Below are 57,671 nucleotides of genomic sequence, written 5' to 3'. Positions count from 1 at the left end.
GGCTTTACGTGAAATATAGTGTTGTATTCTTCCAACAATCTGCGGAGGACATCCTTGATCATTAGGGCAATAATGCTGCGCCTCACCTTCTTTTCTGATCAATTCGGTAAAACACTCAGGACAGTGTTTAATATATTCGGTTGGTACAGAATCTTGATCTCTTTTTGTAAAATCGACACTTATAATTTTAGGTATGATCTCCCCTCCTTTTTCAACAAAAACAGTGTCGCCTACTCTGATATCTAATTTTTCAATTTGATCGGCATTATGCAATGATGCTCTTTTCACTATTGTTCCCGCCAGCTGAACGGGTTCCAGATTTGCAACAGGTGTAATTGCTCCTGTTCTACCTACCTGATAGGTGATTTCATTAAGTTTAGTAGTCGCCTGTTCTGCTTTAAACTTATAAGCCATAGCCCATCTCGGAGCTTTAGATGTAAAACCAAGTTCCTCTTGCTGCTGGATACTATTCACTTTAATCACTACTCCATCTGTTTCATATGGCAAATCTCTTCGTTTTTCATCCCAAAGGTTGATAAATTCCAGAACTTCATCAATGGAGTTTACCAATCGTGATTCTTCAGGCACCTTAAAGCCCCAGTTTCTAGCTTTTTCAAGGCTTTCATAATGTGTTGGAATACCTAATCGATCACCTGCAAGATTATACAATAAACAATCTAGTGGACGTCTAGCAGTTTCTGCACTATCTTGAAGCTTTAGACTTCCCGAAGCAGTATTTCTAGGATTTGCATACGGCTCTTCTCCAGCTGCAATTCGTTCTTGATTCATTTTTGCAAATCCTTCATAGGGCAATACAATCTCACCACGAATATCAAACTTTGGCGGATAATCTCCTTTTAGTTTTAAAGGAACAGACTTTATCGTCTTAACGTTGGTCGTTACATCATCTCCTTGGATTCCGTCTCCCCTGGTGACAGCTCTAAGTAGCTCTCCATTTTCATAGGTAAGGCTGATAGAAGCACCATCATATTTAAGCTCACAAGTATAGTTTACATCTCCATCTACTAATTTCTTAATTCTGGTTTCCCAGTCCAACAAATCTTCTTTAGAATATGAATTATCCAACGAATACATGCGTTGCTCATGAACAACGGTATTAAAATTTTTAGTTACTTCTCCTCCTACTCTTAATGTGGGAGAATTAGAGTCATAGAATTCTGGGTGCTTTTCTTCTAATGCCTGCAACTCTTTGAGTTTCATATCAAACTCATAGTCACTAATTGTTGCCGCATCAAGCACATAATAATTATAATTATGTTGTCTTAATTCTTCTCGTAATTGATTGATTTGTTCCTCTATAGTCATCGTGCTGGTATCAGTTTTCCGGTATCAGTATTTAGTATAATTTTATTATGTTCTATCTGATTTTAACCACTTTGGTACTTGTTTGGGTGTAAATTCTCTCATTTTTACTAACAGGCGATCTATGTCTTCTTCTACTAAAAGTAACTCGTAGTTCTCCATTTTAAGAAAACCATTACGTACCATTGTCTCTAATAGCTGTAACAAATGATCATAAAACCCATTGATATTTAATAGTCCTATAGGTTTCTGGTGCAAACCTAATTGTGCCCAGGTTATAATTTCAAATAACTCTTCTAATGTCCCAAAACCTCCCGGTAACGTAATAAAACCATCACTTAGTTCGTGCATTTTCATTTTACGCTCGTGCATATTATTTGTAGTTACAAGTTCTGTAAGCCCAAGATGAACAACTTCTTTCAATTTCAGAAAATCAGGTATGACACCAATTACTTTTCCATTATGGGTAAGTGCTCCTTCTGCTACTTTTCCCATTACACCAATTTTTGCAGCTCCGTAAACCAGAGTAATATCCTGTTGAGCTAATTTTTTTCCCAATATCAGAGCTTCATCAATTACTTTGATATCATTTCCTTCACTGCTTCCACAAAAAATACAAACAGAAGTTAAGTTATTCATAAGTCATTTTTTTTAATTAAACTGGCTTTTATCATACGGTCATTATCGTATAAATCTTTACGAACTATTACAGATTCGAATCCCAGTTTTTCAATCATATCTTTTGTTTCTTTTCCAAGATATTGATTAATTTCAAAATACAACAAACCGCGGGGAGTGAGATTTTGCTTGGCTAGTTTACCTATCTTTTTGTAAAAAATCAATGGATCATTATCTGACACAAAAAGTGCCAAATGCGGTTCATGATCCAACACATTGGGTTTTATCTCTTGTTTCTCTAGTTCTCGAACATATGGAGGATTGGAAACGATTATATCAAAATCCTTCTCTAATTTATCTAACTGAAGTACGTTTGCATGAATAAAATTTACTTCAACATTGTTACGTTTGGCATTTTCTTTGGCAATTTCAAGAGCTTCTTCAGAAATATCTATGGCGAACAGATCTGCCTCTGGTAGATTTTTAGCTAGAGAAATAGCGATACAACCACTACCGGTTCCTATATCTAATATTTTTATTTTTCGCTCTATCTTTTTATGTTGATAATCTCTTAGAATCCAATCTACCAATTCTTCAGTTTCAGGCCGTGGTATCAAAACCAATTCATTAACCTTAAAGGAAAGTCCGTAAAACACCGTATCTCCAACGATATATTGAATCGGCTCTTGTTCTTTAAGTCGTTTTTTAGCATCTACGAATTTTGAGAAGGATGTGTTATCAATTATCGTATCTAAAGCCATAGCTATATCTACACGCCTTAATCCAAGAAATTTTTCAGAAAGTATATAAAAAAAAGAAAGTATTTCTTCTGAATCGTATTGAGATGACAGCGCATCTGTAAATTCTTTTCTAAGATCTTTTATTTTCAAACCTACAACTCTTTAATCATCCAAGCCTGACAACTATAGTGTCCCGTATCACCCATAGGTTTATCAAGAGATGTAAAACCAACTTTATAATATAATTTTCTGGCATCTTTCATATAAGGCATAGTTTCTAAATAACATTTAGAAAAGCCCTGCTCTCTGGCAAAATCCAGGCACTTACTCATCATTTGAGAACCAAGTCCTTTTCCTCTGGCTTCTGGAAGAAAATACATTTTCTGAAGTTCACATATATCTGCGCTTTCTTTTTCTAATTGCGCAATTCCTGCTCCACCTATAATCTTTCCATTGTCTTCGACAACGTAATATATTTTTCTGGGAGCATCATAGGTTTCGTACATCATATCCAATGCTTCATCTTCATAAGCAGTTCCCACTTTGGGAACCCCCATTTCTATCAAAACATCTCTGATTACCTTTGCTAACGCCTTATTATCTTCTGGAGCAACTGAACGAATTTTTATGGCATTCATTATAATATATAAATACTACTTTTGTTAATCTAAAAATTAGTGCTATCTAATCTTTTTATTTAGATGAAATATACATCAAATCTATGCAGTAATCAATGAAGAAGCTTTTATTATTATCAACAATATTCATAGTCATTACAAGTTGTTCCTTATCGAAAAAACCAGAATTTAAATATGTCGCCAATATCGATGTTAAAAATGTCAGTATGCGCAATATAACGATTCAAGCTGATGCAGTTTTTCATAATCCAAACAACTTGAGTGGAAAACTTTCTGTTGAAGATGTTCACGTTTTTGTTGATAACATAGACGTAGGCAGTATTCATTCTCAGGAATTTGAAGTTCCTTCAAAAAAGGAATTTACAGTTCCTTTGGAAGGCACCTTTTCTCTTGCAAAAATTTATGACGAAAATAAAAATAACCTTTTGGGTAGTGTTCTAAAAATGGTACAAACCGACTCTCTTCTCATTCAATATAAAGGCAATATGAGATATCGATTGGGAAGTTTTTCTTATTCGTATAATATTAATAAAGAGCAAAAAATTCCCTTAAAGTAATAACGTGAGCATACACGACAAATATATAAGACGGTGTATTCAAATAGCCAAAAACGCACTTGGATATGCCAGACCCAATCCTATGGTAGGAAGTGTAATTGTTCACAACCAGACCATCATTGGCGAGGGTTACACTAGTGCTTATGGTGGTCATCACGCTGAAGTGAATGCCATAAATAGTGTTAAAGACAAATCACTTTTAAAAGAAGCAACGCTATACGTAACCTTAGAACCTTGTTCTCATTTTGGCAAAACACCACCTTGTAGTGATTTAATTATCAAACACAGAATACCCAATGTGGTCATAGGTACTATCGACATACATAGTAAAGTAGCAGGAAAAGGCATAGAGAAATTAAAAAACGTAGGATGCAATGTAACCGTTGGTATTCTGGAAAACGAATGTCTTATTCATCATAAGCGATTTTTCACCTTTCATAACAAAAAACGACCGTTTATCATATTAAAATGGGCACAAACACCAGACGGATTTATCGCTCCTTCGAAAACTACAAAAAGAGCGCCTGTATGGATAACAAATCCATATTCCAGGCAATTGGTACATAAATGGCGTGGAGAAGAACAAGCTATTTTGGTTGGAAGCAATACCGTTATCAAAGATAACCCGAAGCTAACAATAAGAAATTGGTCTGGAGAAAATCCTACAAGAATCGTCATAGATTTATCGAATAAGATTCCTGAAGACTCTGCTATTTTTGATCATGAAGCGAAAACTATCCTGATTACCAGAGATGCTGGTGAAAAACAAAATAGCAATAACTTACAATACGAAACTATTGATTCTGAAAATCATATCGCTCTTGAGATTTGCAATATTCTATTTAAATACGAAATACAATCCGTTATTATAGAAGGTGGCAGACATACGCTACAATCTTTTATCGATGCTAATCTTTGGGATGAGGCTCGAGTTTTTAAAGGCTCACATATTTTTAAAAGAGGAGTTAACGCCCCAGTATTTAATGCTAAGCTTATTTCTGAAGAACAAATTATGGAAGACACATTAAGAATATACGAGAATGATTAAAACTATTATTTTTGATTTTGGAGATGTATTTATTAATCTGGACAAATCAGCTACCTTACAATCATTCTCCCAGCTCGGTATCAATTCTATAACCAAAGAACTGGTATCCATCAATGAATCCTATGAAATTGGTGTCATTGATACATTAGAGTTTATAAATTATTACAAAAAGCTTTTACCCAAGGCTTCTGATCAACAGATTATAGATGGTTGGAATGCTATTCTCAAAGATTTTCCGAAGCAACGATTAGAATTCATTCAAAAATTAGCAAATAGTCATATGTACCAACTAATTTTACTGAGTAATACTAACGAATTACATATCAATTGGATTAAAGAAAATGTTTCATTTTATTCAGATTTCAAATCCTGTTTTGATTCTTTTTATCTTTCTCACGAAATTCATTTAAGAAAACCCAATCAAGATATTTTCCAATTTGTTATAGAAAACCACCAACTTAACCCTTCAGAAATTCTTTTCATTGATGATACTTCGGCCAATACGAATGCTGCCGAAAAGTTAGGCATTCATACCTGGAACAACAACCCTATGACCGAAGATATTACTGACTTATTTACTATAAAAGCTAATTTATTTTGATTTATTTATTTTTAAGTATCATCGCCTCCAGTTGGATATTAATCACATTCAAATTATTTGCTAAATACAACGTAGATACGATGCAGGCAATTATCTTTAATTATATAGCTGCTTCTATTTCTGGTTTTATCGCCTATACCGAACCAATTAAAATCCTAGGTATTATTAAATCAAGTTGGTTTTATGGAACTATAGTATTAGGACTTATTTTTATTCTGGTATTTAATCTAATGGCCATCACCACACAAAAGAATGGTTTGTCGGTAGCTGCGGTAGCGAGCAAGATGAGCGTGGCAATACCAGTAGTTTTTGGAATTATAGTTTATCATGAAAGTACGGCTCCGCTAAAAATATTAGGAATTGTTATCGCATTATTTGCGGTGTATATGACTTCAATGAAAACAGTTGGTGGCGTTTCTGTAAAAACAAAAAATCTAATATATCCTCTTTTGGTATTTTTGGGAGGTGGGATAATAGATACAAGTCTTAAATTTATGGAGACCAATTATGTTGCAAAAATGGACATTCCGATTTTTTCGGCTGCTATTTTTAGTTTCGCAGGTATTTTTGGAATCGTTTTATTACTTTATATGACTATTAAAAGAACGCTAAAAATAACTATCAAAAATATTATTGCAGGAATTTGCCTAGGAATACCAAATTATTTCTCCATCTATTTTTTAATTCAGGCTTTAAGAAACGATCAACTAGATAGTTCAACAGTGTTTATTATTAACAATGTGGCTATATTATTGGTATCGACTTTTGCAGGTATCTTATTTTTTAAAGAAAAATTAATAATAAAAAACTGGATAGGAATCATACTGGCCATCATCAGTATTTTACTGGTTACTTTTTCTATTTAAAACTAAACCGTTGGATATAAAAGACACATTTAAAACTATTGACAGTCCCGGAGAAGAAGTTTTGTTTAAAGACAAAAACAGTAAATTTTTTGGATATTCGTTTCCGATAACTACTGAAGACGATGTGAAAGAAATCATTGATTCCTTAAAGAAGCAGCATCATGCTGCAAGACATTGGTGTTATGCATGGCAGTTAGGAACGGATAACGTAAGGTATCGAAGTAATGATGATGGTGAACCTTCTAATTCTGCAGGTCAACCTATTTATGGGCAAATCCAATCTTTTGAAATAACCAATGTTTTGGTAGTAGTAGTACGTTATTTTGGTGGTGTAAAACTTGGTGTCGGTGGATTAATCAATGCTTATAAAACTACAGCACAATTAGCTTTAGAAAACTCAAATATTTTAGAAAAGACAATTGATATTCATTTTCGTATAATTTTTCAATATAAAAACATGAATAAGGTTATGCGGATTATTAAAGAGAAACAACTTACCATAATAAGTCAAAAATTAGAATTGGATTGTAGATTATTGATTACAGTTAGAAAAAAGATGGCTGATGAAATAAATGATCTTTTTTCTGCGTTGTATGAAATAGACATTGAGCGATTAGATAATTAATTGTCCTTCTATTATTTCTAATAAATATTTTGGACATAACATTGGTTTTCTGGTTTCGGTATCAACAAATACCAATGTAGTAGAAGCAATTGTTAATAAATCCAAATTTTGATTATAAATTTCGTAATCGAAAATGATTCTTGCTGTAGGAATTTTCTTAAGGCAAGTTTTAACAGTTAATTCATCGTCAAAGAACGCAGATTTCTTAAATTTAAAATCTAATGTAAACACAGGAAGCATAACACCGCTTTCTTCCATTGATTTATAAGAGACACCTAATCGTGATAACCAATCAATTCGGGCTAACTCCAAATATTGCGCATAATTGCCGTGATGTACGACTCCCATTTGATCGGTTTCAGAATATCTAACTTTTAACAAAGTTTCAGAAGTAATTGACATGTATTTAATTAAAAAAATAGTAAGGAATGCAATATTACATTTATTAAAGTATGCGAAAAAAATAATTAAAATTCAACCCCAAAATTGTTTTTTTTTTACATTTTTTGTTCACATATTTGTCAAGCAAAAAAAGGAAGAACTTTTTCAACAATTTTCCGTTAATAACCTAATAAAAGTAATCTGACCACTCTAATGAATATAACTGCGCAATCAGTTTGGGATAATTGTCTATCTTTTATAGAGGACAACATTACCCCTCAAGCTTTTAAAACCTGGTTTGAACCTATTAAGGCTGTAAAGCTTACCGATAGCGCATTAAGTATCCAAGTACCCAGCAAATTTTTCTATGAGTGGCTAGAGGAGCACTACGTAAATCTTCTGAAAGTTTCTTTAACCAGGGAGTTAGGAGAAACAGCTAAATTGGTTTATATTATTAAAATGGAAAACACCTACGGTAATAAAAAACCATTTACAGAAAAAATACCAAGTGCCAATAGGACCGCTGTAAGTTCACAAGAGGTAGATGTTCCTATTAAAAGTAAAAATCCTGAACTTAAAAATCCATTTGTGATTCCTGGAATCAGAAATGTAAAAATTGAGTCACAGTTAAATCCTAGTTACAATTTTGAAAATTTTCTAGAAGGAGACTCCAATAGATTGGCTCGGTCTGCAGGAATGGCAGTGGCAAATAAACCTGGCGGAACTTCTTTTAATCCCTTATTAATTTTTGGCGGTGTTGGATTAGGAAAAACACATCTTGCCCACGCTATAGGTGTTAATATAAAAGACAACTATCCCGAGAAAACGGTTTTGTATATTTCTGCTGAAAAATTTACACAACAATATATAGAATCAGTAAAAAAGAATAATAGAAATGACTTTATACATTTCTATCAGATTATTGATGTTCTCATTGTTGATGATATCCAATTACTTTCAGGAAAAGCAGGAACACAAGACGTTTTCTTCCACATATTTAATCATTTACATCAAAACGGCAAACAGGTAATCCTTACCAGTGATAAGGCTCCTGTTGATATGCAAGATATAGAACAACGCTTACTATCTCGTTTTAAATGGGGATTATCCGCAGAGTTACATCAACCAGATTTTGAAACCAGAATATCAATCATTAAAAACAAACTATATCGAGACGGTGTAGAAATGCCAGAAGATATTGTAGAGTTTTTAGCAAATAATATCAAAACCAACATAAGAGAATTAGAAGGTGCTATCATTTCTTTAATCGCTCACTCTTCTTTTAACAAAAAAGATATTACTATTGATCTAGCTAAGGCTATTGTAGACAATTACGTTAAAAATACAAAACGAGAAGTATCTATCGATTATATCCAAAAGGTAGTTAGTGATTACTTCCAAATGGATGTAGAAACACTTCAATCCAAAACCCGTAAACGTCATATTGTGCAAGCCCGTCAACTAGCTATGTTCTTTGCAAAAAAACTAACAAAAGCTTCACTAGCTAGCATCGGCACACAAATTGGAAAAAGAGATCACGCAACCGTTCTTCACGCCTGCAAAACTGTAGATAACTTATCCTCTACCGATAAACAATTTAGAAAGTACGTAGAAGATTTAGGCAAAAAACTTACGCTTTAATTTTTAGTGTACATGAAGATCAAAATTTTAATGGTATGCCTCGGAAATATTTGCAGGTCACCATTAGCTGAGGGTATCTTAAAATCCAAACTAGACACCAAAAAATTTCAAGTAGATTCCTGCGGAACAAGTAGCTATCATATTGGAGAAAAACCCGACAGAAGATCCATTCTAATCGCAAAAAAATATGGTATAGATATTTCTAATCAGAAAGCAGCACAGTTTAAGACAAGTGATTTTGATGCTTACGACTTCATATATGTCATGGATAATACCAACTATAATGATGTCATAAACCTTGCTCGTGACGAAAAAGACAAGAAAAAAGTATCCTTAATTTTAAATGAACTACACCCAAATAAAAATTTAGATGTCCCTGATCCTTATTATGGAGGAAACCAAGGTTTTGAAAATGTTTATCAAATGCTAGATCAAGCTTGTAGTAATCTAGCTAAAAAGCTATAAATACCGATTACTTTTTAAAAACAAAGTTTTTGTATATTTAGAAACCAGTTAGCCCTAATTACAAATAGTACCCCCTAAAGCTTTATTTTTTAGCGGTATTTATTAGATTTTAAAATGTTTTTTTTAAAATATAAACTAAAGAACCTTATATTCATTAATATTACAATCATAAACCCTAATATATTCAGCCAAAACTAGCTACCAAATACAATGCTATGGAATCCAAACCCCTAGATCCTAAAGGAAAATTATATTTAATACCCACCAGATTGGGAGACGATGTGCCTCTGGAGGTACTACCGATATCTATAAAGAAGGTTTTAGAACAAGTAAACCATTATATTGTTGAAAACGAAAAGCCGGCCAGAAGGTTTATCAAAAAAGTAAGCCCAAGCAAATCGCAGCGCTCACTTATTATTCATTCAGTTAATAAATACACAGATGCCTCAGAAATACCGAATTATCTCGCTCCTTGCCTAAATGGAGAATCTATTGGACTACTATCTGATGCTGGATGTCCTGGAATTGCAGATCCTGGAGCCGAAGTAGTGCGGCTTGCCCACGAAAAAGGAATCCAAGTAACACCCCTTGTCGGGCCATCATCTATATTTCTTGCCATGATGAGTAGCGGAATGAACGGTCAAAATTTTTGCTTTAACGGCTATCTTCCTATTGACAAAGGCGAAAGAAAATCTACGATTAAATCTTTAGAAAGAAATTCTTTAGAGAAAAATCAAGCACAAATCTTTATTGAAACACCTTACAGAAACGATAAAATGCTCGCAGATCTTGTGTCAATTCTTAATCCATCAACACGCCTGTGTATTGCTAGTGATATTACGCTAACAACAGAATATATCGCTACAAAGACAATTGAAGAATGGAATAATGCAGAAATCGAATTACACAAGAAACCAACGATCTTTATCATCCAACGTGATTTCTGATTATGATTGATTATTCATAAGCTTTTGCTTTCCTGTTAGGCTTCACAAATGAGGTGTCGAATCCGGCAAAACGTTTCATATAATAACGAATAGTGGTACCAAAAGCGTCAGCAAAACCATCTACTCCTCCGCTACGTAAATATTTTTTAACTGCGCCAGGTCCGGCAAGGTGAGCAGCCGCCAAAACACCTGATTCTGTAACAACAATTCCATTGATGCGCTTACCAACAAACCACTTAAGATCCCTTCTTAAAATCCATTTGTTCCTAGAAAGATTAGCGTAAAAAGCTTTTTCCTGCAATTCCGGATTATTCAAAAATTCATTTTTGTTTTTTATCCCGATCATAGCTAAAGTACTCATACCAAACTGATATTTTCCTAGGTATCCAAACTGATTCACCACTCCATAATCACCTCTCGATTCCTTAAAAGCAACTGCTTCTTTAAAACCTACATAAGATTTACCAAGTTCTGGATAAATTAAGTAATCCAGTAAATCATCTTCTATCTCGTCAAAGTTAGGAGCGATGTAGTAAAGATCTAAACCTTCGGTGCTATACGAGCTTAAATCTGTGCGTTTTTTTGGTGTAAAACTTACTAACAAGATCCCCCCGGTTGTAAGAATTACAAAAAGTCCAATTATCCTTTTTATCATATAAAAAATTTCTAAGTAGACATCAAAAAGACGTTCCCCTCTACTTAAATTTTTGCGGTGCAAATATACGACTTTTTTAAGAAGTAAGACTAATCATACGTTAAATTAATTATAACACTGAATAACAATTACTTACGTTAAAAAAATCGTTAAAAAATCATAAAAAAGGGTGTAAAAAGTCTTAAAACGTGTAGTTGAACGTCAAACCAATGGTTTTAGTCGATAAAAATTAAAAGATCAAAAAACATAGTAATGAACAAGTTTTCAAACGATATTGTTAATAAATTCATCGTGTTTTAGGAAAAGAAAACTAAATTATCATTTTTTTTCCTACAAAAAACCGAGTGATTTTTATCGTTTTACTCCTTGTTTGTTAATCCAATCTACGTACTGTTTTTTGTTTCTGTTATGCTGAGCTATAGTTTTGGCAAATTTGTGGTAGCCAAAATTCTCTACGTTAGCTACAAAGAAGTAATATTCATGCTTTTCATGATTAAGAACCGCATCAATAGATGAAATATCAGGCATTGTTATAGGACCTGGAGGTAAACTACTATATTTATAAGTATTATAAGGACTATCGAGTTCAAGATCTTTATACAAAACTCTCTTTATTACTACATCCCAGTCATTTCTATGTTTTTTAATCGCGTAAATAACCGTGGGATCAGCATCTAGTTTCCATCCATTTTTATATCGGTTCATATAGACTCCTGCAACCCTTGGACGTTCGTCAACCTTAGCCGTCTCTTTCTGAACTATTGAAGCGATAGTTGTAACTTCTGTTGGCGTTAAACCGATGTTTTGCGCTTTTTCTTTTCTTTTGTCGTTCCAAAATCGTTTATATTCCTTTAGCATTCTATCTCTAAATTGCTCTGCAGAGGTATTCCAAAAAAACTCATACTTATTAGGAATGTACATCGCTAATGCATTGTCTGCAGTAAACCCATTCTCTGTTATAAAAGATTCTTCTTTGAGAGCCTGCACTAAAGACAAACTATCAGCTTCTATTTGTTGTGCAACCCTACCAGCCAGATTTTCCAGTCGTTCCTGATTGTTAAAACTTAACTGAATTGGAATGTTTTTACTTCTCAAAAGATCTACCAACTCATTATTATTAAGCCCTTTTTTAAGTATATACCTTCCTGCTTTTACTCGAGATGTATATCCTTTCTTGCTAGCTATTTTATCAAAGCTTGAGGGATCTTTTAATAAAGGATGTATAATCTTTCTTAATTCAGGATACGTGGTTCCCGAAGGTATATGTATAGTGGTAGTTTCTGTTTCAAAATTTGTATTTGGCGAAAAAACAGCTTGATACACGTAATAAGCAAATAAACCTCCTCCAATCAAACCTATCAAGGCTATAATCAATAAAATTCTTTTAATGTACATATATTAATTGATATAATAATTCATCCTTATAATTGCCATTTACAAGGTTCCAATCTTTTTTTGTTCCAATTTTTTTAAAACCTTCTTTTTCGAATAGTTTAATACTAGCAATGTTATCTTCAGCTACATTTGCATATAACTGATGTAACCGTAGATGTGTCTTACCATAATTTTTCAGAAGAGATAATGCTTCTTTTCCATATCCTCTACCACGATATTCTGTTTCCACAATTAAAATCCCCACACCTGCTCTATTATGAGTTGGATTAAAATCGAATAAATCTATCAGCCCCAATGATTCATCGTCATAAGAACATATGACAAGGCGCAGTTGTTTAGCATCATAAATATCCAGATGTGCATTTTCAAGATATTGTTTAATCAAAAAACGTGAATATGGAGTTTGAGTAGAACTCATCTCCCATATCCTCTCATCATTTTCTATCAAATAAATGAAATCAAGATCCTCTGGCTCTAGAGCACGTAAATAAATATGTTCTCCTTTAAGAGTTAGCATACTATCTCTCCTTTAAAAACTTGTTCTGCAGGTCCTATAAGAAATATGTCCTCATATCCATTTCTGGTCTTTTTAAAAGTCACTCTTAGTTCACCTCCTTGAGTTTTAATACTTACCATTTCATTATCAGTTATTTTTGTAGCGTGCATAGATAATGCAACAGCAGTAACACCGGTTCCACAAGATAAAGTTTCATCTTCCACACCTCTTTCATAAGTACGAACTGCAAACGAATCTTCATCTTCTTTCTCAACAAAATTTACATTGCTTCCGATTTCAAAGTAAGGAGCTCCATTTCTAATTTCACGACCCATATTTCTAACATCATAACCTTCTAAATTATTGACCATAGTAACGTGGTGAGGAGAACCAGTATCTAAAAACAAATGCGAATCATACTTTTCTATTTTTGAAACATTTTGCATTTGTAGATACACCAACCCATCTTTAATTTCTGCGGTATGCTTTCCATCTATAGCAGTAAAGGTTGCTTTATCATCTATAACTCCGAGATAAGCCGCAAATGCTACAAGGCATCTCCCGCCATTACCACACATCGAACTCTCATTCCCATCAGAATTGAAATACACCATCGTAAAATCCTCTCCATCGTTCTTTGGAAGCTCTAATAGCATTAGACCATCTGCACCAATGCCGTATTTCCTGTCACAAAGTCTGGCAAATAGTTTGGTATTATTTTTGGAAAGAAGGTTTTGTCTGTTATCAATGATTACAAAATCATTACCTGTACCCTGATATTTATAAAAAGTAAGATTCATTATTCTTTTTCAATTATCAGGAACAAAGGTACAAAGAAAGTTACCATTTTATCGTTGTTAATAGCGCGTTAAATATCAAAAAATAATATACTATAATTGTAATTTTAATTGTTATACGTAGTCTATTATATAGTACTATTCAAATTAAACGAAAAAAAGAAAAGAAGATGAAAAGATTTTTGAGCTTATTGGTTGTCGCTATTTTAGCAGGTGCTATGACATTAGGAATGTACAAAGCATTTTTAGAACCTGATACTGTTATTGTAACAAAAAATGAAACCGCCACACCAACGAATTTGATTCCGGCCACCTACAGTACCACCAATTTGAATGCTGTAAACACCAATGCTGATTTTACATTAGCCGCAGAAAAAACTGTGAATGCAGTCGTACACGTAAAGCAGTACGGAATTACTAAATCTCCTAGAAATCTTATGGAATATTTTAGGAATGGAGGAACCACAGAGCGAAGAATTCAAGGTGCAGGATCAGGTGTCATTATTACAGAAGACGGATATATTGTAACGAATAACCACGTAATTGACGGCGCAACTGATCTAGAAGTTACCTTAAATAATAATAAGTCGTATAAGGCAGAAGTAGTCGGCACTGCTCCTCAATCAGACATTGCTCTTCTCAAAATAGAGACAGATGAAAAACTAACATATATCCCGTTTGGGGATTCAAATAGCGCTCAAATAGGAGAATGGGTATTGGCGGTAGGTAATCCTTTTAACCTAACATCAACTGTCACTGCTGGAATCATAAGTGCCAAATCCAGAGACCTGAATGAATATGATGGAAATATTCAATCATTTATACAAACAGATGCAGCCATTAATCCTGGAAATAGCGGTGGTGCATTGGTAAATATCAAAGGAGAGCTTATCGGAATTAACACTGCGATCACCTCACAAACCGGTAGTTATGTTGGATATGCTTTTGCAGTACCATCAAACAATACTCGTAAAATTGTAGAAGACATTCTAGAGTTTGGCGATGTACAAAAGGGTATTCTTGGTATTAGAGGCGGTAACATCAATCCAAAAGCTATGCAAGAATATGGAATCTCTGTATCGCAAGGAGTTTTGATTGCAAGCGTAGAAGAAGATAGTGGAGCCAAAAAAGCCGGGCTAAAAGTAGGAGATGTAATAAGAGAAATAGACGGTTTACCCATACGTAAGTTTGCAGATTTAACGGGCTATGTAAATAGTAAAAGTCCAAATGATGTAATTAATGTAAAAATCTTACGAAAAGAACGAGAGCTAAACGTACCAGTTACATTAACCAAATACGTTATACAGCGATATAATATAGAGGATGTAGGTGTAGAAGTCGCAAATCCTGCAAAAGATGTTTTAAAGAAATTTAATCTTGATCACGGTGTAGTTATTAGCAAAGCTTTGAGTCCGAGGATGCAGCGTTACAATCTAGAAGGACTAATTATTAGTGAAATAGATGGAAAAAAAGTAAAAAATGTTTTGCAGGTAAAACAGATTATCGAAAATAAGTATCCAGAAGAAGATATCACGATTAGTTTAATTGACAGAGATGGGGAAAAACGTGAATTTGTTTTTCAGAATTAAACCTAAAACCTTCTAAAATAAAGGATCCCATTGCTAACAAAAGGCAATGGGATTTTTTTATTGAAAAAGCTTTACGAAAACGTTTGAAATTCATACTTTTGCGCGAAATTTCAAGATTGTAAAACACAACACATTATGAGTTCTAACGAAGTTTATGAGAAAGAACTTGCCTTTCAGGCAGACAGACGCCGTGCTACGGTAGCATTTATCAAAACTGTAAGTGATTTATGGTATGACAATTCTATAGAATTGGTACTATTTCGTAACCAGTTAATTGATAAAAATGTAAGTGAAATTCTAAATTTACACGAGTACGCCGGCGAATTTGTTCAGAAACCAATTTCAATTTTTGATTCTGTAGAAATTGCGCAAGCCATCAAATTAATGGATTTACCTCCTGCCAAATTAGATATTGGTAAACTTACCTATGAGTATCACCTTGCCGGTAATGAATATGATTCGGCAACTAGTTTTGTAATGAACAAACTAAAGGATGCTAAGAAGTTTAAGAACATTTCTCCTAAGGATGTTGTTCTTTATGGTTTTGGACGTATTGGTCGTTTAGTAGCTAGAGAGCTCATGACGATTACCGGAAAAGGAAGTCAATTGAGGTTAAGAGCTATCGTGACCAGAGGATCTATCACAGAGGAAATTTTAGAGAAAAGAGCCTCTCTTTTAAGAAATGATTCTGTTCACGGAGAATTTGCGGGTTTAGTAGAAACTGATATCGCCAATAGTTCATTAATCATTAATGGAACTACCGTCAAAATAATTAGCGCCAATAATCCGGAAGATATAGATTATACTTCTTACGGAATTAATAATGCCCTGTTAATTGATAATACCGGGGTATTCAGAGATAAGGAGGCATTAAGCAGACATTTAATTGCTAACGGGATTGACAAAGTTCTTCTTACAGCCCCTGGGAAAGGAGTTCCTAACATCGTGCACGGTGTAAATCACAAAGAACATGATCCAGATAAAGTAAACATTTTTTCTGCAGCATCCTGCACTACCAATGCCATTACTCCAATTTTACAAGCTGTAGATGAAAGTTTTGGTGTTATTAATGGGCACTTAGAAACCATCCATGCATATACTAATGATCAAAATTTAGTAGACAATATGCACAGCAAATATAGAAGAGGTCGCGCGGCAGCCCTAAACATGGTAATCACTGAAACCGGTGCAGGAAAAGCGGTTTCTAAAGCACTACCCAACTTTGAAGGAAAACTCACCTCAAATGCAATAAGAGTACCCGTTCCTAATGGTTCGTTAGCAATTCTTAACCTAAGATTGGACAAAAAAGTTTCAAAAGAAAGTATGAATGCTATTATCAAAAAATATGCTTTAGAAGGAAGCTTAGTAGAACAAATTAAATATTCTTTAGACAATGAACTGGTTTCTAGCGATATTGTAGGATCTTCTGCACCTTCTATATATGATAGCAATGCAACCATTGTAGATAATGAAGGCCATAATGCTATACTCTATGTATGGTATGATAACGAGTATGGGTATAGCCATCAGGTAATAAGATTATCTAAATATATCGCAAAAGTTAGACGTTATACTTATTATTAAGAATAACCTATATACAAAACTTTTAAAAGTCGTTATTTCACCATAACGACTTTTTTTATTTTATTTTTTTAAAACAACACACAAACGTAAATTTGAAATATTCGGAACATGCTCTAAATCAAGCTATATTAAATCTTTTAAATTGCCTACAATATCGTATCTTTATTATCGTTAATTTGTATTAAAGACTGACAAAACTAGAACAAAAACATTTTGATAAATGAATCAATTCTAAAGACACCTATCTTAAATTTTGTTTCACTTATCTAAAGGTTTTAATCGACCATTAAAAACAATTAAAATTCACACATGAAAGTATCAAAGTACCTATTAATTTTAATAGCTCTATTCCCCATCTTTGAAACCATCCAGGCACAAACCCAAGAAGAGAACCTTACGGCCGAACAAGCACTACAACAGGAAAATATCGAAACGCAATTCGATGTAGTGATTAAAAAGTCCGGAAGATATCAAGAATATAAGGTAGTAAAACGTGTTTGGTTAGACAAACTAAAAAAAAACACTTTAGATTCTCTTAAAACATTAGAATCAAAATTAAATAGTTCTAACCAAAAAATTACTGAGCAACTTACTTCTATATCTAATTTAGAGGCATCATTAGCAAAAACAAATGAAGATCTTTCTGCGGTAACCGAGGAAAAAGATAATATGACTTTTTTGGGAATGTCTTTTACCAAAGGTAGCTATAAAACAATGATGTGGACCTTTGTTGGTGCGCTCCTAGCATTATTAGCTTTTTTTGTTTTTAAGTTTAAAAACAGTAATGCTGTCACAATACAAGCCAAAAAAGCATTAGCTGAAACAGAAGCAGAGTTTGAAGATCACAGACGAAGAGCATTAGAAAGAGAACAAAAAGTAATGCGTAAACTTCAGGATGAAATCAATAAACAACGTAAAACCGGAGCTAAGTAATACTAATTCTCTGGATTTTTAATGTATTGTTTTGCATCTTTGCAACTCTTAAAAAATAAAGATGCGAATAGACATAATTACCGTCGTACCAGATATCCTAAAAAGCCCTTTTGAAGCTTCTATTATGAAGCGATCTATAGAAAAAGGGCTTGTAGAAGTACATTTACATAATCTTAGAGACTATACTACAGATAATTATAAACAGATAGATGATTATCAATTTGGTGGTGGCGCTGGTATGGTGATGATGGTAGAACCGATTGACAAGTGTATCTCCAAATTGAAATCTGAAAGATCCTATGACGAAGTTATCTATATGACTCCAGATGGTGAAACGTTAAATCAGGGAATCGCTAATCAATTATCCTTAATGGGCAACTTGATTATTTTGTGTGGACACTATAAAGGTGTTGACCAACGAGTTAGAGATCACTTTATCACAAAGGAGATATCTGTTGGTGATTATGTACTCTCAGGAGGAGAATTAGGTGCTTTGATTCTGTGCGATGCCGTTATCAGATTAATTCCTGGTGTGCTCGGCAATGAAACCTCAGCCCTAACTGATTCTTTTCAGGATGATTTGTTAGCCCCTCCTATTTATACCAGGCCTGCAGATTATAAAGGCTGGAAAGTTCCTGAAGTACTCACCTCTGGAAATTTTCCAAAAATTGAAGCCTGGCGCGAAGAGCAAGCCTATCAAAGAACCAAAGAGCGCAGACCGGATTTATTGGATGAAAATGATTAGTTAAAATTTATACACCGTCTTCATTAATAAATATCTAATACCAAATATCCTTAACTAAAAGGCAATCTTTCAATTAAAAAAGAAACTTCATAAATAATAATCAAAAAATAATTGCAAATAATGAAATAATAGCTATTTTTGCAGCCTGATTGGAACAACCTCTGGCGAGAATCGTAAATGTTGTTTTAACAAAACATAAGTAAACTATTTCAAAAATGGAAGATTTAGTAAAATTCGTACAAAACGAGTTTGTTGCAAAAAAAGATTTACCTGAATTTTCGGCAGGAGATACTATCACAGTATATTACGAAATTAAAGAAGGAAGCAAAACGCGTACACAGTTCTTTAGAGGAGTTGTAATCCAAAGAAGAGGATCTGGTTCTAGTGAGACCTTCACAATCAGAAAAATGTCTGGAACCGTTGGTGTAGAACGTATTTTTCCGGTAAACTTACCAGCACTTCAGAAAATTGAAGTAAATAAAAGAGGTAAAGTTCGTAGAGCACGTATATTCTACTTTAGAGAGCTTACTGGTAAGAAAGCACGTATTAAAGAAAAAAGAAGTTAACTTTCACTTCTTATTACAATACAAAGGCTACCGATTGGTAGCCTTTTTTTATGAACAAAAGTTCATAACTTTGGTTCATAACCAGTTGATAACTAAAAACATACATTTAACTGTACTGTAAATCTATTTTTCCTAAATTTATAAGAAGAAAAGATGTAATGATAATAATAGAGATGACACAAGGATTCCTGATTTACATTTTTTCAAAACAAGTTCTTTGAACATTTACATAAAGCATCTTAAAGTTAGGATAAATATAAAACGAAAGTTATTTTTTTGAGTACATCGTTGAAATCAATTTAAAGGTTCTCTTTAAAATCATTTCAAAATGAAATTCAAAAGAAAAAATTAAGTTTTGACACCTTTTTAATTTTAAGTGGCATTAGACTATTCGGATGAAAAACTGAAAAATTACATAAGTAATTTAGAAACACAAGCGTTCGCAATAGTCACCCGAGTAGTATTTAGATGAACATTGTATTTTCTTTGAAAAATTTAAATCTACTCAAAAACAGAAATAACAATTTGGTATAAATTAACGCAAGTTATTATTTTATAGCGGGTAAAACAGCTAACAATATTATTATTTCTGACAAAAGCCATATCAAGGTATTCGTATTATGATATGGCTTTTTACTTTTCACTACTATTCTAAAATAAGGTTTACATTTTTACTTTTAACTTTTTTATCCCTCAATCTTTTAAAGATTTTTAATTCAATTCCTTTAACGCAAAACTAACAATATACAGGTTGCATTTAGCCGCCTATATTTGTATCTTCGCGCTCGGAAAATCTTACAGCAAATAATATTGTTAAAACACCCCTTGTTACACCGACAAAAAAAGGAAGACTAATATTGTTTGTCTAGAAGAAGTTAAACGACTAAATATTTCCTAAACATTAGCGTATAATATATAGGTATACACTAGTCAGGCTAGAAATATCTTATAAAAAATTAAAAAATATGGGAATTGAATCCTCAAAAATTGTTTACACAAAAACTGATGAAGCACCTGCATTAGCAACCTATTCGTTTTTACCTATTGTAAAAAAGTTTACCAAAGCTGCAAATATCGAAATCGAAACTAAAGATATATCACTTGCAGCGAGAATTCTAGCGGTTTTCCCGGAATATCTATCCGATAAGCAAAAACAAACGGATGCATTAGCAGAATTAGGTCAACTTGCTTTGAAACCAGAAGCCAACATTATTAAACTTCCCAATATTAGTGCTTCAATCCCACAGTTGAAAGCTGCAATTGCAGAATTACAATTACAAGGCTATGATATTCCTAATTATCCTGAAGAACCCAAGGATGATACCGAAAAAGAAATCAAGAATAAATACGACAAAATAAAAGGGAGTGCTGTAAATCCTGTTCTTAGAGAAGGAAACTCTGATCGTAGAGCTCCTAAACCAGTAAAACAATACGCAAGAAAGAACCCGCATTCTATGGGAGCCTGGAGTAGCGATTCTAAAACTCACGTAGCTACTATGAGTAATGGAGATTTCCGTTCTAATGAAAAGTCTGTTACTGTAACTGAAGCCGGAGATATAAAAATCGAATTTGTAGATACTAACGGAACTACTACAGTTTTAAAAGATAAAACAGCCTTGCTTGAAGGAGAAATAATCGATGCTACAGTAATGAATAAAAAAGCATTGATTTCTTTTCTGGAAGAACAAATCGCAGATGCCAAAGATAAAAAAGTGTTATTTTCATTGCATATGAAAGCAACCATGATGAAGGTATCAGATCCTATTATCTTTGGTCACGCAGTTGAAGTATTCTTTAAAGATGTTTTTGAGAAGCACGGTGAAATACTAGAAGAAATTGGAGTTGAAGTAAATAATGGATTCGGTGATCTTGTAAACAAATTAAAGAAAATCACAGATGCAACTAAAAGAGCCGAGATAGAAGCAGATATCAAAGCGTGTTACGTTAACGGACCAGAATTAGCCATGGTAAATTCTGATCAGGGTATCACAAATCTTCACGTACCTAGCGACGTTATTATCGATGCTTCTATGCCTGCTATGATCCGTAACTCAGGACAAATGTGGGATAAAGATGGTAATACTCAGGATACAAAAGCAGTAATACCGGATAGCAGTTATGCAGGTATCTACCAAGAAACTATAGACTTCTGCAAAAAGCATGGGGCATTTGATCCAACTACAATGGGAACAGTACCAAACGTAGGATTGATGGCACAAAAAGCAGAAGAATATGGATCACACGACAAAACATTTGAAATAAAAGGAAATGGATCTGTGCGTGTTGTAGATGCAGCAGGTACTGTTTTAATTGAACATGCTGTAGAAGAAGGAGACATTTGGAGAATGTGTCAAACCAAAGATGCTCCAATAAAGGATTGGGTAAAATTAGCAGTAAGTAGAGCTCGTGCCACAGATACACCCGCTATATTCTGGTTGGATAAAAATAGAGCACACGATGCGAGTTTAATTACTAAGGTTGAAAAATATCTTCCTGAACATGATACAAATGGACTTAATATTAGAATCATGTCTCCTGTTGAAGCAACAAGATTTTCTTTAGAAAGAATCAAAGACGGAAAAGATACTATATCTGTAACCGGAAACGTATTACGTGATTATAATACAGATCTCTTCCCTATCCTTGAATTAGGAACCAGTGCTAAAATGCTTTCTATTGTTCCTTTAATGAATGGTGGAGGCTTATTCGAAACTGGTGCAGGAGGATCAGCTCCTAAGCATGTGCAGCAATTTAACAAAGAAGGCCACTTACGCTGGGATTCGCTAGGAGAATTTTTAGCATTAGCAGTTTCTTTAGAACATTTGGGAGAGAAAAATAATAACTCTAAGGCCCTAGTATTAGCAGAAGCATTAGATAAAGCGACAGAAAAGTTCTTAGAAAACAAAAAATCACCATCAAGAAAAGTAAACGAGTTAGATAATAGAGGAAGTCACTTCTATTTGGCTTTGTACTGGGCGCAGGCATTAGCCGAGCAAACACAGGATAGTGATTTACAAACAGAATTTAAGTCAATTGCAGAGAAATTAGCTAGTAATGAAACTACGATCATTAATGAACTAAATGACGCACAAGGAAGCCCTGTAGATATGGGCGGTTATTACTGGCCAGATGTTATTAAGGTTGCTAACGCAATGAGACCTAGTGAAACATTGAATAAGATTATAGGAGCCTAAATAAATAGCCCATTTTAAAATTAAAAGCCTGTAAAACGTTTTGTTTTACAGGCTTTTCTATTTCTACAAAATATTTAAATAGCCTAGTCCTTTAATGACTAGTAAGAATGGGTAACAAAAAAGAAGCCCTATGTAATCCAAAAAAAATAGTTTTTACACTAAAAATGAATCCTTCAAAAATGCTTTTTAGTGCAGAAAAACAGTGTTACTAGATCTACCATAGCAAAAAATCCCCGTTTAAAAGTACATACTAAATTTTAGGCACAGAAATTGATTAAATTATACTATTGAATTAATTATAAGAATGCCCCAAATGAAAACTAAAGTTATTCTAACAACCAATAAAATAGATACTAACTATGTATTTTCAAAAAACAACCAAGTATATCTTAAACGCAAATCCGGTGTTGAACCCGCAAATAGTAATACTTTATACTCCGCAGCATGGGTTCCCATTAGCTTTTGCTGGGAGTCTTAATTAGACAACTAATATTTTTATTTCAAAAGACTGATTTTAATAATTAAATAACAGTTGTCTATCAAAATAGTCTGTAGATTTACACAAAATTAAGGCTGTAACATATTTAATATTTTGCAGTTTACTTAGTATACTTACTTGAAAAAACCTATCTTTTGAAAAAGCTAAACTCCTTTGGTTCCTTACTGCTACTCTTTCTAATCGTATGTCAATCAAATAGCATTTTAGCACAGGAAAAATTCACCATAAACGGAACGGTTTCTGAGCAATCAAGTAACGAAACCTTAATCGGAGTAAATATACTTTTTCCGGAAATCGATAAAGGGGTTGTTACTAATGAATATGGTTTTTATTCTATTACCTTACCCGAAGGAACATATAAACTACAAGTAAGCTACTTAGGGTTTAAAGACATTATTCAGGAAATCACCCTTGATGAAGATAAGAAACTAAATTTTCAATTATCGGAAGCTTCAGAAATGTTAGAGGAAGTAGTGATCACTGAAAATGTAGAAAAAGTTAACATTAAAACTCCTCAAATGAGTCTCAATCAGCTTACAGCAGGAACTATTAAACAAATTCCCGTGGTTCTTGGAGAGGCTGATGTTATTAAATCCATCGTCTTATTACCTGGGGTTACTAGTGGCGGCGAAGGAGCATCTGGATTTAATGTCCGTGGTGGTGCAGCAGATCAAAACTTGATTCTTTTAGATGAAGCTACAATATTTAACTCATCACATCTTTTTGGATTCTTTTCTGTTTTTAATCCTGATGCTATTAAAGATATCAAACTCTATAAAGGAGGTATCCCGGCAAAATATGGTGGTCGCGTATCCTCTGTTTTAGATATCTATCAAAAAGAGGGAAATAGTAAAGAATATCACCTAAGTGGAGGTCTCGGATTAGTTGCAAGTAGACTATTGGCAGAAGGCCCCATTGTAAAAAACAAAGGAGCTTTTCTCGTTGGTGGTCGAGCATCTTACGCGCATCTTTTTCTTCCTCTGGTAGATGAAGGCAACGATAATGTCGCATATTTTTATGACCTCAACACCAAATTGAACTATAAAATTAATGAGAACAATAATATCTTCCTATCAGGATATTTTGGTCGTGATGTATTCGCCATCAGTGAAAGTTTTAGAAATACATACGGTAATACAGTCTTAAACCTACGATGGAATCATTTATTTTCTGATAAACTATTTTCTAACTTATCACTAATATATTCTGATTATTTTTATGGATTAGAACTTGATTTTGTTGGTTTTGAATGGAATTCTGGAATAAGAAATTTTAATCTAAAATATGATCTAAAACATTATATCAGTGATAATTTTCAGCTTAATTATGGTGTTAATAATATCTACTATCGCTTTAATCCAGGAGAAATTAAACCAAATAGTGAAGATTCTGGGATTAGAAGAGATAAACTGATTGACAAATATGCCAATGAACTTGGCGTATATGTGGATGCAGAGCATAAAATCTCGGATAAACTTTCAGTACAATATGGAATAAGACTCAGTAGTTTTATACGATTGGGACAGGACGAATTGAATATCTATGAGAATGATAATCCTTTATTATTTAATGAAGAGTTACAAATCTACGAATCCGCAAACCCTATCGAAACAGTAAGAATTAGTAGAAGTGACCAAATAGAAAATTTCACCAACTTTGAACCTCGATTTGCATTGGCATATGCTTTTAATGATAACACCTCTGTAAAGGCTAGTTATAATAGGATGGCTCAATATCTTCATTTACTATCAAATACTAATTCTCCTACTCCATTAGATGTATGGACACCGAGTGGAAAGTATATCAAACCTCAATTATTAAATCAATATGCCTTAGGATATTTTAAGAGTATAAATAACGATGCATATTCTATAGAAACCGAAATATTCTATAAAGACATCGAAAACCGAATTGATTATATTGATGGCGCAGAGCTCATTGCTAATGATGCTATAGAGCAAGATATATTAAATGGTGAAGCCAGAGCATACGGATTGGAATTATTGCTCCGTAAGAATGAAGGTCGGTTTAAAGGATGGCTTGCCTATACCCTATCCAAATCAGAACAACGAACACCCGGACGGACGCCTACAGAAACAGGTATTAACAACGGTGAATGGTATAATACTCCATTCGATAAAACACACGATATTTCTTTTAACGGAAGCTATGAGTTGAATGAAAGATGGAAATTTAATGCTAATTTTCTTTTTCAAACCGGTCAACCTACTAACTATCCCTCGGGACAATTTGAATATCAGGGGTTAGTAGTACCTATTTATGATGGCTTACGCAATGATCAAAGATTGCCATCGTATCATCGTATGGATATTTCGGCAACTTTAACACCCAGAAAAAATAAAGATAGGAAATGGCAAGGAGAATGGGTTTTTAGTATTTATAATGTTTACAATCGCAGAAACGCCGCCTCAATTACATTTAGCCAGAACACTGAAACCTTTGTAAATGAAGCAGTGAGAACCTCCATTTTTGGAATTGTACCAGCCATTACTTATAATTTTAAATTTTAATGCAATGAAAAAGTTATTGTATACAATCATCGGACTTATTATATGCACAAGCTGTGAGGATGTTATTGATGTGGACGTTCCTAATGGAGAACCAAGATTAGTAATCGATGCTTCTTTTGAGATTTATTTAGATGAAGATCCTATTGACGCACTAGGCGGTGTACGCCTTACATTATCAGCTCCTTTTTTTGATGATGCAGTACCTACAGTTAGTGACGCAACCGTATTTGTAACTAATCTTTCGGATAATTCTATCATCAATTTTGAAGAATCACAGGAACCGGGGTTATTTATCCCGGAAAATACTAATATCATCCCAGAGTTTAATATTGATTATGAACTGACGGTTATTTACGAAGGTGAAACATATAAAGCGACAACACAGCTTATTCCTACAGTAGCTATAGATAATGTAGAACAAGGAGACGGAACTCTATTTGAAGGAGATGAAACAGAGGTAATTATTTTCTTTACTGATGATGGTACCAGAGATGATTTTTATTTATTCGATTTTGACTTTAACCTATACCTCCCTAGTGAAGATCGTTTCTATCAAGGAGAAGCTTTTAATTTTTCTTATTTCTATGAAGATATGGTTGGTGGCGAAGAAGTCACTATCAAAATCCTTGGAATAGATGAACGATACTACAATTACTCTAATTTATTAATTGAGCAGAGTGAGCAAGATGGAGGAAACCCTTTTCAGACACCTCCGGCACAAATACGAGGAAATATTATCAACACCACAAATCCGGATAATTTTGCTTTAGGGTATTTTAATCTATCTGAAGCTAGCCGTTTTCAATTTACTATACAACAGTAATCAGGAAAATCAGTATTTTTGGAGCATGACGTTTACCAAAATAACAGAACAAGCTTCTAAGTATGATCATCTGGAGAAGATGAGTATACCAGAGCTATTGTCCAATATCAACAATGAGGACAAAACAGTACCGGATGCTGTAGAAAAATCAATTCCTCAAATTGAAGCGTTAGTATTTCAAATTATACAAAAATTAAAAAATGGTGGTAGGCTTTTTTATATGGGTGCCGGAACCAGTGGTCGGTTAGGTGTTGTCGATGCTAGCGAATGCCCTCCCACCTTTGGAGTTTCTCACGATTTAGTTATTGGCCTAATTGCCGGTGGTGATCTGGCAATCAGAAAAGCAGTTGAATTTGCCGAAGACAGTATAGAGCAAGGTTGGCAAGACCTAGAAGCCTATCAAATTTCGGAAAAAGATATTGTTATCGGCATAGCTGCTTCTGGAACCACTCCTTATGTCATAGGAGCTTTAAAAAAATGTAATGAATCCAATATCATTACTGGTTGTATTACCTGTAACGAAGGAAGTCCTTTAGCAAAAACGGCACAATACCCTATTGTAGTGACTGTTGGTCCCGAATTTGTAACAGGAAGCTCACGTATGAAAGCCGGTACAGCGCAAAAACTAGTGCTAAATATGATATCAACCACTACAATGATCCAATTAGGAAGAGTAAAAGGTAATAAAATGGTCGATATGCAACTTAGCAATAACAAACTGGTCGATCGCGGTACCAGAATGATTATGGAAGAATTAAAAATCGAAAGAGAATTAGCTGCACAATTATTAGAAAAATATGGTAGTGTTCGCGAAGCAATAAATAATTATGGAGCCTAGAAGAACAGATAAAGAATTATTAGGTAAAGGAGTGCAACGTATGGCAATTGCGTTAATATTTATGTTTATTAGCCCAGTTGTTATACACTCAGCATTTAAAAATCAGGATCATCCCTACTATATCCCTATTTTAATTGTGGGATTATTAGGAGCTGCCTTTGCCATTTTCATGGCTTTTAGAGGATTAAAAACCATTATGGATTCTATGTTTGGTAAGAAATAGCCTTTTAGTTCTAAAAAAATGAAAATCAGGAATAATGTTGCTATTACTCCTGATCTTTAAGATGTTCAAAACTTTACTTTACCCAACCTACTACTCCTTCGTAAGCAAGTCCTGCATTAACTCCTTCTGAATAGCTCTTTGTATATAAATGATCAGAATTAGCTACATCGTAAAAGCGATAAAGTTTAACTGTACCACCACCAGAACTCTTTTGTATCAAAACATACTTTCTGGTAACATTTTTCCATCCTTGTCTACGTAAATTCCAAAATTCTGTACCGCTGGTGGTCATGATAAAATCTTTATTTTGTGGATGTATCATGAAATACAAAACGTTATATTTGTTCCTATCAAATCCGGTGGATGTACTAGAAACAGGGGTTGTAAAGGCAACACCCTCATAACTACCTATCGCAGATCCTGTTCCGCTTTGTGTTCTATACGTATGCAAGGATAACGCCCCCCCTGCGTAATACCTATATACTTTTTCATTTACAATACTTGCAGCAGCCTTAAGTCCGTCTTCTGAATCAGTAATAGAATCAGGCGTGACTAAGGACTCTTCTGAAACAAAATCATCATTTTCTGTCTCACAAGAAGTTAGCACTATCGAAACCGTTAAAAGCATCCTTGAAATGCAACGTAAAAATTTACTCGTTTTCATAATTTATAAGTTTTAAGAATTTATGAGATAAATATCTTAAAACAAACATTAGAAAAAATCCAACTATGGAGATTCGTAATGATTTTGTGGACGAAGGTCAATATCTAAAGGGAAGACGTTCTATGTATATTATATTTACAGTAAGAATTTGTTTTTTAAGATACTAAACTTCATAGTAAAACCACTTCTATTCTATAAATATCGAGAAAGAAACAAGAGCGATTTTACATAAAATCGCTCTTGTTCGTTTAAAATATCTTAATAAAACCTACTCTACTTAATGTTTTAAATATATCAAAAGTCTTGAAGAGTATGTTAAATATCCTAAATTTTAATTACCGCTACCTGCATCTGCGCAATCAGTCGGTAAAGCATCATACTCAGTAGAAAATGCATTCTCAGGGATACAATCAAATTCTCTGTACGCTTCAATAAGTTCTCTTAATGAAACACAAGTAGCTTGATCAGGAGCAGCATTATATGCCGTGATAGCTGTTTCAACGGCTAATCTAGAAGCAAGTGTCTCATTTTCACAGGCTACACTATCAATTGCATCTTGGGCATCATCGCTACCACAAGATGTGATAAATATAACCGATCCTATTAATACTGCTTTCCCTACGTTCTTCAAAAAATTGTTTTTAATTTTCATTACTTTTAAATTTAAGTGAATTGTTATTTTGTTCATAAACCTAACGGTATAGTCTCATAATATTGTATTTAGAATGAAATTTTGATATATCTTTTTTAATAAATCTTTCATCATAGAATCCTTCGAACTAGCTAAGTGGTCATTCATTGAAAAATAGAAAGGGTGATTTTCCCCAAAAACCACCCTTCCCTAGAGATATTTATATAAACCAATTAATTAGTGCCGAATGTCCATACATTACCATCTATAGTTATGCCAACCGACAATTCAGCATCATTTATTGCAATTCCGGATGTAGGAGTCCCAACGGATGCAGATACAAAAACTGTATCCCCGGTCTGTATAAAAGTTACTCCTGTAATAGATGGAACTCCATCACTAAAACTTATAGTATATGAATTCCCAGATCTAGTAATTGTTGCAGTTCCACTTGTATTAATTATAGTTGTACCGTTAGTAGGTGCATAAGTTAAACTTCCATCATACGTAGTAACCAATTCTGCTGGTAAAATAACTCCTGCATCTACAGCTCCATCATCATCGCTACCACAAGATGCGATCATTAAGATAGATAATACCAATACTACTTTACTTAAGTTTTTAAAAAAATTGTTCTTAGTTTTCATTGCTTTTAATTTTAAAATGAATTGTTAAATCGAATGTAAACTTATAAGAGTTATGAACTAATAGAGCTCTTGTGTGGACTTTAGTAAAGAATTTGTTGATCAAAAGCTAAATTAAAAGGAATAGCGTTATTGTTCTTTTAGTTTTGACCAGACGCTTATAACTTTTCCAAAATAACTTATTACCTCTCTATAAACTAGATATTTAAAAAGGAACTCTTTCCCAAAACCACAAAATTTGCTACAAACGTCCTTGTTTCCCAACCATTCGTCCTCATTTCCCAATTTCACGGCTGAATACATTTTAAATTGAGTTAATAAATACAATAGTTTTTATATCAATTCAACTAATATGGCAACAGATACACAAGTACAAATTTTTGTAGACGGTGAACCCATTCCTGCATTTCAAAGTTTGTCACTTCATCAAGAAATTGATACCCATCACAGTTTTGAACTCATCTGTAGAAAAGATGTTCTCGAAACTGTAACAGAAGATATCTCTGGAGAAAGTATTAATTTTTTAGGTGCAATTTTCTTACTCAAAATACATTCAGTAAACGGCTTCACTGACGATGAAACATTAGAGTTTAAAGGTATTGTAACAGCCATCAATACCGTAAAGGGATTCTATCAAAATACCGGAGATCTTATTCATATTTTAGGAAAAAGTTGTAGTGTCATAGCAGATGATGGACCACATTATACTTCTCATCAGGACATTAGTTTATCAGAAATTTTAGAAAAAACGTTTACAGGTTACGATAAAGGAATTTTAGGATTAAAAATAGCTCCTAAAAAAGTAACTCCAGTACATTATAGTGTACAACAAGAAGAAAGTGCTTTTGAATATGCCAGCAGATTAGCCGCACAATATGGTGAATGGTTTTACTATAACGGCACCGAATTGATATTTGGAAAACCAGAATCAAAAGACCCTGTAAAATTACGTTATGGATATGATCTTTTGGAACTATCTATGAAACTGGAAGCGATTCCAAACAATTTTAAATATTTCACAAATGATTATTTGACAGATCAGTTTCATGAAGTAAAAACAACAGATTTGAACTCTCATACAAAAGGGTTTATATCCTCTGTTAATCAGAAAAGTGATAAATTATATCGAAAAGAAACTCAAGTTTTTGTAAGTGCACACGATGATGCTCAAATGAAATCCAGAATTGATGATCAGATCTTACTTCAAAAACAAGCAAATGAAGTAAATCAAATAAAAGTCTCCGGAAAAAGCAGTAACCCCAGTATCACAGTAGGAAGTATTGTTTTAATAGACGGAGAAGCTTCATCATATGGAGGTTATAGAATTACCAAAATAAAGCATAGCTGTTCTGAAAATGGCCGGTATGAAAACATATTTGAAGCAACTACAGCAGAAACAGAGGCATATCCAAAAACATCCATCAAAGCATTCCCGAAAGGCAAATCGCAGACCGCTATTGTAGTAGATAACGTGGATCCAGAAGGTATGGGACGTGTAAAAATACAGTATGCCTGGCAAAAAGAAACAGGTGAAACCTCTCCTTGGATCAGACAAGCTAGTCTTGCTGGTGGACCAGGACAAGGAATGTATTTTGTTCCAGAAAAAGGAGATGAAGTTATAGTTGATCATGAAGGAGGAAATGCAGAAGCGCCTATTGTAAAAGGAAGTGTCACCAATGCTTCTTCTGTCCCGGAAAGTTTTAAAAGTGGTAACAATCATCTTAAAGCCATCAAAACACGAAGCGGTAATCAGGTTACTCTTAATGATGCAGATGGTAGCGTAACTATAGCTGACCCAAGTGGTAATACGATTGTGATGGGTGGTAACGGAGAAATTACGATTAATGCTCCCAATAAGATCACCTTCTCCTCTACCGACATTGTTATGGAAGCTAGTAATGATCTGACCGTCAATGCGGGTAATAATATTACTTCTTCTGCAGCCAAAGATATAAGCTCCAGCGCAGGAACAAATTTTAAGATGGATGCAGGAACTGATATAAAAGCTAAAGCAGGTGCCAAAGCCACCATAAATGGTTCTAAAAGCGTTAGTGTTTTCGGAAAAAGAGTATCCATAACTGGTGCTGTGATGACTAATATACAAAGTGGTGCTATTCTTACTGTTATTACCGCTGGTGTTTTGAATTTAACAGGAGCAGCAACCAGCTTACTTAATGGTGCCAAGATAAAAGTTTTAGGAGGTAAGGTTAATATCAATTAATATGAATATGATTGCAAAACAAGATATCGACTTCATTAAGAATGAATATTCTGTGCAATATGAAGTTGATACGTTTACATATATCAAATCTACAGAAGAACCTATAGAAAACAGGGTTAGGTATAAAGTCAAAAAATCATTTATCAGAAAAGACCCTATTGGTTACCTTTTCTCTTTAGAGGTTATCGAGAGAATACAAAGTAACAAAGAAGATATCCGTGCCATTGAGGATGAACTAGCTAATCTGCAAAAAAAATTGGTTCTCTATACTGATGAACACGGAGATATCATTTCTATCGTTAATCGAGGAGAAATAGCTGAAGAATGGGATGATCATAAAAACAATTTCAAGAAAACGCACAAAGAAAGTTTGGACGATGTGGATCTATTTGTGACAGGTGTAGATGCCATTATTAATAATCAAACAGAATTTTTAAACTTGGTAAAAAAATCTGAAGTTGCTTCTTTAGTATTCCCTCCTATCTATAAGCAAAATTTATTATTTCAAGAATCTATTAAACAGCGAAAAGTACTATATGATTTTTTTGATACTACAGCTTTGCCATTTCGAATGGATACCAAGGTTGTGGCAATGAACGAGAAAACTATGGGATATCAAATAATAAGATCAGGAGATATAGATATCCCTAGATTCGATGAAGAAAGTGCGTCCGCATTGATAAGTAACCTTTTTGATGTTCATAAATACAATATAAAAATTGAAAGTAATTGTCTGGAAGTATTTGACCTAAATGATGACGACATAGTGGAAGATGCCACGATGCTGTTAAATGTTGAAGTACCTGGAATCTATAGCTACAGACAAATAAGTAAATTAAAGGCTACATAAATATATCACTGAGATCTTCATAATCAAAAATAAAGTAGTTAGAAAAAATGGTAGAAAAACGAATATCATACGAAGGTTTTCAAATTAAATGTGATAAGTGTCCGGGAGAATTTCTTTCTATGAAATCCACCACTCAAACAGTAACCATTGGCGGAAAACCAATAGTTACAAAAATGGATAAAATTACAGGCGCTAACATTCCCCTATTCTCTAAATGCTCCGGTACAATAACAAAAACGTGTACTCCAGCCCTTACCGATTGGATTGACATCGCAGAGCCTACGGTTAATTCTGAAAAATTTATCCCATTAGTAGAACATAGTGAGCTTGTATGTACTACAGGAGGAGGTTTTGTTGGTTTCGAACCAGAACCTGCTAAATCAGAATTTATAGGTCTTAAAAAACCTAATATTGTCGATCAAGCAAAAGCTAAAATAAATGGTACTGCCAACAAAGTGGCCAATGTGGCAAAAAAGGCGACAGATGGCATTTCTTCAGAAATCGGTGCAGCATTAGATGGATTAAAACCAATTGGGCAAATATTTGACGCCCCGGCTATGCAAAATATGATTACTGCAGCAAATGGAGCTCTTGATCAAGCCAACTTGTCCAAAGAACAGATTGACCAAAAACTAGCATCCCTGGAACAGAAAGTTCCTGAACTTAAGTCTCAAATCTCTGATACCATAAACGGAATTGAAATTCCCGGTTTGGAAGATATGGGTGGTTTTAATGTTGCTTCTTCCGGAATGTCCCCGGAAGAACAAGCTTTTGTTGGACTAGGAATCCAGGATTCCATTAATGCATTAGAAGGTCACTTTAATTCAGAAATCAATACAGCAAGTCTTATAAATTTTGATGAGGACGCCGGTGGTGACTTCGGCGTTCCTATGCTATCCGACAAAGGCCCTCTTGAAAATTGGTTGGATCAAAAGAAAATAGAACAGGAAAATCTGGAAAATATAGCCGCTGCAGAATATGGTAGTATGACAGAACAGGTAACTAGTATTAATAAAGACACTAGTTTTGATGGTGGAGAAGACAGTAAAAAGGCATTGACACTATTATATAGTTTATACATTCCGTCTCAGGCCGGACCTATTCCCGTTCCTGATCAGGGAGAAGTATCCAAAATCCTTACCAATAAAGCTAAAAACACAACGCAGGGTTCTATAGATAGAAAAGTAACGCGTACTAAAGGCAAATTAAACACCAAAGTACAAAACGAGTTGGATGAAAAATTGCAAAAACTCGGGTATGATAAAGCACAAAAGAAAATTGACATAGCCCAGGCAAAATCCTCAGAATTACAGGAAGATATGGATAAAGCTGAGAAATACCTGGGAAGGATGGGTGATTTTGGAGGATATATTGACAGCTTAAAAGAAAAATATATTGGTAAAGTCACCGGCAAATACGATGCAGCTGTTGCAAGAGCTGGAGAAAATCTAAGCCTGCTCAACGTATCCCTGAATGGTATGAGTTTTATTGCAGACGGTTTACCTCCGGGCGATGTGGTCACCAATGTAAAACCGAAGAAAGAAAAAAATGATAAAGAAGACAAGAATAGAGACGAGGATGATAAAAACAAAAATGGAGAAAATGGAGCGGCTGGAGCTCGGACGGGAGATGAGAATGATAATGACAAAGAATATACACTAAGAGCTTATTGGGGAGTCCCATCTAAAATCAATTAATGACAACTTAAGTTTATGACAAAAATACCTGATAAAAATATAGAACCAGGAGGAAACACCCCAATTAAAACCGGAGAAGGTAACTTCTTATATTGTGATTATAACGATCCTTCCATAAAAAGATGTGCATTTCATATATATAGAATTGATGGTAAATCTGTTTTAGGTAATAAAAATGAGTGGATTATTTATGGAAGTAGGCAAAAAAATAGTTATGAAAGATTAATGTCTAATGATTTTTTTGCTCCAAGATTTGAGTGGTTTGAAGAGGAAGAAGAAGAAATTAAAGTAGCCTTTGATGTTTCGTTTCATGGTTCAACAAGAATTTCTTGTAGAGATCATGTTCTAATTTTACAAAAAGGGGATTTTGAGATAAATCTTTATTGGGATGAAGAAAAGAATAAAAAAAATAAAAATCATTCAGTTAGAATATTTGCAGAATTTACAGAAACCGCTCCTCTATCAAGAACTGAAGATGTCCCTTTCAAATTAGCTGTTAAGTATATGAAAAAATTTGCTAATGAGAGTGTAGAAGATAAAGGTACATATCAAGAGGAAAGCAGAAATAAAAAAGGAAAGTTAACAATTGTAAAAAGTGAAGAAATTAAACTAAAAGATTTTCACGAATCTTTTTGTGCTCCTGGTATTTTAGCTAAACTTGGCTCTCATTATCCAAAAAGTACTAAACATAAAATCGATATTCAGGAGAAAAAAACTTTTAAAAGAGGTTACTATTATGAACCCGAAGAAATTCTCACTTTTTTACGAGATAAAAAACTTATACCTAAAGATGTATTTTATGATGGTATTGTAACCCCGGGAGAATATAAAAATATGTATGACAAAGCAAAATCAACAGTAGAGGGTTTAGTTGATTTTTTCACAGATATTGCTAAGTTTAGAAAAAACTTCGCTACAGGTTATTTAGAAAAATTTATCAAATGGGGGTATGAGGAATGGAGAAAAAATAATTATGCTCATAGGTTTTACAGAGAAGAATACACTAAAGCTCTTCTGCACCTTAATGGATTTAATAATGAAAAGAAAAAAGAAAGAAAAAGGAATTTTGATAAATGGTTTGCTAGTCATTATGGAACAGTTCCAAAAGGACAAGACTATATTAATATGAAACAAGAGTTGCAAAAAGAAAAAGACGAATATGATAATAAACCAAGAGATGAGCAGTATGCAGATCATCCAATGAAAGGAAGGATGCTAGAATCACTTCTTGATAATTTAAGAATGTTGGAAGGAAAATATGAAAGAGAATTAGGCAATTTTAAAAAACTGGAGGCTAAAACTTCTTCCTACCTAGAAATTGGAGGTGAAAATTGTCCCTATACAATGTTTTGAAAAAATAAAATGAAAGTATTAGTTGAAGATATAATAAATAATATTCAGATCGCTGATCAAGTGATTGAATTAGATTATATACTAAAAATAATTTATAATCTATCAGATGATATTGACTCTAAAATCATATTGTACAATAAAACTCCTTTTGATTTCATAATGTCGATTGATTATAATTATATACATAATCTAAAAATTGATCACCCTATTAAATTAAGAGAAGTACACAAACAATGCTACGCCACCAAAAAACAATGCGTCGCAATTGTAAGAGAATTATTTGAAAAAGGAAATATAGACAATGTTCCTGGCTTTATAGATGTGCCAATCCAAGATTTTACATTGGATGAAATGATCGAATTTAAAAAAGAAGAGGAAATGATGCTAAGAGGTGAAGATCCTTTTGTATAACAAAAGAATACCATATAATATATCAATACTACTCAAATGGCAACAGAAACAAAAGAAGTACGAATTTCATATACAAATGTTAAGATTCTGTGTACTAATTCTGTTGGTGGTGCTCCGTCCACATTGAGTACTCCAGTCAAAAGCGTAGGGATAAGTAAAGGGCTCGCCAGTACAGAACAAGATATTACACCTTCTACACATATTGTTCCTTTTACCGGATGTAATTATATGGGGCAATGTATGGTTTGTAAACCTGTCGGAACCTGGAAGCTACCGGCAGAAAAAACCATCAATATTGTAAATAGAGTTCCGCTGGTGGAAGACAGTGAATTCGAGTGCACGGCAAGAGGTGGTAAAATTACTTTTAACTTTGATCCGGTTAAAGCTGTTCCCCCTTCAAACAAGAAACCTAATATTGTTGATCAAGCACAAGCAAAAATTAATAGTGCTGCCAATAGTGTCGTAAAAAAAAGTACTGAAGCCCTAAAAGATGTAACGGAAGGTGTGACCGCTGCTTTTGATGGATTAAAACCTGTATTAGAAAATACACAAGCTGCAAATCTCGCTACCACATTAGATACTCAGGTTCAAAAACTAAACGAGCTAAAAAAACAAACGGATTCTAAGGTTAAAGATTTAGACAAAGAGATTACAGAACTCAAAAAAAAGATAGATGCAAAGCTTACTGGTAAAGCATATACTCCCCCAGAAGAAGAAGAAGAAACAAAAACAGAAATACAGATAACAACCTCAAAAGATGAGGTTGATCTACAAAATGCGGAAGAAGAAAAGCGAAATGAAGTTTTATACGATAATGCAACCAATGAAGCTATCAAAGAATATGAAAACTTTATAAACTCCAAAATTACTGCCACTACAACCGCCAGAGAAGTTAAAATAGAACAAAACAGTACATCAACGAACCAAGAAAGTATTGGGGAAAGCGCTACTTCTCTAACCGGTTACAATGCTATTAATACAGAAAACAATAGCACTAAAAAACACCTTGATAAGTTATCCAGCACCAGTAAAGATCTGAGATTAGATAAAAACGAAGATACACAGGAAGCACTAAAACTTCTGGATAATATAGATGCCGTTTTAATAAATGATCCTCAAGGAAGTGTTGTAGATCAGGCAAAAGTCGTCATACAAAATGAAAGAAATACACTAAACAATAGAGTTCAGGCATCTATAGAAAAAGAATTAAAAGAATTAGGGTATTATAAAAAGTTGAAAAATTATAAGGACGAATCTAGTGATCTCCAAAAAGATATTGACAAAGCTTCATTAACATTAAAATCTATCGGGGATTTTGGAGGCTTTATAGATGGTCTAAAAAATAAATATTTAGGAAAAGTTGGCGCAAAATACAGTGAATCTCTAAATAAACTATCCAATAATCTTGCTACGCTAAATACCTCAATGGATGGCTTAAGTTATGTTGCTGACGGGTTTCCAAAAGGAGAAGTCTTCACAAAAGTCACAAGAGAAATTGAAGAGGAAGATGAGGATGAAAATGAAAATGGTGATGGTAGTGGTAATATATTCGGAAGTCTGGAAAACGTACTAAACGACAGAAACACAGAACCCAAAATTTTAAGAATTTACGCTATATATGCTGAAGATGGCGAAGGTTACCAAAAAGACGATATTATTACTACCGAATCGATTCTACCTGATATACCTGTGTATCTAGTCATTCAGGCTAATGGCAAAGCTAATGGAGAAATCGTAGACCTTAATTTACAAGGTAGAACTTTTCATTATAGACGAGCAGGAAAAGATCAAGATGATACAGATAGAATTATTGAAAATATTACTTTACAAGGAGATAGCCCTGATTTTGAAAAAGGAGAATCTTATGATGTTAGTGATCCTAATTATGCATTAGATGCTTCTGGGAAAAGAAAGACAGAACCATTAGATGATAAAACCAAGATTAAATTTATATCCAGGTTACCTATCGAAGAAGAAGAGGAAGAAGAACTTTTTTAAAGGGTTACCCAATAGTTTTAAAATTATAATATGTCTAGCAACAATACCAACCATAATAACTCAGCAAGTTCAGGAACTGTTGTCTGTACACCTAAACCTAATTCTAAATTGAACAAAGCAGAAGGCTATATGGCTGCTTGTCAGGGAGGTGTATTACAGGTTACTATGGGGATGTTTTTTGATGGAACTGGAAATAATAAGGAAAACGTAAAACAAGGATTTGGGGTGTTTGATTCCACGAGTTATGGTAACGAAACCTCTAACGTGGCAAGAGCTTGGGAATTTTATAAAGGGGCATTGAATGGAGTCATTTTAAAAAATAATACGGAAGTTGATAGCAATAATGGTGGAAACTTCAACATCTATGTAGAAGGAATTGGTACGAATAATGGAGCTAAAGATGATGATTGGCTAGGATATGCTTTAGGAATACATGGGCGTTCAGGTATTCGCTCGCGTGTTCGTTTAGGTACGAGAAAAGCTGCTGAGGCTATAATGACGATGGAAGATGTAAAAAAAACGATTAACACTATTAATAAAATTGAAGTAACTTTTGATGTTTTTGGTTTTAGTCGAGGAGCAGCAGCAGCTAGACATTTTCTTTCTTTAAATACAGAACCTCACTCCCCTATTGACGATCCCTTATTTGATTTTAACAGTTATTTTGAATATAACATAAATAAACTCTTTGAGGGAGAGCGAAAAATAGAAATTGAGATTATTTGGAGATTTATTGGGCTTTACGAAACAGTATCATCACACGGAGGGGATTTTGAAGACGATGTCGGGGAACTAGGGTTAGATGCAATTTCTAATGCTAAATTTGTCGCTCAAATAGTAGCTGAAGATGAATACAGAAAAAACTTTTCTCTAACTACAATTGACAGTGCTAAAAATAATGGTTTTACTATCAATCTACCTGGTGTACATTCAGATATTGGTGGAGGTTATAAAGAAGAGATTAGACACGGTTCAGAACATCTTCAAGAAGACAAATTAATTTTATACAGAACTCCAGAATTCGAAACAGATGATGTATATGCTACAGCAGAGTCTCTTAAAATTGCCAAAAAAGTAAAAAACTGGTTTTTTGATCAAGGATGGTATAGAGAACAAAAGGGGAATAATTTTGATCAACTAGAAATAGAAGATAATGTATTCGCATTAGAAATTGATCATTATCGCATTATAGGATCTAGGAAATACGTAAGTAGTACATATAGTCATATTCCCCTTCATATAATGACCGATTTGGCTTCGGTAAATGAAGTTATCTTTGACACCAATGGGCTCAAAGGGAAATATCCAGTAAAAAGCGACCCTTTTCTTAAAAAAGTATTTGATTCTTTTGACGGAAAGAAGCTAAATGTATCTTCTTGGGATCTAAAAAAACTCAGATATGAGTATCTACATTGGTCTTCACAGTTTTATACCATAAAGAAACTCGTAAAAAGTATAGGCCATAGTCCAAGAATTAATGATCAAAAAGAACATCCTCAATTCGAAAGAAATATCATTCAAGGTTGATTAAAAATCTTTTACAATTAAATCCTAAAAAATTATGAAAGCTTCCATAACCGACACCCAAAAAGAAATAAATAGTAGTGATCAAAAAATCTCTAGCAAAGAATTATATGATGCTATTAATAAAGCTTCTGCTCATAAGGATTCCTGTATAAAATTATATAAGAAAAAAGAAGAGGAACATATAGCTAATTTCTCCTGGCAAGATCGCAATAAATGGAAAGTAGACTATCCTATTCAACATAACAAAATACATAAACAGCGTTATGTCACCCATCAACAATGTTTGCAATTATCAGAACATATCTTTAATGGTAGTTCGCTAGATGATCTAAAAGGCTTTATTGATGTTCCAGTTCGTCATTTTACACTAGACGAGATGCTGGAATTTAAAAAAGAAGATGAGCTGATGCTTAAAGGATTAGATCCGGATCTTTATAAATCCGTTTCAACTCCTAAAAAGAGACAGGAAATCGCAGAAGAATCAAAAATCAATCTCCCCAAGAAAAAAACCAAAAAAACTTCTCTCATCCTCGGAAATATATCCGTACCAAAACCAGAACCTAGAATCAAATCCGTTCCCAAAGTTCCTGCCAAAAAAAAGCAAAAAACATCTCCTCTACAGCAGTTTAAAACATCTTCAGAAAAATTAAAAAAAGTAAATCAACAACCTAGTATTGCGAAAACTCAGAAAAAACCAACTACTAAAAAAACAAATACACCTAAATCAATCCAAGATAAGACTTTAGAAACCAACCTACTACAACTTGGGAAAACTTCAAAACCCAAAAAAACAGCCAAATCCACCCTACAAATGGGAGAACAACTTGGTACTGATCAAAAATCAACAACCACTCCTACTCCGTCAAAATTCAAAATCATCCAAAGTAACCTAAAAAAAAACAAACCAAACACTGATGATAATAGTCTTCTCAGTATTTGAACGTTCTTTTATAATGTAAGATTCTCTTACGGTTATTCGAGTTTTCATAAACATCCTACTTTCTTGATTTTTCTTTAGAACAAATCCACTTCAAAAAGTAGTTTATCCACAAGTACAGGTAGAAGCCCCACTATATCAACAATACCGTTTTTCTAAATGATATCTTAGGAACACTTATTACATGGTGTAATAAATAAACTTAAATTTTTACGTTATGATTAACAAATTATCGAACTTAGGAAAAGCTTTAACCAGAGAGCAACAAAAAACAATAAATGGAGGGTTACTCTTACCTTGCCATAATAACCGAGATTGTGTAGATCTTACTGCTAGCTATAATTATCAGTGTGTTTCTGTCCCCAGTTCACCATTTGGTAAACTATGTATCTTACGATAAAAAACCCTTTTACTTTAAATTTTCACGCAATGAAAACAAACATTTTAAACTTAGAAGGAGTTAAAATACTCGGAAAAGAAACACAGAAAAATATTAATGGTGGCTATGATGGATGTCAATGTGGAGTTGTTACAAATATGCCATTTTTTTGTCCACATAGAAATTGTGATTAGAAAAATACGATCCTGTTATTTTCAATAAAAATAACCAATGTAAACTCCTCATCATATCAATAACAGATGAGGAGTTTTTTTATGATTGATGAAATAAAATGACCTGATGTATCAAAATCAATATCAAATACTAATCTAAAACAATAAGCTCATATGCGGGTAAATAGGTTTTTACGTTACCAATCTCTGTATTAAACAGCCTGACACGATACGTTCGACCTTCGGGAAGATCTGTACTTACTACGAAAGGTGCAAACAATTCAAACGTCATATTGCGGAAACCATTAATAAATTGCTGAGTTTCACTGCGAGTAACCAGAACTTGTCCTGGAACATCCTCTCGTATTGTAACCTGACTTCTATGTACTTCATGTACTTCAAACCCTATTTCCCCAAAATCCAGATCAAACGGGCCATCCCCATCAATAAATACAGGATCTATATCCGCATCAATATCTATATCAATAATAAATGGAAAGCCAACCGTTACCATAGATGGATTATTGACATATCGAGAACTAACTCTCAACTCTTCGCACATCCCATCGATTATAATAGTTGTTCCCGTATCTTGTAATTTACAAACCTCCACTGGAATTTCATTAAGTTGTAGGTTTCCAGAAATGTCTAAAATATCTAAGATCGTAAGCATTCCTAACTCTTTTGGAATATCTATAATACGATTGTTCCTTAGGTTAAGTATTTTTAGGCTTGTTAAATCTCCCAATCTGGTACTTATTGTGTTGATATAATTGTTTTCTAAATTTAAATCCGTTAGTTGTGTCAACTTTTCTATATCATCTGGTAAGATTCCTTCCTCGTTTGTAGCAATGCCAATATTGTTATTTGATAGATCTAGCTTTTGTAAAGAAACGGCATCAAAAATCCTGGACTCGATAAATTGGATACCCGGACTGCCACTAATCGTTAAAGACTCCAAATTTTCAAAAGCTTCAAAACCTACAGGCAATGCTGTCAAGTCTTTATTATCTTTCAAGGTAAAAGTTTTTAATTCTTTCAAATTAACAATACTCCCTGGTAGAGAACGGATAGCTAAATCTTTAAGAGTTAATTCTTTTAATTTGGTCAATGATTCAATTCCTTCAATATGATAAATATCAAAATGTTCTAAGCCAAGTTTTTCGAGATTAGATAGTGAATACAGGCCGGAAACATCATCCATAGTGTCACCTATATTCTGACCGGAAAGCGACAGTTCTTTCAGGTTTTGTAAATCAAATATTTGAATCGGAATATTTACTATCAAGTTTTCTTTAAGGTTCAGAACCCTAAGATCTTGTAATTTATTGATTGTTGGAGTAAGTATGGTGATTCCTTTGTTTTCTAGATTTAGCTGAGTTAACTTATTATTTTCTATCACGATACCTTCCCAATTGGAAAGATTATTAGTATCCCCATCCCAATTAAGTGTGTTATCCGGATTGTCTTCCAGTATTTTTAGTAATACCTCAGAAACATTTTCAAAATCATCCACAATAATATTGATGACCAAGTCATCACTTATCTCTTTAGTGCAGGATACTAACAAAATTGTTATTAGCAGTGCTGCTTTTAAATATATTTTTTTCATAAATGCTATCCTTTATGTAATTTTTATGAGTACTACAAATATGCTCTTTACAATTATCATTTTTTTGAGGTAGTGGTCTAATGACTGTATTTTGTGGATGAACGAATACGATTTTTATATGAACCAAAACCTATTTCAATTTTAAATCCATTTATTTTGAATCCATTCATACGTATTAAGTAAATCCCAGACGAAACCAAAACACCCACAAAACCATACATTAGTCCATAAAATGTTCACCAAAATCCCCAAACCAGTATTTAACTCTATAAAAAATGGTTAATTCGTTATTGTGAATTCTTAAGAATTCTGGAAATAAAATTTAATGTAAAGCCATAACTAATGATCCGTTTGATAGAGACAAAAAAGAAATCACTTTATAGAGGACTGGTATTAATTGTCCTATTTTTATGCTGTAATTCTTTATTAGGTCAAAGTCATAAAATTGCTTTGTCTCTTACCGGAGGTATAGTTCAAGATGGTTTTAGTGGTGTGGTAACAGGAGATTATAAAGTAAATGAGTTTGATTACCTTCAGTTTAATATACAAAGTAGTTTTGCTACTCTGGAACAAAATAATATAGATATTCCCGTAAACACCTACTCATTTAATGTTGGCTTTTTCTTTGATATTTTACGTAACAATTCCAGAACCTTTGCTTTGTCTTTAGGTGCTGGTGGAACAATTGGTTATGAAACAATTAATGATGGTAATAAGAGTATTGGAGGCAATCAAATCCTAAATCTAAAAACCAAGAATACAATTTACGGTGCATATGCAGGTATTGACGCTGATATTTTTATTTCTCCAATCGTCGCAATAAATATCAAATTAAATGAAGTCTATCATATCAATAGTGACATTGGTGAGTTTACTCCATATGCAGGTTTAGGGGTCAAATTAATCATAAAATAACATCATATCACTTCTAATCACTTATTTAAAAAGCCGTTTATGCCTGTACTTTAGATTACATCTAAAATTAAATTTCAAACTATGGAAACATTACATCGCATCAAATTACTTAAAAAAACGATTCTAATTATAGTATTTCTTTTATTAGGAAGTATAACAGTAACGCTATTTGCACAGACAAGTACGAAATTACCGCAACAGTTGATAACTGAGTATACCGGAGTACTTTCTGCGGCCGGTGCCAGGACAAAGGTAAATACTGAAGGAAAATGTATCATAAAAAATAAAGGATATAGAACCTATGCTTTTTACTTCAGTGATGGTATTCCTACTATTTCGGATATCAAGTTTTTTAAAAATGATGACACCTATACGGCTGCAGCTATTTATAAAGGTATAACTTTAGCTATTACACTTGATGAAGAAGGAGACCTTGTAATAGGGTCTACTACTACAGGAGCTATCGCATTTTCTGGAAGTATCTCAGACTCATATGATAAAGAAACAGAAGATAAAAACACCAATGTTATCACTAGAAATAGTATAAACTTAGGCACAGGGAATACAAATGTTCATATCGAAAATGACGAAACCAGTCTTAATACGGAAAACTCAGAAATAGTGAATAATAATGGAGATTTATCTCTAAATACAGGAAATACCGGTATTGATATATCCAACGGAAATATAACTTTAGGAACCGGTACAATTCAGGTTTCTACTGCTTCATATACTGATCATCCTACAGGAAGTTGCATTCTAAATCACGATCATAGCTATGGAGTACTATTACATTGTAATTCTTCAGAAATCAGTAATCTCCCTTCAAAAATTGTTGGGATCTACAGAGGAAAACTCAAAACCTTTGGAATTGAAACCAGAAAAGGAATATGTACTATTGTAAAAACCGGATGTAAGACATACCGTTTGGATTTCAGCAATGGAATACCATCTATTCACGATGTACAATTTGGAAGAAAAAATGACTTCGATGAGTATACCTCTGTTATAATTGAAGGTGAATATTCGTCTGCTATAGAAGTTGATATGACATTTGATGATCTGGAAATAGACGGACAAGTTCTTCGAGTATCATTTGATGGAAAAAAGAATTAGTTCGTACTAATCAATAATTTTATGTTTTTGTGTGTTAGAAAGATTCATCAAACCGACAAAAGTGTTTGATGAATCTTTGTTTTTACTCAAATTACCCGTATTTTTTTATAAAGTTCTTCCTTATACGTTCTTCCAATGGGTATATGATGTTCCTGAATCATTATGGTTTGATCCTGTTCATAAAACAACTCTATTTTATGCCAATTGATAATATAAGATCGATGTGTCTGAATAAAAAGATGACAATTTAATGCTTTTAGTAAACTGGTTATAGAATGGCGAACTGATAGTTTTTTGCCATCGTCTGTTACAATCGAACAATAATTTTTTGAATCTGTGTGAGCAAAGATGATAGTATCCATCGCCACCTTAATAAGCTTATTACCGCATTTTACAAATAAATGTGACGGTTGATTATCTTCTCTCTGACTAAAATCTTCTTCCTGAAACGCCGGGAACTGTAATGGGTTCTTATATAACGAATTAACTTTCTTAGTCAACCCTAAACCGGCTTGCTTGGATCGAATATAAAATCCAATAATAATCCCGTCTGATGTATGCCTGATTACTTGTTTTTGGACTTTGAGAGAATTACCCAAATTACTCAAAGATGTATTCTTGACATCATTAAGATCTATCTTCATTTCTTCTAAATATGCACGATCTAGTTCGATATTATGTGTCTTCATATATAGCTTTTTTTGATGTTCATCTACTCAAAGCTAATTCACATTATACCTATAATACAAAGTGTTATTCGTTATATTTATAAATTAAGGGTTGAAATTTATAAATTTCAACCCTTAGAATTTATACAGATTATTTCTCTAAATATCCTTTAAATCTTTACATTCGTATAATGAGGTACTTTAAAGCACATAATCTAAAAAGTTCCCTGCTAATGACTATGAAATATCTATTCATAATTTCTCTGATCTCTCTGCTGTTTTCAAATCAATCCGTGATTGCGCAGGACAATTATGATAAGCTCATAACATTAGCAAAAAAAGAAAAAGTAGACTCTTTAAGAATAAAGACGATACAAAATCAGCTAGACCTTGCTATTCGTAAATCCGACACATTGAATATTGCTAATGCGTATTTCATATTATCTAACTTAGAACCGACAAAAAAAAATGCTTACTCGGATAGTATTATTGCTTTTACCCAAAACAAAAATTACTTTAGATACCCTTCAGGCGGATATTTAGAAAAAGGTAATATTAATTTTGAGAAAGGAGACTATACAGAAGCTCTAGGATTTTATGTAAAAGCCTCAGAAGCTGCAAAAAAGAATGGAAATGATAGACTTCATCTTTCTGCTAAATTTAATATTGGATTACTAAAAAATATGTCAGGTGATCACGAAGGGGCACAAACTATTTTTGCTGAGTATGTTAAATTTTTAGAAGAAAACCCAACTTTTATTAATAGGTATAATTATAATCCAGGGTTATTTGCACTCGCAGACTCTTATATTCATACCAAAAATATAGAGCAGGCTGAAATAACCATCGATAAAGGGATTACAGCAACCTTAAAAACGCGTGATTCTACTATCTATTCCTATATTCTAGTCACCTCCGGAATACACCAATATTTATTAAAGAACTATCAAAAAGCAATTGATAGCCTGCAAAAAGGAAAAAGGTTGATACAACAATTTGATTCTTTAGAAACCAGATTAGCTACCTGTGATTATTATATTGGGCGCAGTTACAAAGTACTCGGAGACCAAGAAAAAAGTCTATACCACTTCCAAAAAACGGATACTATTCTGAGGAAAACAAAAGATGTAATTCCTGAAATTATCAATGTATATGATTATCTGAGAGCCTACGCAAAATCACAAAACAATTACGAGTTGCAATTAGAGTATATCAATACTCAATTAGAACTTGATAGCATTAGACACGCAAATCAAGTATACTTAACCAGAAATATTACTAAAAAATACGATGCAGCAGAACTAAAATCTGAAAAAGAAAGGCTTTTAAAACAATTTGAAAAAGATACTTTTTTAAAGGATAATACCATTAACTTTTTAATAATATTATCTGTTATTCTAGTTTTAGTTGTGGTTTATAGTTTAAGAAAAAATTACTTAAATAAAATACGATTCCAAAAACTGCTGGAACAACAAAAGAGACCTAAAACAAAGGAACCTGACCAGATAAAAACGGTTGATAATACTCTAGCAAAAAAAGAAGATGTTGATATTCCTGAAGAGGTTATAGAAAGCGTCTTACAAAAACTTCAAGAATTTGAAAACAAAAATCAATTTGCAAAGAAACATTATACCCTAAACTCTTTGGCAAAAGAATTGAATACGAATAGTGCTTATTTATCCAAAATTATTAATGTATACAAAAACGTAAATTTTGCTAATTATTTAAATAACTTAAGAATTGACTTTGCAGTAGATCAGCTCAGTACTAATAAATCCCTACGATCCTATACGATACAAGCCATCGCAGAGGAAGTAGGTTTTAAAAATGCACAATCATTTTCTTCTGCTTTTCATAAAAAAACCGGGATTTATCCTTCTTATTTTATAAAACACATAAATAACTAAAAACCAAATTATTAAAACCAATTTACTTCCTTAAATTTATAAATTTAAAGCAACTTATCGCATAAGGATAATAGTAAAGTTGTATTTTCGACATAGTTAAAATTCAAAATAACAATTCGATGAAAAAGAGGGGGCAAAAATTAAGTCTAGATAAAATTAAAATTGCAAGGTTAAATAATATGAAGGAAATTTCTGGAGGGCTCTATGGTGCAACTGTAGTGTACATTGATACCGAAACCAATTTGGTTAGTAATTGTACAATAAATCCCACTGCTATACCTACTACATCTACAAAAACTTTACCGATTGGAACTACAGGTACCGGGGTTGATACAAGAGATCTTTAATTATTAGTATAAGTCTTGTATAAAATTTGGTTACTAAGCTTACTTGGAAATAGTTAAATTCTGAGAAAATTTCTTCATACTATGAAAAACACAAAAAAACTAAGCTTGAATAAAATCAGCATTGCAAAACTAAATAACATTAGAGCAATCAGAGGGGGATCGATTATAATAATAGAGGAGGATCCAATTAATACTTCAATTTTCAACCAAGAAAGTATAATTAATCATTGTACTACTTCAACAAAAACCACTCCTATTGGAACCGGAAGTGTTGATCCAAATGATCTATAATATTAAGTGCGTATCACGATATATTAATTAAAATAGTTTGTTCATAATCCATCAAGTTTTGTTGATAAATCATTATAACATGAATAGTAAAAGGAAAAAAAAATTAAGCTTGAATAAAATCAGAATTGCGAAACTGCAAAACCCAGAGAGTATTGTAGGAGGAATAGGAACTACTGGAGATCAATTGGATACAAGACCTGAAATATGTGAAACACATCCATTGTTGTGTGAACAAAGTATTTCCACCAAAACAGTTGCTGTAGGCCATACTGCTGCTTGTATCACAAGTATTTAGACAAATTTATTATCACGAGGATTTATGAAATAAAAAATGAAAAGAATGAAAAATACTCAAAGAAAAAAATTAAGTCTGGATAAGATCAAGGTTGCTCGATTAATCCATCTTGATATAATTAAAGGAGGATTAGAAGATACAACGACACAAATAAGTAAAGATGGAGATGTTTGTTTAACTGATCAACAATTATGTGAAACTTCATTTGATTGTGGTGTTTCAACCAAAACAGTTCCTGTGAGTGGTACTGCTTTTTGTTTAGCGTAATTATAAAATAACAAGTCAATGATTAGATCATCTTTAGACGTTTATAAACACTATCTTTAAAAGTACGACCAATAGGGATATGATGCCCTTGTATTTCGATAACTTGGTCATATTCGTGTAGTGAATCTATTTTATTCCAATTAATAATATAGGATCGGTGCGTTTGAACAAAATCTAAACCCATAAGTTTTTCACCAAGTTTTAAAATAGAATATCTTACAGATAATTTTTTATTATCCGATGTTACGATGGAACAATAGTTTTTTGAATCTGTATGTGCAAAAAGAATAGTGTCCATGTTGACTTTCACCAATTTGTTACCACTTTTTACAAATATATCCCCCGATTCGTTAGTGTTAGCAACTATAGAACCTATTTCCTGTTTACTTGCCAAAATCAATGCCGCCTGTAAATCATCTTTACTAATTGGTTTGGTTAAATAGGCAGCCGGGTTAATATCTGCCGCTCTATTTATGGTATCCTTGTTGCTATCAGAAGTAGTAAAAAAAACAGGTATTTCGTATAAATTCTTAATTCTATCCCCTAGTTCGATACCAGATTCTTTACCGTTCAGATGAATATCCAAGATAACTGCATCCGGTTTTAACACCCCGATTTGTTTTTGAGCTTCAAGCGGGTCAGCTGAGTCCCCAATACAAGAATATCCCAATTCTTCTATGGTAATTTTAATATCTTCTAAATGAAATAAGTCATCTTCTACTACAAAAATATTCATGATCTGTATGTTTTATTTACTCTGACAAAGATTTAGAAATTGCCCCTTCTTCTTTTGTAAGCGATATAGTTATGGGGATGCTTAAGTCAAAACGTGTGCCAATTCTTTTTTCTGAAGAAACATGGATCGTTCCTTTATGCATTTTTATGAATCGATACACCAGGTTAAGCCCCAGTCCTGTTCCTTTTTCTCCTTGTGTACCAATAGTAGATTTTTTTTCTTCTAAAGTAAAAAGATACTCAAGCTGATCCTGAGACATTCCAACTCCGGTATCGGTTACCGAACATAAAAACATATCATTTTTACTAGTGAATTCTATGCAAATACTTCCTTCTTCTGTATATTTTAAAGCATTACCTATCAAGTTTCTAAAAATAACATGAAACGCTCCCTTATCAAACTCAACTTGTAAATCTTCCTCATACTTTAAATCAATCTTAGTATTTTTAAAGGAAGCTTGCTGTTGATATCCTTCTATTATTTCGTTCAACTGTTTACTTATTGATATAGTTTGTGGGTTCATTTTATAACCATTCATTTGTTCTAAGGACCAATTCAATAAATTATCCAGCATACTGGAAAGACTTTCAGAGTTTTGTTCTAATGCATTAGATAGTTCTAATGTCTTTTCATGGTTACCCTTATCGATATGATACTTCAATATTTTACCGGATCGCTGAAACGGAATGATCATTCCTCTTAGATCGTGGGCAATGATAGAAAAAAGACGATTTTTAACTTGATTGGTCGATGCTAACTCTTTTTGTTGTTTTCTTAACTTTTTAAAAGCCCAGGCTCCAATTCCTAAAAGGAATAGCAAAATCACAGCCGCTAACAAATATAAATTTTGTTGCGCTTTGGCTTGTTTTGCTATTTGTTGTTGTTTGTCCTTCTCTTTATTTAATGATACGATTTCTAATTCTTTCTTTTTAGTATCATATTTCTTTTCAAGATCAGCAACTTGGGTTTTTACTTTGGTACTAGCTATTGAATCTTTGATTATAAAATATTTTTTAAGGTACTTCATTGCAGAATCCATTTGACCTGATTTCTCATAATACTCACTATACTTTTTATTGAATTCTTGTAAATACCGCAAACCTCCTAATCTCTTTGTTACTGCTTCATAAGGTGTAAAGTACTTTTTTGCTTTTTTATATTGTCCTTTATGAAGATAGGATTCTATTATTCCTCTAACGGAAGGATATAATGTAATATCATTATTCCCCAATTTTGCTTCTTCATAAGCTTTTAAAAAAAAGATTTCTGCTTGATCATAATTCTTGAAACTTCTTAGATAAAGCCATCCTTTTTCAACATAAGCTTGGGCCAACTGGGATTTATCATTGAGTTTCAGTGCTAAAACCTGAGCAGAATCCGTAAACTTAAGAGATTTCTCATTATCCTTTAATTCCCTATAGGCATGCGCTATTTGAGAATAACTCAATAATCTAGTGTATTCATTCCCTTCTTTTCTAGCCCTAGATATAGCCTTTTTTAAGTATTTGATACCTATCTGTGGCTGATCCCATCGGATATAAGCTACTCCTAAAACAAAATAAGTTGCAGCTAATTGACTAGGATGTTTTTGTTTTTCCTTGATTTCTAATGCCAATAATAAATTCTCTGAAGATTCTTTATGTCGTGAAAGCCTTAATAAATATACTCCTTTGTTATGATAATTATTAGGAAGAGCAGCCGTATCATTAGTTCTTTTAGAAAATATGACTGTAGAATCTATATACTTTAAAGCTTTTTCATAAGTTGCATTATTATCAGATAATGTAGCATAAGTTTCATAATATGCGTGCCAACCTGGATTTTCTGGGTAATTAGCTAATAACTTTCTAGCTTTTTTAAGAAGTTTTTCAGCTTCATCATTCTTTTTTATTTCCGATAATGTTTTTGCCTTTTTAGAATACGCGTCAGCTAGTAATTCATTGGATTTTAAATCATTATTTTTTATATTCTTAACTAATAGTATAGCTTTATCATAATAATAAAGAGCCGAGTCTGTTTTTTGTTCAGTTCCATAGATAAAACCCATAGCTATTAAGATATCCGTCTTACATACCATATCAGCTTTTGTAAATGCTTTTTTTAGAAATATAATTTTACGATCTAAATTTTGAATAGTATCTAGCTGTTTATCTATTTTATCGCAATAATCATTTTTAGTTTGTGATTGACTAGTCAGAGTAACCAGAAAAATAAATAATAATAGTTTTTGTGTGGTCATGGTTGGTTATTTAATTTTTTATTCTTTCTTATGTTCTTACTACTTCTTTTTATTAAGTGTATCAAAAAACTAAGAACTCTTTTAATTATGAAAAATATACGTTATCATCGATTCAAATATGTCATTCCTACTTCTAAGCCGTTAGCCAATTCATATAGACTGGTATCAGAAATCATCTTTTTCAACTCTTTTCTAACGAGTACTATTTTATCGTGTATCGGACAAGGTTTATGAGCATTACATTCTTTTAGTCCTAACCCACAACCACGATAAAGAGAATTACCGTCAATTGCGTAGACAATGTTTTCTAACTTGATCTGGTTTATTTTTGATGCTTCAATCAGAAACCCTCCTTTGGCTCCCTTTATAGAATCTAAAACCTGATTTCTCACCAATTTCTGAAGTATTTTAGCAGTAAAAGCTTCTGGAGAATTAATTTCATGAGCTACCGCTTTTAGATTAGTACATTTATTCCGTAATGATTGTTGTGCTATATAAATAGATGCTTTAATCCCATATTCACAAGCTTTAGAAAACATATCCTTTTTAATTAAATATACTCAAATATATACATAAAATTTAATTCGGATAAAATTATCCTAGATAAAACATACGTAGGTACCTTAATACAGTACAAAAATTAGAGCACGCTATACAAAAAGCAGTATACATCAGTACTTTTCTAAAGATCTATCCTCATTATCGACTCATTCATCCTCATATTCATACCAAAACTCCTCTAATTCATTTTATATAACATAGATCAATATATCTTTCTCGAAAATAGAACAAATCAAAAGTAATTTTTAAAAATTCGAAGCAATGAAAAAAGTAAACGTATTAACTGTCTTCATTTTTACTATCTCCACACTATTATTTACTTCATGTGGTAATGATGATGATGGCCCTTCTTGTCCAATAGGAACGGTAGAGCTTCCTGCGTCAGCGGTGAAAACATATAATGGAACATTTACCGGCTTAATTATAGGAGAACCTGAAGAAGGAACAGCGACTATAACGAGAACAGCATGTGGAACGTATTCTGTGAGCTTTAGCATAGCAGATTTACCAACATATACTGATATTACTTTTATATCAGATTCTGATGGTGTCAATTTCAATAACCTAAGGACTTCTCCTAATGTTACCATTAATGAGATTGGTCTTACAGTAGCTTCTTTAGATCCGATTTTCACATTTAGTACCGAAGATGGAAACTAATCCTATATAAGTAGTAAAACTATTTTAGATAAAAATAATCCTATACAAGTCCATTGATAAACAGTCTCAATATAATTATATTAATATTTATCAAATAAATACTTTTAATGTAAATCAATACGTTTTCAAATTTTTCTCTTTGTGGAATGTAAGTGTTTGGAATTAAACTTTCTGAACTTAGATTCCTTCTCGCTTATTAACAGGAGTGGTAGGATTATAGCCAAAACCAGGAATTTTCAAGTCAACCCCCAATTGATTTAGTATATATCCTATGGTTGCGTAATGATGTATAGCATGACTATTGGCGTGTGCGAGAATGCTTTCCAGCGTATAATTTACAGTAACTTTTCCTTGTCCCATATTATCAGTTACATGGATCAGATAATCTGTATTTGCATCTATGTAAGAAACTAATGTCTCCTGAAGTGAATGTATATAACTTTTTGCAGCTTCCTTATTAGTTGATAAAATCTCATCTCTTTTTCGAGTAGTAAGATCAATATCATTAGTATCGATACCATTTATAATACAATCAAAAAAATCCAAGGTATGCCTAATATGTGATCCAATACTTGAGTAGTATGGTCCAATAGAATCGTCACTGTAAGTTTTAGAATCTATAGCGTCTAATAAAGCAATAGCGCTATTAAGGTTATGGTTAATTGAGGATATAATGAGTTCTTTCATAGATAATATGGACGTAATATACATAATAAACTTACATAACAACTTTGGTAAAACGTTAAATTTATTTTTTACATATATAAGGATACAATACTAAACTTGGAACCTCGTTATCGATAAATCATTATGATGAATGACCATACATAACAGTAGGATATCTATCACTTTATTTATGGGTTAGCCATAAAAATTAAGATAAAATGCGTATTTCATCGATTAATGACAATTATTTTTGGATGTTACTCAGAAAATATTGTATACTTGTACTGTTCATTAAAAAGCCCCATAAAAATGAAAAGAATTGCACCAATCTTATTTTTATTTTGTCTTGTTTTACAGGCTAATGCCCAGAATATTTATGAAGATGCACTAACAGCAGCAAGTTATGCGTATTCACATTCTAAAAAAGCACACGGAGCAAATAATGTGTTTCATACTCAAGAATATGCTGATAAAGCTATAGAAGCTTTTGAAAAAGTCGAAAATCTTACCGATGAATGTGGTTGTAAAGAAGCAAATGAAACAGCCTACGAGGCTAAAACAAATATGGTGAGCTCATTAGATCAAGATACTTATGAGCGTAGTAGATATTATGCAAAACAAGCTAAAGAACTTGGTCCTAAACTATTAAAGCAATTGACAGATTGTCAAGCTACTAATGGTAGCAATAACTCTTATGTAGGCGATGTAGCTAGTGCTAAAGAAGAAGAAATTGCAATTGCTTCTGAAGAAGTAGCTCAAAAACAAAGAGAATTAGAAGAGCAAAAACGTCAATTAGAAATCGAACAAAAAAAGTTACAACAACAAATTGCTGAACAACAAAAAGCTCAAGCCGAGTTTGAAGCACAACGAGCAGCAGAGTTAAAAGAACAAGCACAGGTAAAAGTAAAAGCAGAGCAAGCATTGCAAAAGTTAGAAAGTGCACTTCAGGAATTGAGTATAGCTTTTGATGATGAATCAATATTTGAATCTCAAAAAGATTATGTAAGAAGCGAGAATGACTTACAAAATGAAACATTAAACGATACAAAAAGCTTCTACGTGAACAGAGCTAAAGAGCTTACTAAAAGTGCTATGCAACAATTCGCTGGATACACAGAAAATTAATATAATTGAATTTTATTTTGTAGCCCCAAAATAAAATTTTTCAGAAACGGCATCTTATATAAGATGCCGTTTTTTTTGTTCATTGTGAATAAATAGTACGGTAAAACCATTTCATGTTTTGGAATTATTCCATAAATTTGGAATAATTCCAAAACATGAAAAATTGAGAACCATATTACATCTTGATTTAGATACATTCTATGTATCCGTAGAACGTCTTATAGATAGTTCATTACAAAACAAACCTTTATTAGTAGGTGGCACGAGTGATCGTGGTGTTGTAGCTGCGTGTAGTTATGAAACTAGAACATTTGGAGTACATTCTGGTATGTCTATGAAAATAGCTAAAGAACTGTGCCCAGAAGCTACTATTATAAAGGGTAATGCCGGAACCTATAGCAAATACTCTGATCTGGTAACAGAAATCATTAAAGAAAAAGTTCCTGTCTTCGAAAAATCCAGTATTGATGAATTCTACGCCGATCTCTCAGGAATGGACAAATTTTTTGGATCTTACCAATATGCAAAAGAACTACGCGAAAAAGTAATCTCAGAAACAGGACTTCCTATTTCGTTCGGACTCTCACAAAATAAAGTGGTCTCTAAAGTAGCTACAAATGAAGCAAAACCTAATAATCAAATGAAAATTGATTTTGGTACAGAAAAACCATTCCTGGCTCCATTATCCATCAAAAAAATACCAATGGTTGGTAATAAAACTTTTCAAACGCTACGTAATTTGGGAGTGCGACAAGTAAAAACTATACAAGAAATGCCTGTTGATGTGATGAAAGGTGTACTGGGTGTTAACGGACTCACCATTTGGAAAAGAGCAAATGGAATCGACAACACACCCGTGATCGCGTTTTCTGAGCGTAAATCTATTTCTACAGAAAGAACATTTGACATAGATACTATAGATATTTATAGACTGCGTAACATATTAGTTGCTATGACAGAAAATCTATCATATCAATTACGCAGAGGAAACAAACTTACAGCCTGTATCGCTGTAAAAGTGCGATATTCAGACTTCAATACCTATACTAAACAACTCAAAATACCCTATACCTGCGCAGATCATATTCTTATACCCAAAATCCTAGAGCTTTTCGAAAAATTATATCAAAAAAGATTACTGGTACGATTAATCGGTATCAGGTTTAGTCATCTGGTAAACGGAAACTATCAGATCAATCTTTTTGAAGATAATGAAAAACAACTCAATCTCTATAAAGCCTTAGATCATATTCGGGACCGTTATGGAGATCGAAGTGTAATCAGAGCCGTTGCAATGGGATCCAAAACTATTGGTAGAATGCAAAATCCTTTTAACGGACAACCTCCTGTTGTATTGGCACATAGAAAACAATAATATTATTATGAATCATGGCATCCGAGCGGGCTATACACTATATCTTTTTTATGCACCCTTCCTCTACGCTTAGGGTACATAAAAAAGGATGTCGTTTCTATCCCTGATGCGAAAGAATATTCAGTATTCAGTAAAATATATAAAACCCAAAACTATCACTATCAATTAAATGTATTTAAACTGCCATTCATATTATAGTTTGAGATTTGGAACGTTCTCAGAAATAGATCTTTTAGAATTAGCAAAGAAAAATCAGATTGATAGTCTGGCACTAACCGATATCAACAATACATCAGCTTGTCCAAACTTTATCAGGAAAGCAAAAGATTATAAAATCAAACCGATTGTAGGTATAGATTTTAGGAATAATCACCAGCCTTTATATGTAGGATTAGCTAAAAACAATGAAGGATTTAAAGAGCTAAATGATTTTTTATCATATCATTTACATAAAAAACTTAATTTACCAGAAATAGCACCTTCATTTCATAATGCATATATTATTTATCCTTTTAAGCAAGTTATAGCATTAGAGAAAACTAAATTCTTAGAACACGAATATATTGGCATTTCTATAAAAGATATTCCACAATTAAGGCTTTCTATATTAAAATATATAGAAAAAAAACTAGTTATTCTTCAACCTGTAACATTCAGGACTAAAAAAGATTTTAATGCACATCGCTTGTTACGGGCTATCGATAATAATACTTTACTAAGTCACTTACTTGAGAATCAACAAGCATGTTTTTCAGAAAAAATGATTCCTAATAACGAAATTAAAAATGAATTCAGTGAGTTTGATTTCATCATTAAAAACACTGAAGACATTATCAATGAGTGTACTATCAATTTTGATTTTTCGAAAAACAAACCTTCTCTGAATCAAAAAACATACACAGGAAGTATTGAAGAAGATAACAAATTTCTTAAAAAATTGTGCAAACAAGGACTTCCTTATCGTTATAAAAATCCAGATAAAAAAGTATATGATAGACTAGAAAAAGAACTTGCATTAATTATCAAGATGAATTTTGTTTCTTATTTTTTGATTAACTGGAGAATCATTTCATATGCTCAAGAAAAAGGATATTATTATGTTGGTCGGGGTAGCGGAGCCAATAGTATTGTAGCCTACATTTTACGCATCACTGATGTAGATCCTATTGAGTTAGATCTATATTTCGAAAGGTTTATAAACTCTCATCGTACCAGTCCTCCCGACTTTGATATTGATTTCTCTTGGAGAGATCGGCAAGACATAACACGCTTTATTTTTGAAGAATTTAATAATGTAGCATTAATGGGCGCTTATGTTACTTTTCATTATAAAGGTGCTGTAAGAGAATTAGGTAAAGTGTTCGGATTGCCAAAATTCGAAATTGATAAACTAAGTGAAGGTAACTATGATTACAATTCCTTAGATCATCTACATAAACTGGTCATCATCTACAGTCAACTAATTCAAGGAATACCCAACTACATTAGTGTTCACTCTAGTGGAATAGTAATCAGCGAAAAATCATTGCATTATTATTCAGCTACCAACTTACCTCCCAAAGGGTTTCCTACTGTGCAATTTGACATGATTATTGCAGAAGATTTAGGCCTATATAAGTTTGATATTTTAGGTCAACGTGGTTTAGCAAAAATTAAGGAAGCAATTAGTATTATCCAGTATAATCAACCGGAAAAAGCCAATTTTGATATTCATGATATAAAGAAGTTTAAAAAAGATCCTAATATCAATAGATTAATAAAAGAAGCTAAATGTCTTGCCTGTTTTTATGTAGAATCACCTGCTATGCGTATGTTGTTAAGCAAACTTAAAACTGATAATTACCTTGGATTAGTTGCTGCAAGCTCAATCATAAGACCAGGTGTCGCCAAAAGCGGAATGATGCGCGAGTATATTTTGAGAGTTCATGATCCTAAACGAAAGAAGAATTCTCATCCCATTATGCAAGAATTGATGAATGAAACCTACGGTATTATGGTATATCAGGAAGACGTGATCAAAGTTGCCCATTTATTTGCTAAACTTACCCTTGATGAAGCTGATGTGTTGCGTAGAGGAATGAGTGGAAA

The 57,671-nt window shown here is 33.1% G+C and carries 57 protein-coding genes (2 of these 57 only partly in view); 39 read left to right on the top strand and 18 right to left on the bottom strand.

The features are described from left to right. The 4 genes in view from ligA to ACE94K_RS13080 are tightly spaced (at most 45 nt apart) and all read right to left on the bottom strand, a layout consistent with a single transcriptional unit that may run on beyond the window. Positions 1–1,326, bottom strand: partial view of an NAD-dependent DNA ligase LigA gene (gene ligA / locus ACE94K_RS13095; RefSeq protein ID WP_378172918.1) — the 5' portion only. The gene continues 669 nt to the left of window position 1, outside the view; the window shows 1,326 of its 1,995 coding nt (coding positions 1–1,326); it begins with the start codon at positions 1,324–1,326; its stop codon lies off the left edge, out of view. Positions 1,327–1,371: 45 nt separating this feature from the next. After that, positions 1,372–1,962: a TIGR00730 family Rossman fold protein gene (locus ACE94K_RS13090; protein ID WP_378172915.1), complete on the bottom strand. Its 591-nt coding sequence runs from the start codon at positions 1,960–1,962 to the stop codon at positions 1,372–1,374. Next, on the bottom strand, positions 1,959–2,831 hold the full coding sequence (gene prmC, locus ACE94K_RS13085) for a peptide chain release factor N(5)-glutamine methyltransferase (RefSeq protein ID WP_378172912.1): 873 nt from the start codon (positions 2,829–2,831) through the stop codon (positions 1,959–1,961). The genes ACE94K_RS13090 and prmC overlap by 4 nt, the downstream gene beginning before the upstream one ends. 2 nt (positions 2,832–2,833) lie before the next feature. Beyond that, positions 2,834–3,319, bottom strand: a complete 486-nt coding sequence (locus ACE94K_RS13080; protein ID WP_378172909.1) for a GNAT family N-acetyltransferase — start codon at positions 3,317–3,319, stop codon at positions 2,834–2,836. Between the two features lie 95 nt (positions 3,320–3,414). Between ACE94K_RS13080 and ACE94K_RS13075 the strand changes: the two genes are divergently transcribed. The 5 genes from ACE94K_RS13075 to ACE94K_RS13055 are packed head-to-tail and all read left to right on the top strand — an operon-like array spanning position 3,415 to position 7,016. Beyond that, positions 3,415–3,876: a hypothetical protein gene (locus tag ACE94K_RS13075; protein WP_378172906.1), complete on the top strand. Its 462-nt coding sequence runs from the start codon at positions 3,415–3,417 to the stop codon at positions 3,874–3,876. 4 nt (positions 3,877–3,880) lie between these two features. Beyond that, the gene (gene ribD, locus ACE94K_RS13070; RefSeq protein ID WP_378172903.1) at positions 3,881–4,924 is read left to right on the top strand and encodes a bifunctional diaminohydroxyphosphoribosylaminopyrimidine deaminase/5-amino-6-(5-phosphoribosylamino)uracil reductase RibD; all 1,044 of its coding nucleotides are present in this window, start codon (positions 3,881–3,883) and stop codon (positions 4,922–4,924) included. Then, on the top strand, positions 4,917–5,525 hold the full coding sequence (locus tag ACE94K_RS13065) for an HAD family hydrolase (protein WP_378172901.1): 609 nt from the start codon (positions 4,917–4,919) through the stop codon (positions 5,523–5,525). Before ribD ends, ACE94K_RS13065 begins: the two co-directional genes overlap by 8 nt. Next, positions 5,522–6,391 carry an EamA family transporter gene (locus ACE94K_RS13060; protein WP_378172898.1) on the top strand — a complete coding sequence of 290 codons (870 nt, stop codon included), beginning with the start codon at positions 5,522–5,524 and terminating at the stop codon, positions 6,389–6,391. The genes ACE94K_RS13065 and ACE94K_RS13060 overlap by 4 nt, the downstream gene beginning before the upstream one ends. 10 nt (positions 6,392–6,401) lie before the next feature. Continuing rightward, the gene (locus ACE94K_RS13055) at positions 6,402–7,016 is read left to right on the top strand and encodes an IMPACT family protein (RefSeq protein ID WP_378172895.1); all 615 of its coding nucleotides are present in this window, start codon (positions 6,402–6,404) and stop codon (positions 7,014–7,016) included. Here the strand turns inward: ACE94K_RS13055 and ACE94K_RS13050 are convergent. Then, positions 7,005–7,418, bottom strand: coding sequence for an acyl-CoA thioesterase (locus ACE94K_RS13050; protein ID WP_378172893.1), 414 nt, complete (start codon positions 7,416–7,418; stop codon positions 7,005–7,007). The two genes, ACE94K_RS13055 and ACE94K_RS13050, sit on opposite strands and share 12 nt — an antisense overlap. 192 nt (positions 7,419–7,610) lie before the next feature. On the opposite strand from ACE94K_RS13050, the gene dnaA reads away from it, so the two are divergent. The 3 genes from dnaA to ACE94K_RS13035 all read left to right on the top strand — a co-directional run bounded on the left by dnaA (position 7,611) and on the right by ACE94K_RS13035 (position 10,450). After that, positions 7,611–9,038 (top strand): chromosomal replication initiator protein DnaA, encoded by a 1,428-nt coding sequence (dnaA, locus tag ACE94K_RS13045; protein WP_378172890.1) that lies wholly within the window; start codon positions 7,611–7,613, stop codon positions 9,036–9,038. Between the two features lie 12 nt (positions 9,039–9,050). Further along, the gene (locus ACE94K_RS13040; protein WP_378172887.1) at positions 9,051–9,503 is read left to right on the top strand and encodes a low molecular weight protein-tyrosine-phosphatase; all 453 of its coding nucleotides are present in this window, start codon (positions 9,051–9,053) and stop codon (positions 9,501–9,503) included. Between the two features lie 215 nt (positions 9,504–9,718). After that, positions 9,719–10,450, top strand: a complete 732-nt coding sequence (locus tag ACE94K_RS13035) for an SAM-dependent methyltransferase (protein WP_378172885.1) — start codon at positions 9,719–9,721, stop codon at positions 10,448–10,450. 10 nt (positions 10,451–10,460) lie between these two features. On the opposite strand, the gene ACE94K_RS13030 is transcribed toward ACE94K_RS13035, so the two are convergent. The 4 genes from ACE94K_RS13030 to dapF form a co-directional block, all read right to left on the bottom strand. After that, the gene (locus ACE94K_RS13030) at positions 10,461–11,105 is read right to left on the bottom strand and encodes a peptidoglycan-binding protein LysM (RefSeq protein ID WP_378172882.1); all 645 of its coding nucleotides are present in this window, start codon (positions 11,103–11,105) and stop codon (positions 10,461–10,463) included. Positions 11,106–11,456: 351 nt separating this feature from the next. Next, positions 11,457–12,500 (bottom strand): endolytic transglycosylase MltG, encoded by a 1,044-nt coding sequence (mltG, locus tag ACE94K_RS13025; RefSeq protein ID WP_378172879.1) that lies wholly within the window; start codon positions 12,498–12,500, stop codon positions 11,457–11,459. Next, entirely contained in the window at positions 12,490–13,017 is a 528-nt protein-coding gene (locus tag ACE94K_RS13020) for a GNAT family N-acetyltransferase (protein ID WP_378172876.1), read from the bottom strand. Before ACE94K_RS13020 ends, mltG begins: the two co-directional genes overlap by 11 nt. Continuing rightward, positions 13,011–13,796: a diaminopimelate epimerase gene (gene dapF / locus ACE94K_RS13015; protein WP_378172873.1), complete on the bottom strand. Its 786-nt coding sequence runs from the start codon at positions 13,794–13,796 to the stop codon at positions 13,011–13,013. Before dapF ends, ACE94K_RS13020 begins: the two co-directional genes overlap by 7 nt. Positions 13,797–13,963: 167 nt before the next feature. Between dapF and ACE94K_RS13010 the strand changes: the two genes are divergently transcribed. The 10 genes from ACE94K_RS13010 to ACE94K_RS12965 all read left to right on the top strand — a co-directional run bounded on the left by ACE94K_RS13010 (position 13,964) and on the right by ACE94K_RS12965 (position 27,318). Beyond that, positions 13,964–15,382: a trypsin-like peptidase domain-containing protein gene (locus ACE94K_RS13010; RefSeq protein WP_378172871.1), complete on the top strand. Its 1,419-nt coding sequence runs from the start codon at positions 13,964–13,966 to the stop codon at positions 15,380–15,382. Between the two features lie 135 nt (positions 15,383–15,517). Continuing rightward, positions 15,518–16,966 (top strand): glyceraldehyde-3-phosphate dehydrogenase, encoded by a 1,449-nt coding sequence (locus tag ACE94K_RS13005; RefSeq protein ID WP_378172868.1) that lies wholly within the window; start codon positions 15,518–15,520, stop codon positions 16,964–16,966. Positions 16,967–17,275: 309 nt separating this feature from the next. After that, positions 17,276–17,899, top strand: a complete 624-nt coding sequence (locus ACE94K_RS13000) for a tRNA (guanine-N1)-methyltransferase (RefSeq protein ID WP_378172865.1) — start codon at positions 17,276–17,278, stop codon at positions 17,897–17,899. Between the two features lie 61 nt (positions 17,900–17,960). After that, complete coding sequence (gene trmD / locus ACE94K_RS12995; RefSeq protein ID WP_378172863.1) at positions 17,961–18,644, top strand: tRNA (guanosine(37)-N1)-methyltransferase TrmD; 684 nt, start codon at positions 17,961–17,963, stop codon at positions 18,642–18,644. Between the two features lie 215 nt (positions 18,645–18,859). After that, a complete protein-coding gene (rplS, locus tag ACE94K_RS12990; RefSeq protein WP_378172860.1) occupies positions 18,860–19,210 on the top strand; it encodes a 50S ribosomal protein L19 in 351 nt (116 codons plus the stop codon). A 965-nt stretch (positions 19,211–20,175) separates the two neighbouring features. Next, entirely contained in the window at positions 20,176–22,404 is a 2,229-nt protein-coding gene (locus tag ACE94K_RS12985) for an NADP-dependent isocitrate dehydrogenase (protein WP_378172857.1), read from the top strand. A gap of 633 nt (positions 22,405–23,037) precedes the next feature. Next, the gene (locus tag ACE94K_RS12980) at positions 23,038–25,434 is read left to right on the top strand and encodes a TonB-dependent receptor domain-containing protein (protein WP_378172854.1); all 2,397 of its coding nucleotides are present in this window, start codon (positions 23,038–23,040) and stop codon (positions 25,432–25,434) included. Positions 25,435–25,438: 4 nt separating this feature from the next. After that, a complete protein-coding gene (locus ACE94K_RS12975) occupies positions 25,439–26,257 on the top strand; it encodes a DUF4249 family protein (protein ID WP_378172852.1) in 819 nt (272 codons plus the stop codon). Between the two features lie 25 nt (positions 26,258–26,282). After that, the gene (gene murQ / locus ACE94K_RS12970; protein WP_378172849.1) at positions 26,283–27,095 is read left to right on the top strand and encodes an N-acetylmuramic acid 6-phosphate etherase; all 813 of its coding nucleotides are present in this window, start codon (positions 26,283–26,285) and stop codon (positions 27,093–27,095) included. After that, positions 27,085–27,318: a DUF6095 family protein gene (locus tag ACE94K_RS12965; protein ID WP_378172847.1), complete on the top strand. Its 234-nt coding sequence runs from the start codon at positions 27,085–27,087 to the stop codon at positions 27,316–27,318. Before murQ ends, ACE94K_RS12965 begins: the two co-directional genes overlap by 11 nt. Positions 27,319–27,391: 73 nt before the next feature. Here the strand turns inward: ACE94K_RS12965 and ACE94K_RS12960 are convergent, their stop codons facing one another. The 3 genes from ACE94K_RS12960 to ACE94K_RS12950 form a co-directional block, all read right to left on the bottom strand. Next, positions 27,392–27,982 (bottom strand): hypothetical protein, encoded by a 591-nt coding sequence (locus ACE94K_RS12960; RefSeq protein ID WP_378172844.1) that lies wholly within the window; start codon positions 27,980–27,982, stop codon positions 27,392–27,394. Between the two features lie 331 nt (positions 27,983–28,313). After that, positions 28,314–28,634 (bottom strand): hypothetical protein, encoded by a 321-nt coding sequence (locus ACE94K_RS12955; protein ID WP_378172841.1) that lies wholly within the window; start codon positions 28,632–28,634, stop codon positions 28,314–28,316. A 212-nt stretch (positions 28,635–28,846) separates the two neighbouring features. After that, positions 28,847–29,260 (bottom strand): hypothetical protein, encoded by a 414-nt coding sequence (locus ACE94K_RS12950; RefSeq protein ID WP_378172839.1) that lies wholly within the window; start codon positions 29,258–29,260, stop codon positions 28,847–28,849. A gap of 349 nt (positions 29,261–29,609) precedes the next feature. Here ACE94K_RS12950 and ACE94K_RS12945 point away from each other — a divergent pair, with 349 nt between their 5' ends. From ACE94K_RS12945 to ACE94K_RS12900, 10 genes are all read left to right on the top strand, one after another. After that, a complete protein-coding gene (locus tag ACE94K_RS12945; protein WP_378172836.1) occupies positions 29,610–31,478 on the top strand; it encodes a type VI secretion system Vgr family protein in 1,869 nt (622 codons plus the stop codon). A 1-nt stretch (position 31,479) separates the two neighbouring features. Next, the gene (locus ACE94K_RS12940) at positions 31,480–32,328 is read left to right on the top strand and encodes a hypothetical protein (protein WP_378172833.1); all 849 of its coding nucleotides are present in this window, start codon (positions 31,480–31,482) and stop codon (positions 32,326–32,328) included. 47 nt (positions 32,329–32,375) lie between these two features. Beyond that, positions 32,376–34,025: a DUF4280 domain-containing protein gene (locus tag ACE94K_RS12935; protein WP_378172831.1), complete on the top strand. Its 1,650-nt coding sequence runs from the start codon at positions 32,376–32,378 to the stop codon at positions 34,023–34,025. A gap of 15 nt (positions 34,026–34,040) precedes the next feature. Next, complete coding sequence (locus ACE94K_RS12930; protein ID WP_378172828.1) at positions 34,041–35,378, top strand: hypothetical protein; 1,338 nt, start codon at positions 34,041–34,043, stop codon at positions 35,376–35,378. A gap of 9 nt (positions 35,379–35,387) precedes the next feature. Then, complete coding sequence (locus tag ACE94K_RS12925) at positions 35,388–35,789, top strand: hypothetical protein (protein WP_378172825.1); 402 nt, start codon at positions 35,388–35,390, stop codon at positions 35,787–35,789. A 36-nt stretch (positions 35,790–35,825) separates the two neighbouring features. Beyond that, positions 35,826–37,787, top strand: coding sequence for a PAAR-like protein (locus ACE94K_RS12920; protein ID WP_378172823.1), 1,962 nt, complete (start codon positions 35,826–35,828; stop codon positions 37,785–37,787). A 30-nt stretch (positions 37,788–37,817) separates the two neighbouring features. Further along, a complete protein-coding gene (locus ACE94K_RS12915) occupies positions 37,818–39,314 on the top strand; it encodes a phospholipase effector Tle1 domain-containing protein (protein WP_378172820.1) in 1,497 nt (498 codons plus the stop codon). 34 nt (positions 39,315–39,348) lie between these two features. After that, the gene (locus ACE94K_RS12910) at positions 39,349–40,254 is read left to right on the top strand and encodes a hypothetical protein (RefSeq protein ID WP_378172817.1); all 906 of its coding nucleotides are present in this window, start codon (positions 39,349–39,351) and stop codon (positions 40,252–40,254) included. Positions 40,255–40,468: 214 nt separating this feature from the next. Beyond that, positions 40,469–40,651, top strand: coding sequence for a hypothetical protein (locus ACE94K_RS12905; RefSeq protein ID WP_378172814.1), 183 nt, complete (start codon positions 40,469–40,471; stop codon positions 40,649–40,651). Between the two features lie 29 nt (positions 40,652–40,680). Next, a complete protein-coding gene (locus ACE94K_RS12900) occupies positions 40,681–40,824 on the top strand; it encodes a hypothetical protein (RefSeq protein ID WP_378172812.1) in 144 nt (47 codons plus the stop codon). Positions 40,825–40,954: 130 nt separating this feature from the next. Here ACE94K_RS12900 and ACE94K_RS12895 read toward each other — a convergent pair whose 3' ends face one another. Continuing rightward, complete coding sequence (locus ACE94K_RS12895) at positions 40,955–42,415, bottom strand: leucine-rich repeat domain-containing protein (protein WP_378172809.1); 1,461 nt, start codon at positions 42,413–42,415, stop codon at positions 40,955–40,957. Between the two features lie 342 nt (positions 42,416–42,757). Between ACE94K_RS12895 and ACE94K_RS12890 the strand changes: the two genes are divergently transcribed. Together ACE94K_RS12890 and ACE94K_RS12885 are read left to right on the top strand one after the other, a co-directional pair. Then, positions 42,758–43,330, top strand: a complete 573-nt coding sequence (locus ACE94K_RS12890; RefSeq protein WP_378172807.1) for a conjugal transfer protein TraO — start codon at positions 42,758–42,760, stop codon at positions 43,328–43,330. 81 nt (positions 43,331–43,411) lie between these two features. Next, positions 43,412–44,446, top strand: coding sequence for a hypothetical protein (locus tag ACE94K_RS12885; protein ID WP_378172804.1), 1,035 nt, complete (start codon positions 43,412–43,414; stop codon positions 44,444–44,446). An 86-nt stretch (positions 44,447–44,532) separates the two neighbouring features. Here the strand turns inward: ACE94K_RS12885 and ACE94K_RS12880 are convergent, their stop codons facing one another. After that, complete coding sequence (locus ACE94K_RS12880; RefSeq protein ID WP_378172801.1) at positions 44,533–45,135, bottom strand: LytR/AlgR family response regulator transcription factor; 603 nt, start codon at positions 45,133–45,135, stop codon at positions 44,533–44,535. A gap of 212 nt (positions 45,136–45,347) precedes the next feature. Between ACE94K_RS12880 and ACE94K_RS12875 the strand changes: the two genes are divergently transcribed. The 5 genes from ACE94K_RS12875 (at position 45,348) to ACE94K_RS12855 (ending at position 48,221) form a co-directional block, all read left to right on the top strand. Then, positions 45,348–47,021: a helix-turn-helix domain-containing protein gene (locus ACE94K_RS12875; protein ID WP_378172799.1), complete on the top strand. Its 1,674-nt coding sequence runs from the start codon at positions 45,348–45,350 to the stop codon at positions 47,019–47,021. A 119-nt stretch (positions 47,022–47,140) separates the two neighbouring features. After that, positions 47,141–47,368 (top strand): hypothetical protein, encoded by a 228-nt coding sequence (locus ACE94K_RS12870; protein WP_378172796.1) that lies wholly within the window; start codon positions 47,141–47,143, stop codon positions 47,366–47,368. An 81-nt stretch (positions 47,369–47,449) separates the two neighbouring features. Next, entirely contained in the window at positions 47,450–47,659 is a 210-nt protein-coding gene (locus ACE94K_RS12865) for a hypothetical protein (RefSeq protein WP_378172793.1), read from the top strand. A gap of 109 nt (positions 47,660–47,768) precedes the next feature. Further along, positions 47,769–47,954 (top strand): hypothetical protein, encoded by a 186-nt coding sequence (locus ACE94K_RS12860; protein ID WP_378172789.1) that lies wholly within the window; start codon positions 47,769–47,771, stop codon positions 47,952–47,954. Positions 47,955–47,999: 45 nt separating this feature from the next. Further along, positions 48,000–48,221 carry a hypothetical protein gene (locus ACE94K_RS12855; RefSeq protein WP_378172787.1) on the top strand — a complete coding sequence of 74 codons (222 nt, stop codon included), beginning with the start codon at positions 48,000–48,002 and terminating at the stop codon, positions 48,219–48,221. 22 nt (positions 48,222–48,243) lie between these two features. Here the strand turns inward: ACE94K_RS12855 and ACE94K_RS12850 are convergent, their stop codons facing one another. The 3 genes from ACE94K_RS12850 to ACE94K_RS12840 form a co-directional block, all read right to left on the bottom strand. Further along, positions 48,244–48,957, bottom strand: coding sequence for a LytR/AlgR family response regulator transcription factor (locus tag ACE94K_RS12850; RefSeq protein ID WP_378172784.1), 714 nt, complete (start codon positions 48,955–48,957; stop codon positions 48,244–48,246). Between the two features lie 16 nt (positions 48,958–48,973). Beyond that, positions 48,974–51,196: an ATP-binding protein gene (locus ACE94K_RS12845; RefSeq protein WP_378172781.1), complete on the bottom strand. Its 2,223-nt coding sequence runs from the start codon at positions 51,194–51,196 to the stop codon at positions 48,974–48,976. Positions 51,197–51,300: 104 nt separating this feature from the next. Further along, entirely contained in the window at positions 51,301–51,735 is a 435-nt protein-coding gene (locus tag ACE94K_RS12840; RefSeq protein ID WP_378172778.1) for an RrF2 family transcriptional regulator, read from the bottom strand. Positions 51,736–52,018: 283 nt separating this feature from the next. Between ACE94K_RS12840 and ACE94K_RS12835 the strand changes: the two genes are divergently transcribed. Next, a complete protein-coding gene (locus ACE94K_RS12835; protein WP_378172776.1) occupies positions 52,019–52,417 on the top strand; it encodes a hypothetical protein in 399 nt (132 codons plus the stop codon). Positions 52,418–52,594: 177 nt separating this feature from the next. Here ACE94K_RS12835 and ACE94K_RS12830 read toward each other — a convergent pair whose 3' ends face one another. Beyond that, the gene (locus ACE94K_RS12830) at positions 52,595–53,104 is read right to left on the bottom strand and encodes a DinB family protein (RefSeq protein WP_378172773.1); all 510 of its coding nucleotides are present in this window, start codon (positions 53,102–53,104) and stop codon (positions 52,595–52,597) included. Positions 53,105–53,392: 288 nt separating this feature from the next. Here ACE94K_RS12830 and ACE94K_RS12825 point away from each other — a divergent pair, with 288 nt between their 5' ends. From ACE94K_RS12825 to ACE94K_RS12815, 3 genes are all read left to right on the top strand, one after another. After that, the gene (locus tag ACE94K_RS12825) at positions 53,393–54,208 is read left to right on the top strand and encodes a hypothetical protein (protein WP_378172770.1); all 816 of its coding nucleotides are present in this window, start codon (positions 53,393–53,395) and stop codon (positions 54,206–54,208) included. Between the two features lie 163 nt (positions 54,209–54,371). Further along, a complete protein-coding gene (dinB, locus tag ACE94K_RS12820; protein ID WP_378172767.1) occupies positions 54,372–55,583 on the top strand; it encodes a DNA polymerase IV in 1,212 nt (403 codons plus the stop codon). Between the two features lie 169 nt (positions 55,584–55,752). After that, positions 55,753–57,671 carry the 5' portion of a DNA polymerase III subunit alpha gene (locus ACE94K_RS12815; RefSeq protein WP_378172765.1) on the top strand. The gene runs 1,057 nt beyond the window's last position, so only the first 1,919 of its 2,976 coding nucleotides appear in the window; the start codon lies at positions 55,753–55,755; its stop codon lies beyond the right edge, outside the window.

This window comes from Aquimarina besae, from assembly GCF_042434905.1.
In the GTDB taxonomy this organism is placed as follows: Bacteria; Bacteroidota; Bacteroidia; order Flavobacteriales; family Flavobacteriaceae; genus Aquimarina.
The sequence above is the reverse complement of the archived record's forward strand: the minus strand, read 5'-3'. Positions and strand labels throughout refer to the sequence as shown.

Excerpts from the sequence above, each read along its gene's own strand:
- ACE94K_RS13090 (WP_378172915.1), bottom strand. The coding sequence starts at position 1,962 with ATGAATAACTTAACTTCTGTTTGTATTTTTTGTGGAAGCAGTGAAGGA.
- ACE94K_RS13080 (WP_378172909.1), bottom strand. The coding sequence starts at position 3,319 with ATGAATGCCATAAAAATTCGTTCAGTTGCTCCAGAAGATAATAAGGCG.
- ACE94K_RS13075 (WP_378172906.1), top strand. The coding sequence starts at position 3,415 with ATGAAGAAGCTTTTATTATTATCAACAATATTCATAGTCATTACAAGT.
- ACE94K_RS13065 (WP_378172901.1), top strand. The coding sequence starts at position 4,917 with ATGATTAAAACTATTATTTTTGATTTTGGAGATGTATTTATTAATCTG.
- ACE94K_RS13050 (WP_378172893.1), bottom strand. The coding sequence starts at position 7,418 with ATGTCAATTACTTCTGAAACTTTGTTAAAAGTTAGATATTCTGAAACC.
- dnaA (WP_378172890.1), top strand. The coding sequence starts at position 7,611 with ATGAATATAACTGCGCAATCAGTTTGGGATAATTGTCTATCTTTTATA.
- ACE94K_RS13040 (WP_378172887.1), top strand. The coding sequence starts at position 9,051 with ATGAAGATCAAAATTTTAATGGTATGCCTCGGAAATATTTGCAGGTCA.
- ACE94K_RS13035 (WP_378172885.1), top strand. The coding sequence starts at position 9,719 with ATGGAATCCAAACCCCTAGATCCTAAAGGAAAATTATATTTAATACCC.
- ACE94K_RS13030 (WP_378172882.1), bottom strand. The coding sequence starts at position 11,105 with ATGATAAAAAGGATAATTGGACTTTTTGTAATTCTTACAACCGGGGGG.
- mltG (WP_378172879.1), bottom strand. The coding sequence starts at position 12,500 with ATGTACATTAAAAGAATTTTATTGATTATAGCCTTGATAGGTTTGATT.
- ACE94K_RS13020 (WP_378172876.1), bottom strand. The coding sequence starts at position 13,017 with ATGCTAACTCTTAAAGGAGAACATATTTATTTACGTGCTCTAGAGCCA.
- dapF (WP_378172873.1), bottom strand. The coding sequence starts at position 13,796 with ATGAATCTTACTTTTTATAAATATCAGGGTACAGGTAATGATTTTGTA.
- ACE94K_RS13010 (WP_378172871.1), top strand. The coding sequence starts at position 13,964 with ATGAAAAGATTTTTGAGCTTATTGGTTGTCGCTATTTTAGCAGGTGCT.
- ACE94K_RS13005 (WP_378172868.1), top strand. The coding sequence starts at position 15,518 with ATGAGTTCTAACGAAGTTTATGAGAAAGAACTTGCCTTTCAGGCAGAC.
- ACE94K_RS13000 (WP_378172865.1), top strand. The coding sequence starts at position 17,276 with ATGAAAGTATCAAAGTACCTATTAATTTTAATAGCTCTATTCCCCATC.
- trmD (WP_378172863.1), top strand. The coding sequence starts at position 17,961 with ATGCGAATAGACATAATTACCGTCGTACCAGATATCCTAAAAAGCCCT.
- rplS (WP_378172860.1), top strand. The coding sequence starts at position 18,860 with ATGGAAGATTTAGTAAAATTCGTACAAAACGAGTTTGTTGCAAAAAAA.
- ACE94K_RS12985 (WP_378172857.1), top strand. The coding sequence starts at position 20,176 with ATGGGAATTGAATCCTCAAAAATTGTTTACACAAAAACTGATGAAGCA.
- ACE94K_RS12975 (WP_378172852.1), top strand. The coding sequence starts at position 25,439 with ATGAAAAAGTTATTGTATACAATCATCGGACTTATTATATGCACAAGC.
- murQ (WP_378172849.1), top strand. The coding sequence starts at position 26,283 with ATGACGTTTACCAAAATAACAGAACAAGCTTCTAAGTATGATCATCTG.
- ACE94K_RS12965 (WP_378172847.1), top strand. The coding sequence starts at position 27,085 with ATGGAGCCTAGAAGAACAGATAAAGAATTATTAGGTAAAGGAGTGCAA.
- ACE94K_RS12960 (WP_378172844.1), bottom strand. The coding sequence starts at position 27,982 with ATGAAAACGAGTAAATTTTTACGTTGCATTTCAAGGATGCTTTTAACG.
- ACE94K_RS12955 (WP_378172841.1), bottom strand. The coding sequence starts at position 28,634 with ATGAAAATTAAAAACAATTTTTTGAAGAACGTAGGGAAAGCAGTATTA.
- ACE94K_RS12950 (WP_378172839.1), bottom strand. The coding sequence starts at position 29,260 with ATGAAAACTAAGAACAATTTTTTTAAAAACTTAAGTAAAGTAGTATTG.
- ACE94K_RS12945 (WP_378172836.1), top strand. The coding sequence starts at position 29,610 with ATGGCAACAGATACACAAGTACAAATTTTTGTAGACGGTGAACCCATT.
- ACE94K_RS12940 (WP_378172833.1), top strand. The coding sequence starts at position 31,480 with ATGAATATGATTGCAAAACAAGATATCGACTTCATTAAGAATGAATAT.
- ACE94K_RS12935 (WP_378172831.1), top strand. The coding sequence starts at position 32,376 with ATGGTAGAAAAACGAATATCATACGAAGGTTTTCAAATTAAATGTGAT.
- ACE94K_RS12930 (WP_378172828.1), top strand. The coding sequence starts at position 34,041 with ATGACAAAAATACCTGATAAAAATATAGAACCAGGAGGAAACACCCCA.
- ACE94K_RS12925 (WP_378172825.1), top strand. The coding sequence starts at position 35,388 with ATGAAAGTATTAGTTGAAGATATAATAAATAATATTCAGATCGCTGAT.
- ACE94K_RS12920 (WP_378172823.1), top strand. The coding sequence starts at position 35,826 with ATGGCAACAGAAACAAAAGAAGTACGAATTTCATATACAAATGTTAAG.
- ACE94K_RS12915 (WP_378172820.1), top strand. The coding sequence starts at position 37,818 with ATGTCTAGCAACAATACCAACCATAATAACTCAGCAAGTTCAGGAACT.
- ACE94K_RS12910 (WP_378172817.1), top strand. The coding sequence starts at position 39,349 with ATGAAAGCTTCCATAACCGACACCCAAAAAGAAATAAATAGTAGTGAT.
- ACE94K_RS12905 (WP_378172814.1), top strand. The coding sequence starts at position 40,469 with ATGATTAACAAATTATCGAACTTAGGAAAAGCTTTAACCAGAGAGCAA.
- ACE94K_RS12900 (WP_378172812.1), top strand. The coding sequence starts at position 40,681 with ATGAAAACAAACATTTTAAACTTAGAAGGAGTTAAAATACTCGGAAAA.
- ACE94K_RS12895 (WP_378172809.1), bottom strand. The coding sequence starts at position 42,415 with ATGAAAAAAATATATTTAAAAGCAGCACTGCTAATAACAATTTTGTTA.
- ACE94K_RS12890 (WP_378172807.1), top strand. The coding sequence starts at position 42,758 with ATGATCCGTTTGATAGAGACAAAAAAGAAATCACTTTATAGAGGACTG.
- ACE94K_RS12885 (WP_378172804.1), top strand. The coding sequence starts at position 43,412 with ATGGAAACATTACATCGCATCAAATTACTTAAAAAAACGATTCTAATT.
- ACE94K_RS12880 (WP_378172801.1), bottom strand. The coding sequence starts at position 45,135 with ATGAAGACACATAATATCGAACTAGATCGTGCATATTTAGAAGAAATG.
- ACE94K_RS12875 (WP_378172799.1), top strand. The coding sequence starts at position 45,348 with ATGACTATGAAATATCTATTCATAATTTCTCTGATCTCTCTGCTGTTT.
- ACE94K_RS12870 (WP_378172796.1), top strand. The coding sequence starts at position 47,141 with ATGAAAAAGAGGGGGCAAAAATTAAGTCTAGATAAAATTAAAATTGCA.
- ACE94K_RS12865 (WP_378172793.1), top strand. The coding sequence starts at position 47,450 with ATGAAAAACACAAAAAAACTAAGCTTGAATAAAATCAGCATTGCAAAA.
- ACE94K_RS12855 (WP_378172787.1), top strand. The coding sequence starts at position 48,000 with ATGAAAAATACTCAAAGAAAAAAATTAAGTCTGGATAAGATCAAGGTT.
- ACE94K_RS12850 (WP_378172784.1), bottom strand. The coding sequence starts at position 48,957 with ATGAATATTTTTGTAGTAGAAGATGACTTATTTCATTTAGAAGATATT.
- ACE94K_RS12845 (WP_378172781.1), bottom strand. The coding sequence starts at position 51,196 with ATGACCACACAAAAACTATTATTATTTATTTTTCTGGTTACTCTGACT.
- ACE94K_RS12840 (WP_378172778.1), bottom strand. The coding sequence starts at position 51,735 with ATGTTTTCTAAAGCTTGTGAATATGGGATTAAAGCATCTATTTATATA.
- ACE94K_RS12835 (WP_378172776.1), top strand. The coding sequence starts at position 52,019 with ATGAAAAAAGTAAACGTATTAACTGTCTTCATTTTTACTATCTCCACA.
- ACE94K_RS12830 (WP_378172773.1), bottom strand. The coding sequence starts at position 53,104 with ATGAAAGAACTCATTATATCCTCAATTAACCATAACCTTAATAGCGCT.
- ACE94K_RS12825 (WP_378172770.1), top strand. The coding sequence starts at position 53,393 with ATGAAAAGAATTGCACCAATCTTATTTTTATTTTGTCTTGTTTTACAG.